This is a genomic window from Streptomyces sp. NBC_00986, from assembly GCF_045162565.1.
Lineage (GTDB): Bacteria > Actinomycetota > Actinomycetes > Streptomycetales > Streptomycetaceae > Streptomyces.
Genome location: NZ_CP108733.1, coordinates 517,726 through 572,773, shown reverse-complemented (window position 1 = coordinate 572,773; position 55,048 = coordinate 517,726). Strand labels below are relative to the sequence as shown.

Sequence of the window (55,048 nt, the reverse complement as noted above, 5' to 3'; positions counted from 1 at the left end):
TCGGTGACCCCGGGCTGGAACCGCTCACGCAGCGCGCCGTTCCGCTCGTAACCGCCGGCGGCGAGCAGGACGCCCCGCCGGGCACGGAAGGTCACCGGGCCGCCCTCGCTCAGGGCCTCGACCCCGACGACCGCGCCGTCCTCGACGATCAGGCGCTCCAGCGCGGTGTTCGTGCGCACGGTTCCGTTGCCGGTCTCCATGAACGCGAGCAGGGCGCGGCCGATGAGGGCCTGCCCGCCGATCATCTCCTGCGGGACCTCCACTCCCCAGCGCTCCGTCCACAGCGGCCTGCGCACCAGCGGCTCCAGGTCGCCGAGTTCGGACCGGTCGAGGTTCTCGGGGAAGACCGTGCGGCCCTGGGGCAGGCTCCCGGGGCGGCCCGCGAAGTAGTCGGGCACGCCCTGCCAGAAGAACCGGCCGAACCGCGGGTTCTTCTCCAACTCGTCGATCAGGGTCGGACCGGCCTGGAGGAAGGCCTCCCGCAGCGCGGCCGGCGAGTCGTCGCCGACGATCGCGTCGAGGTAAGGGCGGGCGACGTCGGGGCCGTCCTCGACGCCGGCCCGCTGCTCGGCCGCATTGCCCGGCAGCCAGATCCCGGCGCCCGAATAGGCCGTGGTCCCGCCGACGTACTCCGTCTTCTCGATCACCAGCGTGCGCAGCCCACGCGAGGCCGCGGCGTACGCGCCGACCAGCCCCGCGCCCGAGCCGACGACGATGACATCGTAGGAATCAGCTGTGCCTTCGCCGCTCATGGCGGTCCCTCTCGTGACGTTGTCGAGCATCGGACCGACACGGCCGGCTCATACGGAAGCGGACCGTGCCGGGATGGATCGGTGCACTCAGTCGCGGCCCGCGTTCGACGCCGTCTCAAGGTGCGCGAACCCCTGGGCGGCCTGCTCGTCGAGCTCCATGACCTCGACGAAGTGCCCCAGCTCGGCCGTCATGTCGAGGTACCCGAACCGGATGGCACCGCTGTCCCCGTACTGCTTCCACGACCTGCCGCTCGCGGTGACGATCGCGGACGCCTCGTCGAAGTCGTCGACGCGGAAGCCCAGATGATGCAGCGTCGCCGGCTCCCCGGGCCTGACGGCACCGCGGTAGAGGTCGACCATGCCGCCGACCGGGCGGATGATCTCCAGGTTGGTCGGACCGGCGTTGACCAGGGCGACATCGATGACCCACTCGTCGGCGGGCACCCCGTCCACCACGACGAAGGTGCCGCGCGGGGCGTCGGCACCGGCGGGCGGCAGGCCGCCGCCGAGCGACGACTTGAAGTGCTTGACGCACTCGACCGTCCCCAGCCTCGACTCCAGGAACGCGGCCGCGGCGTCGATGTCGTCGGTCACGTATCCGAGCTGCATGAAGTTGCGGAAGAGGTCACTCAACGATCGCACTCGGCACCCCTTTGTTGTGATCGGCCCGATCGGCTCCGGGGAACGACTGTCCCCCTGCCCTCCGCGGTCGTCCATCGCAAGTCCCACCAGACGGAATCGGCCGCGTGGGCACGGCTCCGGAGTGGCACGATGCGGCGATGACCACTTCGAGTGCGGGGACGGCGCCGGTGACCGTGGACCGGGCGGCGATCGAGCACCGGCTGATCACGATGCGCAAGTCGGTCGTACAACTCGACTCGCTCGGACGGCTGGACAGCGCGCGCCTGGCGGACGACCCGGGCACCGGACTGGCCGTCGAGCGCGTCCTGTCGCTCCTGAACGACCTCGCCTCCGCCATCAACCGGCATGTCTCCGAAGGGGTGTTGGGCGAGGCGCCGCCGCTCACACCCGCCGCCTCGTTCGGCGCGGCCGAACGGGCCGGGCTGATCGACGCCGAACTGGCGGCCGCCCTCGCGCCGGCGGACGGACCGCACCACGTCCTGGTGCAGCTGTGTCTGGACGCCGAACCGGAGGAGGTCGCCGCGGTCGTGTCCGCCGCGCGGGACGGCTACCGGGAGTACGTACGGCAGGTCACCGACTGGATCGGCGCGAGCCCGTCCGGCCGGGCGGTGTGAAAGTTCAAACGGCAGTGGCTACAGTGCGACCATGACCACCGCGCCACGCTGGCTGGATGCCGAGGAGATGCGGGCCTGGCTCGCCTACGTCGAGTTCTCCACGCTCCTGTCCGACCACCTGAACCGTCAGCTGCGGCGCGACGCGGGGATGACGCACTCCGACTACATCCTGCTCGCCCACCTCTCCTCGATTCCGCAGGGCAGGCTGACCATGTCGGAGCTGGCCGAGCGCCTCAAGATCACCCGGAGCCGGCTGACCCACGCCGTGACCCGCCTCCAGGAAGCCGGCTACCTGGACCGCCACGAGGACCCCGAGAACCGGCGCAGCCAGCTCGCCGTGCTCACCGCGCAGGGACGCGAGTTCCTCGAGCGCGCGGCCCCCGGCCACGTCGAGGCCGTACGCCGAGCGGTCTTCGACGCGCTCACACCCGAACAGGTACGCCAGTTCGCGGTGATCGGCGAGGCGATCAACGCGGCGCTCCATCGCGAGGAGGACGCCGGGGACGACCAGGAAGCGCTTCCCTGGCGTCGGCGGTAGGAGCGCGGGCAGACCTGAACTCGCCCCGCTAGCCCACGAGTTCGCGGATGAGCGCGGCCACCTGCTCCGTCTCGATCAGGAACCCGTCGTGGCCGTACGGTGACTCGATCACCCGGAGCCGGTCGGCGGCCGGGATCCCCGCCGCCAACTCGGCCTGCTGGTACGGCGGATAGAGCCGGTCGGAGTCGACTCCGGCGACCAGCGTCCGCGCGGTCACCCGGCGCAGCGCCGCGCGTGTGCCTCCGCGGTCGCGGCCGATGTCGTGGCTGTTCATGGCCTCGGAGAGGGTGACATAGCTGCCCGCGTCGAAACGGCGCACCAACTTGGCGGCGTGATGGTCGAGATACGACTCGACCTGGTACCGGCCGCCGTTCCACGGGTCCTCCGCACCCTGCGTCGTACGGCCGAAACGCACCGCCAACTCCGGTTCGCTGCGGTAGGTGACGTGAGCAAGGCGGCGGGCCAGACCGAGTCCCGCGTGGGGCCCCCGGCCGGAATCGTGGTAGTCGCCGCCGTGCCAGTGCGGGTCCGAACGGATCGCGTGGAGCTGGATGTCGGCCCACGCGATCTGCTCGGCGCTCGCGGCGGCGGTGGTGGCGAGCAGCAGAAGCGCGTCCGTCCGCTCCGGATATGACACGGCCCACTCCAGCGCGCGCATCCCGCCCATGGAGCCGCCGACCACCAACGCCCAACGCCCGATGCCGAGTTCATCCGCCAGACCTGCTTCTACGGCGACCTGGTCACGCTGGGTCAGGAAGGGGAAGCTCCCGCCCCAACTCCGGCCGCCGGGGCGGAGCGAGGACGGTCCGGTGCTGCCCTGACAGCCGCCGAGGACGTTCGGCGCGACGACGAACCACCGTTGCGTGTCGAGGACTTGACCGGGTCCGACGAGCGCGTCCCACCAGCCGGCGGTGGGGTGACCCGGCCCGGCGGGTCCGGCGACATGGCTGTCGCCGGTGAGCGCGTGCAGCACCAGCACGGCGTTCGAGCGGTCCGGCGTGAGTCGCCCCCAGGTCTCGAACGCCAGCCGCACACCGGGCAGTTCACCGCCCGCCTCCAGCGCCAGGGGCTTCTCCCGGGTGTGCCACTGGCGGCGCCCGGGCGGATCCCCCTCCCGCCAGGCCCCGGAGGCCGGCGGAAGGGGGACCGCTGACGGCATCGGTACGGTGCTCAGGACGCGCCCTTGGCCGCGCGGAACCCGGCCTCCAGGTCGGCCTTCAGATCGGCGAGGTTCTCGATGCCGACCGACAGCCGCACCAGCCCCGGCGAGGTGCCGGTCGCCGCCAACTGGGCCTCGTCCAGCTGACTGTGGGTCGTCGACGCGGGATGGATGATGAGACTGCGTACGTCCCCGATGTTGGCGAGATGACTGAACAGCTCGACCGCGTCCACGAACCGCTTGCCGGCCTCGACCCCGTCCCGCAGTTCGAAGGCCAGCACCGCTCCGGCGCCGCGCGGAAGGTAGCGCTGCCCCGCCTCGTACCAGCGGTTGGACTCAAGTCCCGGGTAGTGGACGGCGGCCACCTCGTCGCGCTGCTCCAACCACTCGGCCAATGCCTGCGCGTTCGACGAGTGCCGCTCGATGCGCAGGCTCAGCGTCTCGACGCCCTGGAGGAGCAGGAACGCGGAGTGCGGTGCGATCGCCGGGCCGAGGTCGCGCAGCAACTGCACGCGCAACTTGATGGCGAAGGCGCCCGGGCCGAGCGCCGGCCAGTACCGCAGGCCGTGGTAACTGGGGTCCGGCTCGCTGAAGTCGGGGAAGCGCTCGGCGTGCGCACCGAAGTCGAAGGTGCCGCCGTCGACCACGACACCGCCGATGGTCGTGCCGTGCCCGCCGAGGAACTTCGTCGCCGAGTGGACGACGATGTCGGCGCCGTGCTCGATCGGCCGCAGGAGGTACGGGGTCGGCACAGTGTTGTCGACGATCAGCGGCACCCCTGCCGCGTGCGCGACATCGGCGACCCCTCGTACGTCGAGGACGTTGCCGCGCGGATTGCCGAGCGTCTCCGCGAACAGGGCCTTCGTGTTCGGCCGGACCGCCGCCCGCCAGGCGTCCAGGTCGTCCGGGTCGTCGACGAAGGACACCTCGATACCGAACTTCGGCAGCGTGTGCCGGAACAGGTTGTACGTGCCGCCGTACAGGGAGGTGCTGGAGACGAGGTGGTCGCCCGCGGACGCCAGGGTCAGGATCGCGAGGGTCTCCGCGGCCTGCCCGGAGGCGAGGGCCACCGCGGCGACTCCACCCTCCAGGGCGGCGACGCGCTGCTCGAAGACGTCCTGGGTGGGGTTGTGGATCCGGGTGTAGATGTTGCCGGGCTCGGCCAGCGCGAACAGGTCCGCGGCGTGCTGGGTGTCGCGGAACACGAACGAGCTGGTCTGGTAGATCGGCGTCGCCCGCGCCCCTGTCGTCGGGTCCGGCGCGGCACCGGCGTGGATCTGCTTGGTCTCGAACGACCAGGCCGAGGTGTCCGGACCTGCGGGCTCGTCCTCGGGCGTGTGACCCCCGGTGACGGAGTCGATGGGCTGGCTCATGGTTCTCCCTTGTGCGGCGTGCGTGTGCGGGGTGCGGGGTGCGTGAGGTCGGTCAAGGACCGCAGGACTGTGCACCGCGCCCGGGCGGGGCGGCGGACGGCGGGGTGCGGCGCGGAGGAGAAAGGGGAGCGGGACGTCAGCTCACGGCGGAACACGCCGTGGTGGTGACACGCACGTAGTCGACGTGGCGGCGGGTCACGAGCACGGTCATGCAGTGAGAGAACCACAGCCGGTGGCCGGGAACCAGCGTGACGTGGGGAGTTGAAACACGACTGCCACAACCACGCCGGCCCCCGGCACGGATCACGCGGTGGACGCGAGCACCGCCGTACGGCCGCCCAACGCGCGCGAGAAGTGATCCGTGACCTGCTCCAGCGCCGTGGCGGCGGCGGGCGCCACGGTCAGCGTGCCGTCCTCGCCGACCGCGATGTCCTTGTCGAGCGTGAACCAGCCCGGCACGATGTGCGACGGCCCCATGGAACTCAGCACCGGACGCAACGCGTAGTCGATCGCCAGCACATGGGCCGTGCTGCCGCCGGTGGCCAGCGGCAGCACCGTCTTGCCGGTCAGCGCGTACTGCGGGAGCAGGTCGAGCAGCGACTTCAACAGGCCCGAGTACGCGGCCTTGTAGACCGGCGTACCGATCACCACCCCGTCCGCCTGCTCGAACAGCGCCGTGGCGGCGGCGATCGCCGGATGCCCGAAGTCGGCACCCAGCAACGCCTGCGCGGGCAGCGTGCGCACCTCCAGCGGGGTCACGTCATGGCCCTGGAGACGGAGCCGGTCGTCCAGGTGACGCAGGAGTCGGGTGGTGCGGGAGGTGGGGGAGGGGCTGCCGGAGACGGACAGGATCGAGGCCATGACGGGACCTTTCGAGGTCGGGTTCAGACGGAGTACCGGGTGGGCGTCGGCGTGCTCACCAGGCGCTCGACCGCACCGTGATCAGCGGCCGTAGTTCGTTGCGCAGGGTCTCCAGGAAGGTGACGACCTCGGCGGCCACCGACCGGTGCTGGAGGTCGTTGAGAACATCGTGGTGAGCACCGTGCACGACCGAAAGGCGGGCCCGGGCAAGGGACTTGGCGGTGTGCGCGAGTGCCTCGTGGTCCGCGAGGGGGTCGGAGTCGCCGACGAGCAGCAGCGCCGGCACGGCGGCCTCACTGCCGTAGGCGGCGGCGAGCACGGCCTCCGGGACCGCGTCGTCGAGCGAGCCGCGCCGCACCTCGGCGTCCTGGGTGAGGAGGCCTCGGTGGGCGGGGCAGGAGGTGCGGACGTCGAGTTCCTCGTCCCACGTGCCGGCGGTGGCGGCGGGGGCCCGGCCGGGAAGGCCCGCGAGGACCACGGCGTCGGGCCGGGCGTCTGACTCGTGACCGAGCAGTGCGGCCACGGCGGCGGCGCCCGAGTCGGCGCCGACGAGGACGAGGGGTCGTACGACACCGTCGTCGGCGGTCGTGTCCTCGGCGGCGGTGGTGATGCGGGCGGCGAGGGCGGTCAGGTCCTCGGTGTCGAGGTCGGGGGCGTCGATGACGCGGACCCGGTAGGCGTCGGCGGCGAGGCGCCTGCCGAAGCGGGCGTAGGTCGCCCGGGTCTCGCCGCGGCCGGGTACGACGAGGACCGTGCCCCGGACGAGGAGGCCCTCGGGGCCGAAGTAGTCGCTGTACTGGGTCATGTCACACTCCTGCGGATGCGGGTTCGGCCGCCCGCGCGGGCTTCCAGCCCAGCGCGGGTGCCACTTCGGTCGCGATGAGTTCGAGGGCGCGGACGGCGGCGTCGTGGTCGGGGACGGCGGGGTTGAACTGGGTGATCAGGTCCGTCGCGACGGGCAGCACCCGCTCCTGCCCGAGCGCCGCGACGATCTCGTCGGGATGGCCGTAGAAGGAGTGGAAGCGCCGCAGCGCCTCGTCCTGGTCGAGGCCCTCGGGGAACGCGCCGTGCTCCGCCATGCGCAGCGCCGCCCGGTGGACGTCGTCGCCGACTGCCGCGAGCGCGGTGCGCCGGTCCTTGGCCGGGAACACGAAACGCGAGAGGCCGATGCGTGGCCGGTGCGGCCGGTCCCAGGCGGCCAAGTAGGCGTCCGCCCAAGGGCGTTGCACCTCGTCGGTGGGGGCGTCGAAGCCGTAGGCCGCCCGGTTGAGCAGCAGGTTCGAACCGTTCCGTGCCACGTACTGGGCACCCTGCGCGCTGAACACCCCTTGCCAGACACGGGTGGTGAAGTCGCCGGGCCGGGGCTGGATGCGGAAGCCGGGCGTGCCCACCTCGTGGCGGTCCAGGGCCTGGCGCACGATGTCGAGGTTCTCGCTGGTGAGTTGACGCTTGCGGGCCACGTCCTTGCCGAACGCCGCGTACTCCACCGCGCTCGATCCGCTGCCCGCGCCGAACTCCACGCGGCCCCCGCTGAGCGTGTCGACGGTGGCGATGTCCTCGGCGAGCCGGACCGGGTCCTCCAGCGGGAGCACGGTGATGGCGGTGCCGAGCCGGATGCGGGTGGTGCGGGCCGCCGCGTGGGCGAGGAAGGTCCACGGTGAGGACAGCCCGCCCCCGCCGAGGGAGACGTGGTGCTGGGCGACCCAGCCGACGTCGAAGCCCAACTCGTCGGCCACGACGAAGAGTTCCTGGGCGTTGCGGTAGGTGCGGGCGATGTCGTCGTCGCGGCCCTGGACGTGGGTGAGGAAACCGAGCCGGAAGCGTGGTCTCTCGCTCGTCATGGGATGGCCTTTCGGTGTCAGGCTGCGGTGGTGACGGGAACCGGTGCGGGTTCGGCCGCCGCCCCGGCGTGCCCCAGCACCTGGTCGAGCACGGCGGCGGCGCCCGCGTCGGGCAGCCGGGTGCCGCGCCAGACGACGTGCTGGTCGGGGCGGATCAGGACGTTGGCCGTGCCGTAGACCGCCCGTGCCGCCGGGTCGGTGAGGTGGACGACCGTGAACGGCAGGGAACGGGCGGCGGCTTCGGCGGCGAAGGCCCTCTCGACGGTCCGGTCGCCGGTGAGGACGAGCAGGCCGAAGGAGGTGCCGAGGCGGTCGTAGAGCGTTCCGCCGCTCGGGTCGACGGGACCGTCCGGCGCGCGGTGGCCCGGCCGCGGGTCGTCCTCGTAGACGTCGGCGCGCCAGGGCCGTTCGGCGTCGAGCTGGCCGGGTTCGTACCGGACGACCGCCGAGGCGTCGTACCGCTCGTCGAAGGCCACCCCGTCACTGCCGAAGCGGTCCCGGCGCAGCCGCGCGCCGATCTCGGCTCGGCGTCGTACCGCGGCCTCGCCGAGGTCCGCGTCGTCGGGAATGCCGCCGGCCCGGATCTCGGCGAGGGTGGCCTGCGAGCGCCGCGCGCGCTCCAACGCGTGCTCGGCGACACGCCAGTTGTGCGGGCGGCGCTCCTGGTCGTAGGAGTCGAGCAGGCTCGGCGGGGCCTGACCGCCGAGCACCGCCGCGAGCTTCCAGCCCAGGTTGACGACGTCGCCGATGCCCTCGCCGAGGTTGCCTCCGGGCGTGCGGACATGGGCGGCGTCACCGGCCAGCAGGATCCGGCCGCGGCGGAACGTCTCCGCGATCCGGGTGGCGTGGTAGAAGGTCGTCGCGGACACCAGCTCAAGGTCGATGTCCAGGCCGAACGCGGCCCGCCCGACGTCCAGCAACTCGCCCTCGGTGGGCTCGTGTTCGAGCGGGTACGGCCCGGCGTACACCCGCCACTCCCGCGCGCTCACGGCGGCCAGGAAGCCGGCGGCGCGGGCGTTGACGACGATGTTCGTCGCGCTCGGCGCGGGCCCCACCCGGTCCGCGATGTCGCCGGTGCGCACGATGAGACGCAGCCGCTTCTCGGTGGCGTGCTCGCCCGTACGGCCGATGCCGGCCAGGCGACGGGTGGTGCTGCTGCCTCCGTCGGTGCCCAGGACGTAGGCGGCACGGATGGTCCGTGAACGGCCGGAGCCGACCTCCATCACTTCCGCGTCGACGCCGTCCGCGTCCTCGCGCAGACCGGTCAGTTCCCAGCCGCCGGACACGCTGACGCCCTGTTCCGTCAGGTGGTCGAGGAACACCCGCTGGAACACGGTCTGCGGGCGGCGCAGCGCCTCGTCCGCGGAGTGCCCGGCGGCAGTGCCCCTGGCGGTGAACGACGGGGCGGGCACCGGCACCAGCTCGTGCCCGGCGAGGGAGGTGAGCAGCCGGGTGCCCCGGTGCCATTCCGGCGGGTACGTCCACGCGTCCCGGACGCGCTGGAGCAGTCCCCAGCGCCGCAGATGCTCCACGACACGCGGGGTGTGGCCCATCGCGCCGGCCCGCACCAGGGTCGCGGCCGGTGCGCGCTCCACGACGGCGACCTCGACGCCCCGCGAGGTCAGTTCCACGGCCGCCGCCAGGCCGACCGGGCCGGCACCGACGACGAGGACGTCGACGGTCGCCGGGGGAGCGGTGGCGGGGAAGCGGACGGTGTGGACGTCGCGGCCCCCCGTCGCCGACAGTTCGGTCATCGCGAGGCCCCTGTCAGTTCGGTCATCGCGCGGCCCTCAGTCGTTCACGAGCTGGCGCTCGCGGGAGTGACGGTTGGCCGGGACCGGCAGACCGAGGTTGCCGCGCAGGGTGTCGGACGTGTACTCGGTGCGGAACAGGCCGCGCTTCTGCAGGAGCGGGACGACGCTGTCGACGAAGTAGTTCAGCTCCTCCTCGGTGCGGAAGGCGAGGTTGAAGCCGTCGAGGGCGCGCGCGTCGAACCACTGCTGGATGGTGTCGGCCACCGTCCGCGGGTCCCCGACGAACGGCGACTGACGGAACTGGTTGACGGACTCCGCCACTTGACGCAGTGTCAGACCCTCGGCCCTGGCCCGCGCGATGAGCTGCGTGGCACCCGTGCGGCCGCCCTTCTCGGCGAGGTGGGCGACATCCGGGAAGGGCGCGTCCAGGTCGTGCACGCTGAAGTCGTACGCCCCGAAGGACCGGCCCAGCAGCGCCAGGTTGCGGCCGAAGTCGTCGTCCTCCTCGAAGATCTCCCGCTCGCGGCGGCGGGCCGCCTCGTCGGTGGCGGCGACGACCGGGCCGCCGTGGATGAGGATCTTGACGTGCTCGGGGTCGCGTCCGTAGGCGGCCGCGCGCTTCTTGACGTCGGCGTAGTAGTCGCGCGCCGACTCCAGGGTGCCCCCGGGCGCGAAGATGCCCTCGGCGACCTGCGCGGCGAGATCACGGCCCTCCTCGGACACCCCGGCCTGGAAGATCACCGGCTGGCCCTGCGGGGAGCGGGAGAGGTTCAGCGGGCCCGCGATCTTGAAGTGCTCGCCCGCGTGGTCGAGTTCGTGCAGCTTCGCCGGGTCGAGGAACACGCCACGCTCGACGTCCGCCGGGAACGCGTCGTCCTCGTAGGAGTCCCACAGCCCCCGAGCCACCTGCACGAACTCCAGGGCACGGCCGTAGCGGGTGGCGTAGTCGAGGTGCTCGTCGAGCCCGAAGTTCCGCGCGGTGCCGGTGTCGAAGCTGGTCACCACGTTCCAGCCGGCCCGCCCGCCGCTGATGTGGTCGAGCGAGGCGAAGCGGCGGGCCAGGTTGAAGGGCGAGTTGTACGTCGAACTCGCCGTGCCCACCAGGCCGAGGTGCTTGGTGTGGGTGGCGACGGCCGACAACAGGGTCAGCGGCTCCAGGCGGTTGAGATAGTGCGCCGGGTAGGTGGAGTTGATGAACTGGCTGTCGACGATGAACAGGGCGTCGAACAGGGCGTGTTCGGCCGCCTGCGCCAGCCGGATGTAGTAGTTGATGTCGATGCTGGCGTTCTTCGCGACACGCGGGTCCTTCCACAGACCGTGCTGGCCGGGACCGCCGACACCGTAGGGGTGCAGGGCGAGGTGAAGCGTGCGGGACATGGCTGTTCCTGTTCTGTCAGCGGGAGTTCAGGGGGAGGTGACGGAGTGTCAGGCATGCAGGAGGGCGCGCAGGGCCTCGCGTTCGGCCCGGTCCGCCGCCGCGCTGTGCAGCGTGGGTGCGGAGCTCACGAGCAGGCGCGTGTAGGGATGCTGCGGCTGGTTGATGACGTCGGCGGTGGCGCCGACCTCGACCAACTCGCCCTGGTACAGCACGGCGATACGGTCCGCGACCCCGGCGACGGACCCGAGGTCGTGGGAGATGAAGACGAGGGCGACGCCGTCGGCGCGGAGTTCCTTGAGGATCTGCAGGATCTGGACGCGGTTGGCGGAGTCGAGCGCGCTGACCGGCTCGTCGAGGATGACGAGCCGCGGTTCGGTCACCAACGCCCGTGCCACCGCGACCCGTTGACGCTGACCACCGGACAACTCGCCGGGCAGCCGGTCGAGTAGCTCGGCGGAGAGCCGTACCCGGTCGAGGAACGCGCGCACCCGGGTCGCCGCCTCCTGCCTGGACACGCCCTGGATGAGCAGGGGTTCGGCCAGGGACGCCTCGACCGTCACGTCCGGGTCGAGGCTGCGCAGCGGGTCCTGGAAGACGTACTGGATCACACCCCGGCGCCGCAGCGCACGCCACTGGCGATGGCCGTACGCGCTCACCTCCTCGCCGTCGATCACGATCGACCCCGCCGAGGCGCGTACCAGGCCGAGCACGGCCCGCGCGAGCGTCGACTTGCCGGAGCCCGTCTCGCCGATGATGCCGACGGTCTCGCCCGGGGCGATGCTCAGGGAGACCCGGTTCAGGGCCTGGCGGCGGCGCCGGCGGAGGCCGTAGTGCACCTCCAAGCCGGTGACGTCCAGGACGGGTCGGGCGGCCTGCGACGCCGGGCTGTCGGTGCTCACGCGTCCTCCTCTACGGCGACTGCGGCCTCGGTGGCATCGGCGGCGAGGAACTTGTCCAGGCCGTACTGCTCGTGCTCGGCGATCAGCAGCCGGGTGTATTCGTGCTGCGGGTTGTGCAACACCTCGTGGGTCGGGCCCTGTTCGACCACCTCGCCCTGCCGCATGACGAGCACCTCGTCGCAGAGCTGGGCGACGACGGCCAGGTCGTGGGAGACCAGGACGAGGGCGAGGCCGGTGCGTTCGCGCAGGTCGGCCAGCAGGTCGAGGATCTCGGCCTGGACGGTGACGTCGAGCGCGGTGGTGGCCTCGTCGGCGATGAGGATGCGCGGGTCGGCGGCGATCGCGGCGGCGATGAGGACGCGTTGGAGCATGCCGCCGGAGAGTTCGTAGGTGTACTGGGTGTAGACCAGTTCCGGGTCGCGCAGATGCACCGCGTGGAGCAGCTCGATCGCCTGGCGGCGCGCCGCGCGTCGCTTCAGGCCCTTCTTGACCTTGAGGACCTCGGTGATCTGCGCGCCGACGCGGATCGAGGGGTTGAGGTAGGACGCCGGGTCCTGGAAGACCGCGCTGATCGTGGCACCGCGAAGTGCCGTCCACTGTGCCGACGAGAGGCCGGAGATGTCCTGGCCGTCGATCTCGATCGAGCCGCCGGTCACCTCGAAGTGGGCGGGCAGGATACCCAGGGTGGCCCGGCAGGTGAGGGTCTTGCCGCTGCCGGACTCGCCGACGATGCCGACGGCCCTGCCGGGCGTGAGCGTGAAGTCGACGCCGTGGACGATCTCCTGTCCTGCGGCCCGGTCGCTGATGCGCACGTCGCGTACGGACAGAACGGGCGTCGACGGCACCGCCGCCGGGCGGACGGGTTCCGCCGCACTCGAGGCCGCGGGCTGGGTCAGGACCTTCGTGGAGAGACTGGCCATCACGCACCTCCGGCGTGCACGTGAGCGAGGTCGGCAGCGGAGCCGGAGTCGGTCCCGGCCAGGCGATTGGCGCGCGCCTTGCGGTTGTTGACGAGGGCGCGACCCGCCTCGCCGGAGACGTCCCGGATGGCGTCGGCGAGGAGGTTGCAGGCCCAGACGGTGATCATGATCAGCAGGGCGGGGGTGAGCGGTGCCCACGGCTTCTGGGTGAGGTAGCCGAGGTCCGAGGCGAGCAGTCCGCCCCAGGTGGGTGCGGGCGGCTGGACGCCGATCCCCAGGAAGGTCAGCGTCGAGACGATGACGAAGCCGACCCCGATGGTCTGCGCGAGGGCCACCGCGATCGGCGGCAGCACCTTGACCCAGACGTGCCGGCGGACGACCCACCCGATCGACGCGCCGGAGATCAACGCGGCCTCCACGTACGGCGATCGGGCCACCGCCAGCGTGGCGGCCCGGGCCACGCGGTAGAACAGTGGGGACACCAGCACCCCCGTGACCAGCATCGCCTGTGTGATGCCGTTGCCGAGCAGCGCGACCACCGCGACGGCGAACAGCAGGAACGGCAGGGCGACCAGCGTGTCGGTCAGCCGGAGCGTTATCCACTCGAAGACCCGGCCGAAGTACACCGACAGGATGCCGGGGATCGCTCCGACTCCCAGTGCGGTGAGGGCGACTTCGAGCGAGCCGAGCACGCTGACCCGCGAGCCGTCGAGCAGTCGGCTCAGGACGTCGCGGCCGAGGTAGTCGGTGCCGAGCCAGTGCGCGCCCGAGGCGTCGGCGAGCGTGTCGGAGCTGGTGGCGAGCGGGTTGTCGGGCGCGATGAACGGCCCGAGGACGGCGAGCAGGGCGATCACGGTCAGGATCACCAGGGCGATCCGGCCGGACGTCAGGGAGAGCACGCGGCGCACCATGGTCACACCCCCCGCTGGGACGCCGGCGTCACACGCGCCAGCACCAGGTTGACGATCAGGTTGAAGACGACGACCAGGACGATCGACACCACCAGGACCCCCTGCACGGCCGGTACGTCACCGGCCTGTGCGGAGTCGTTCGCGAACCGGCCGAACCCCTGGAGTCCGAAGATCCACTCGGTGACGACGGAGGCGCCGACCAGCGTGGGGAACTTCAGGCCGAGCGTGGCGAGCGCCGGGCCGAGCCCGTTGCGCAGCACATGGCCGAAGAAGATCCGCCGCGGACTGAGCCCCCGTACGACCGCGCCCGTCACGTAGTTCTCGCGATAGGCCGCGATGAGACTCGTGCGGAGTTGACGGGCGACGTCGGCGACGACGTCGAAGCTCAACGCGACGGCGGGCAGGGTGATATGGGCGAGCCAGGGCCCGACCCCCTGCGCCGCCGGGACGTAACCGGCGGACGGGAACACATGCAGTCCGACCGCGAACACCGCGACCAGCACGATGCCGACGACGAAGGCAGGCATCACCGAGATCACCGTGACGAAGCCCGTGATCGCGCGGTCGATCCAGGTCGTACGGCGCAGCGCGGCGAGCGTGCCGAGGCCGAAGCCCGCTACCACGCCGATGATCAGCGCGAAGAACGCCACCGACAGACTCACACCCAGGCCGAGACCGATGAGGGTGGAGATGTCGGCGCCGTTGGTCCAGCTGGTGCCGAGCTGCCCGTGCAGGACCCCGCCCAGCCAGTCCACGTACTGGACGAGGAAGGGCCGGTTGAGGCCCCAGTGCGCCTCGACTCTGGCTACCGCTTCGGGAGTTGCTTCCTCGCCCAGCTGGATCCGCGCCGGGCTGAGCCCGCTCAGTGACCGCAGCGCGAACGTCACGAACGTCGCGACCAGGAACACGGGCACGAAGATCGCGATCGACCGGGCGAGGGTGACCAGGACGCGGCCCACGGTGTGCCGCGTCCCGGTCGTGGCGGCCCGGTGACGGACGTCGGGTGGTGTGGCCGGTGCCTCCGTCGTCGTCATGGCTTGCCCCCTCTCTGTAGTGACCTGTAGTGATCTGTGATGGTCTGCAATGACCGTTTACGGAACGGGATTTGATGGAGCGTCAGTTCGCGCCGATGGTCACGCCGGTCCAGTCGATGTGGGCCGGGTTCTTGGGCAGGGCGGAGATGGACTTGCTCTTCGCGATGAGGTTGGGCGAGGAGTACGTGAAGACCAGCGCCTTGCTCTGCAGGCCGGCCCGGGTCGCCGCCTGGAGGACCTTCGCGTAGTCGGGCGAGTCCAGCGGGGTCTGCCGCACCTTGGCGATGGCCGCCTCGAACCCCGAAGGCTCGTACGGCGAGCTGAGGTTGAGCGGGCCGTTCGGTCCGAAGTGTGCGGTGAGGGTCTGCGCGGCGGAGTCACGCCCCGTCGTCCCGTAGATGGAGAGCGTCAGGTTCTTCGCGAAGAACGGGGTGGCCCAGTTCTTGTCCACCTTGATGTCGACCGTGATGCCGACCTTCGCCAACTGCGCCTGGACGATCTCCGCTTGGGGATCCTCGGCCGGGATGACGAGGTCGAGCTTGATCTGGCCCGCCTTGTAACCGGCCTCGGACAGCAGCTGCTTCGACTTCGCCGGGTCGTAGGCGTAGTCGTCCGCGGACTGCGGGTCGTAGGCCACGTAGCCCTTGGGGAAGGGCTGGTTGGTCGCCGAGCCGTAGCCGAAGGTCAGCTTGTCCACGAACTCCTGGCGGTTGATCGCGTAGCGGACCGCGTCGACGACCTTGGCGTTGTTGAACGGCGCCTTGTTCACGTTGAGGCTGATGTTGTTGGCGTTGAACCCGGGCTGGACGAACACGTCGAGCCCCGCCTTCTTCGCGGCCTCGGCCTGACTGGGCGCGATGTCGGCGAAGTTGTAGACGCCGGTCTGGAGTCCGGAGACGACCGTCGCCGCGTCGGGGGCCGAGGTCAGTTCGACGTTGTCGATGTGGATGTCCTTGGCGTCCCAGTAGTCCGGGTTCTTCTTCAGCAGGACCTTGGTGCCCGGGACGAGCTGCGTGACGGTGAACGGGCCTGCGCCGACCGGGTTTTGGTCCAGCTTCGTCGGGGACGCGGCCGCCTTCGGGCTGGCGATCTGGAGGACGCGCTCGCCGAGGAGCTGGGGGATCTGGTAGTCGACCTGGCTGAGGTGGAGCACCGCGTCCAGCCCGTCGGCGTCCACCGACTTGATGGAGGTGAGGTCGCCGAAGAGCGCGGAGTTCTTCTGCTTCTGGGCGCGTACGATGGCGGCCTTCACGGCGGTCGCGTCGACCGGCGTACCGTCGCTGAACTTGAGGCCCGGGCGCAGGTGGAAGGTGATCTGATCGCCCTTCGCGTTGTACTCCCAGCTCTTGGCCAGGTCGGGCACGGCCTTGCCGGTCGCGTCCGTGCGGGTCAACGAGGCGTAGACCAGGGCGAGTTCACGGAACTGGGCGCCGCTGCCGCTGACGACCGGGTCCCAGTGGGTGGGGAAGTAGGAGGAGGCCCACTTCAGCGTGGCGCTGCCGCCGGCCGTCGAGGCGTCGCCGCCGCAGGCGCTGAGGGCGGGGACGAGCACGGTGGCGAGGGCGGTACCCAGGGCGGCGGCGCGCAGCCGGCCGGGGCGGAAGGCCGCCCGACGGCTGCGGGGCGTGAGTCGTCCGGACATCTTCGTTTCTTTCTTCGAGGGCTCCCGGCCGCGCCGGGGCAGCGGAAAGGAAGCGAGGGCGGCACACCCGGGGACCGGACACCGCGGAGACCGGGACGACGGACATGCCGGTGCGGCTTCGATACGCACGGGGGCATGCCGCGCCCAGGGCAGGAGGCGTCGGCGGATCGCGGGGGAGAGCCCGGGACACGGAGGGAGGCAGAGGAGGCGACGAAACGCGAGGGGCGCGAAGAGACGGCGCTGGGTGGCGAGTCGGCGGAGTGCCGGTGGCTACGGGAGCGGGGTCAGGCGCCTGTGGGCCGGAGTCGGCGGGTCAGCGACAGAGAGCGCTGCAGGTGCGCCGCAGGTCCACGTAGCGGCACACCACACCGGGGTGCGTCGTGAGCATGCTGCACATCCTGGGGCCAGCCGTCCGAGGCTGTCAATGGACACCAATTGGTGTCTCATTGGGCGGGACGGTCTCTGACCGCTGATCAGAGGCCTGTCAGGGGCGGGAGGAAGGGGCGGGGGCTACGGCGGGATGTGCCGCGGCCTCCTCCGGGTGCAGCCACAGCGGCCCGTTGCCGGTGTCGACCCGGACGGCACCGGCCGGAGGCCACGGGCCGCCGTCGGTCAACGACGTGCGCTCGGGTTCGGTCAGGGTCCGGTACCGCGCGATCGCGTCCGCCGGGGCCAGTGCCGTGGGCGCGGGCAGCAGTGCGGGACTGAGTTCGGCGACGGCGGAGACGTACTCCTCGTACGGCCGCCAGCCGGGGACGACCCGATGCCCGGCGGCGGTGCGCAGGAGCAACGTCGGCAACGCGTACCGGTGTTGACCGTCGAGGGTCTCCTTGGCGGCGCCGGGATGGGGCGACCCGTCGGCGCGCACCGACAGCACGTCGTCGACCGGCCTGCGCGCCTCGGCACGGTCGGCTCGCACTCTCTCCAGTACGTCGGCCGACGCCGCGTCGGCCGCGAGCCGGCCGGCGTCGAGACCGGGCACGCCGGACACCACCGACAGCGCCGACCCGGAGGTGTCCGCGGGCTCGCCGAGCACGAACACGCTCTCCCGCAGCCGCCGTAGCACCCGGTCCGCCACGTTGGCACCCTGCGCCTCGGCCGCCTTGGCGACCAGGGAGGACGGCCAGGAACTCGCGGCCACGCGGCTCAGGTGACGTGCCCGCGGGGCGTGGGTGTGGGCGCTGATGTCCTCGACGTAGCGTGCGTACCAGGCGGTTTCCGCGGCGGGGTCGGGTGCGGGGTCGTCGTCGTGGTCGAAGAGGATGCAGTACGCGCGGCGCCAGTGGACCTGTCCGGCGAGCGCCGCGCGCAGCCTGCGGAAGACGGGTTCGGATCCCCAGGCCCAGGGACACAAGGGGTCGGTGTACTCGACGACCTCGAGGAGTGCGGTGGCTTCGTGGCCTCCGACGGGTTCGGAGGTCTTGGAGGCTTCGGCGGGGTGCCGGTCCGGGGCCGTCATGCGGCTCCCTGGCGGGTCAACTGCCCGTCCGCCGCGCGGTGTTCACCGGCGCCGGCGGGCAGCAGCGTGGCCAGGGTCGTGCCGCTCAGGACGGCGGCGGCCTCGGCCTCGATCCGGCGCCACACCGCGGGCAGACCGGAGGCGGGACCGGGGTAGTCGAGCCCGGCCAGCGGTTCACCGCGCAGGGTGATCAACTCGCCGTCCACGGCCCGGGCGACATCCAGGAGCGTGATCTCGCCGGCGGGCCGGCCCAGCCAGTACCCGCCCTCGCAACCACGCTGGCTGCGGACCAGGCCGGCTCTGCGCAACTCGCCCACCACGGACTTCAGGAACCGGAACGGGATCTGCTGCGAGGAGGCGATCGCCTCGCACGTGAGCGGACGGGCAGGTTCGCGGGCGAGCTCCAGCAGAGCCCGCGTGGCGTAGTCCGCCTTCGCGGAGATATGCATGCGCACATAATGCCCGACGCGGGCCCCGCGACGAGTCGTTCCGCCGCTTCCCTTCCCACCTCTCCTCATACATTGCGGGAACATTGCCGCAGGTGAAGGACAATGGACACCTCTTGACATCCTTTTCCGGGCGGCTCTAGCGTCCCCCACCATGAGCGAGCCGCTGACAACGCCCGGCGAAGGTTTCCACCCCCATCTCCACGACGCCGCAGGGCAGTCCACCGCCTCCCTGCGCAGCCGCCTGCACCACATCCGCGCCGACGCCCTCGACGGCGACACGGCACAGAGCGGTGGCATGCGCAGATTCGCCGCGGTGAGCGGCAGGACGGTCGGCTCCGAGAAACTGTGGATGGGCCAGACCCACGTGGCTCCCTCCACCGCCTCCTCCGACCACCATCACGGCGAATCGGAGACCGCCATCTACGTGGTCAGCGGACACCCCGAGTTCGTCTTCCTCGACGGCACCGGCCCGGAGCCCGAGGAGGTACGGCTGCGTACCTCCCCCGGGGACTACATCTTCGTCCCGCCGTTCGTGCCGCACCGGGAGGAGAACCCGGACCCCGCGGACGAGGCCGTGGTGGTGATCGCGCGCAGCACGCAGGAGGCGATCGTGGTGAACCTTCCGGGGCTGTATGTGCTGGGGGCGGGGGAGGACTGAGTTCGACTGCTGCGGGGGCGCGCGGCTCACCCAACGGCGGCGATGTGTACAGCAGTTGGGTGGTTGATCACCGCCCCCCGATCGACGTCCCGCCATTAATTCCTTCGCGATGCGGTCGGGACGGGCCCAGACTCGTGTCATGACTGACATGGAGGCGTTCCGGGACGCGGTCACCGCGTGGGCGACGGGCGGCCCCGGCGACCCCGCGCGCGAACTGGCCGCACGGTTGCCCGTCCGGACGGCCGTCCTTCTCGAAGGGCCCAGCGACGTCGCGGCGGTCGAGGCGCTGGCGGAGAGCCGCGGCCGGAACCTGGCGGCCGAAGGAGTCTGCGTCCTGTCGATCGGCGGCGCGATGAGCGTCGCGCACTACGCCCGGCTCCTCGGTCCACCCGGACTGGGTCTCCGCCTCACGGGACTGTGCGACGAGGCGGAACGCCCTTACTACGCACGCGGTTTCTCCCGGGCCGGCGCGGCCGAGCAGGATTTCTTCGTCTGCGCGGCGGACCTGGAGGACGAGCTGATCCGCGTACTCGGCGTGACACGGGTCGAGGAACTCGTCCGGGCCGAGGGCGACCAGCGTGCCCTGAACACCTTCCTGCGCCAGCCCGCCCAGCGGGGCCGTGACCCGCGGCAGCAGTTCAGACGCTTCCTCGGCACGAAGAAGGGCCGCAAAATCCGCTACGGCCGCGTCCTCACCGAGGCCCTCGACCCCGAAAGCGTCCCGGCACCGCTGGCCGGTCTGCTAGCCGGCGTCTGACGGGACGACGCCACGAGCTCTGGACAAACCCTGTGCGGGGCACGCTCAGGAAGGCATACGTCGTGTCCGACGCGGACAGTCAGATTCCCTACTGGGACGCGGCTGCGGCAACGAAGACCTTCACTCATCCACTCCATCCGCCCTGGCTGGACGGGCTGAGCAGACGCGCCGCGATTCTCGACTACGGATGCGGCTACGGCCGCACGATGGAGGAACTCGAACGGCACGGCTTCGACAACCTGACGGGCGCCGACACCTCACCGGCGATGATCGAACGAGCCCGACACCTGCACCCCGCCCTCCACTTCACCACCCTGGACGCACCACCGGCGTGGCCCTCTCCGCGCGCCGCCTTCGACGCGGTGCTGCTGTTCGCCGTGCTGACCTGCGTCCCCGCCGACGCAGCCCAACTCCGCCTGATCGCCGAGCTGCACCGCATCCTCAAGCCCGGCGGAATCCTCTACCTCAGTGACCTTCTCCTCCAGGACGACGAACGCAACCGCGGCCGCTACGACTGCTACGCCACGCGCTATGCGAACTACGGCGTGTTCGAGACCGACGACGGTGCCGTCTGTCGCCATCACTCCCGTGCATGGCTCGCCACCCTGCTGAGCGGCTTCGAAACCCTCACGACCCGGACCATCACGGTGCCCACGATGAACGGACATGAGTCGACGGGCATCCAGATCCTCGCCCGCAAACCCGTCGTGCCATCAACTGCCGGGCCTGTCCGATGAAGTCGGTCATCCGCGTCGAGGCAGAGCGCGCCGGATGCGATGGCGACCAGGGATGCCCTCACCCGTCGACCCTCAACCCCTGCCCGCGCGGGCAAGCGCGCTTTCGGCTTGCGTGGCAAGGGTGTTGACGAGGTCGGCCGCGGACGGGAGGTCGTCGATGAGGTCGACCGCCTCGCCGGCCCAGATGGGCAGCGCGGGTATGTCGCCCCGGGACAGGGCGAGTTGGTAGTCCCGTCCGGCGTGCGGGTCGGCGGCGAGTTCGGTCTCCCGGCCGCGCCATGCGTCGAGGAAGGGATGGCCGAGTGTGCGGGCGGTGTATTTCGACGGCCAGTTGGAACCCCGGGCGATGTCGAGGACGCGGTTGCGCTCGGTGTCCTCGCCGTGCCCCTGGACGATGGCTGTGGCGGTCGCGGGGGTGATCAGGGCTTCGGCCGTGGCCTGGAAGCGGGTGCCGATGAGCGCCCCGGCGGCTCCGAGGGCGAGCGCGGCGGCCACCCCGCGGCCGTCGGCGATCCCGCCGGCCGCGAGCACGGGTACGGGAGCCGCCAGGTCCACGACGACCGGCACGAACGGCAGCGTGGAACGGCCGTGCCGGGCTCCGTGCCCGCCGCTCTCGGAGCCCTGCGCCACGATGACGTCGGCGCCCAGGTCGACCGCGCGCCTCGCCTCCTCCAGATCGGTGACCTGGATGATCAATGCCGTACCGGCCCGGCGGACGCGTTCGGCGAACGGGCTCGGGTCCCCGAACGACAACATCACCGCGGCGGGGTGGTGTTCCAACGCGTGCTCGACCGCGTCGACATCGATCTGCCAGGTGAGGAAGCCGATGCCCCATGGCTTCGTGGTCCGCTCGGCGACGATGGCCAACTCGCGGGCCAGCCAGGTGCGTTCACCGTTGGCGCTGCCCAGCAGCCCCAGCCCGCCACCACGGGAGACGGCGGCTGTCAGCGCACCACCGGCCGATCCACCCATCGGCGCCGACGCGATCGGGTGGTGCACACCGAGCAACTTCGTGAACGCCGTCGACAGTGTCATGGCCGTCATCATCACCCGTGTCGGCGTACGAGGTGAAGCGCCGCGGATATGAGTGGCTCCGCCGCGCGGCCCGACCCTAGTCTCGGGCCATGAACCAGCGGCGGCGGAAGAAGCTCTCCAGACGTCTCTTCGGAGCAATTCAGGCCGGGGACACCGCCGTTGTGACCGTGGCACTGCGCGCCGGAGCCGACCCGGAGCGGGCCGACAGCGAAGGCACCACACCTCTCTACGCGGCCTCGGTGAACGGACAAGCCTCGATCGCCGGGCTGCTCCTGTCGGCCGGTGCCTCTCCGGACACCGAGAGCGGCGGAATCGGCGCGGAGGGCACGCCGCTGTGCGCGGCCGCGTGTTGGGAGCACGCCGACACCGTGCGCGAGTTGCTGGCCCACGGCGCCGATCCGAACGTACGGGAAGATCACGGTACGGGTTGGTCGCCCCTGGACTGGGCGCGCGGAGGTCCCCATCCCGAGACAGTCGCCCTCCTTGCCGCGGCGGGCGCAAGTGGGAGCCGGTAGGGGCTAGTTGGGGTCGCGGACGACGATCGACACATACTGGGTGATCCGGCGGGACGAAGTCGAGGTCCCGCAACTGGCCCACAGTGTGGGCTTGTTGATCACGGGGCTGGTCGGGATCCTGACCCTGGCCTCGAAGGAGCCGGTGGGGAGTGCGTCGGCCGAGGCCAGTTGATGGGTCCCGGCAGCCGTGGCCGTCGTCTGTGGTTGTCCCAGTGATGTCTTCTGTTCCTCCATCGAGAGGCTCAACTTCGCACCGCGGTCCCAACGGATCCCGAAGGACACCGACTTCCCGGGAGCGCAGCCCGTGCCGGTCAGGGTGATCGTGCCGCCGGGCACGGTCTCGGTCGGGGTGGCGATCAGGGACCTGGGGGAAGCTGAGTGGGGCGCCGTCGGACCGGGAGTGCTGGTTCCGGAACGGTCGAAGGAGGCCACCAGAGGGAAGACGGCCACGACCGCAGCCGCTACGGCGGTGACCGTCGCGACCTCGCGGAACGTACGGCGGCGGCGGGCGCGGCGCCGTAGGTCCGAGAGAGGGGGCCGCCGCGCGGCCCGGGTGCCCTCCTCGACGAGGTGGCGGAGACCGTGCTCGGATGCGGGTTCAGCGTCGGCCATGGTGGGACAGAGCTCCTTCCGGATCGGCGGCGAGATGGCGGGCGAGGTTCGCGCGGGCGCGGGCGAGCCGGCCGCGCACGGTGCTCACCGGCAGGCCCAGTTGCCCGGCGACCTGGTCGATCGGCAGATCCAGTACGTCGTGGAGCAGCAGCACGGGGCGCTGGTTCACCGGGACCCGGAGCAGCAGCTCGGCGACTTCGGCGGTCTGCGGCGTGAGTTGGGGCTGCGGGCGCTGGGCACCCAGGCGCAGCAGGGCCGCGGCGCGCCGGCGCAATCGCCGGATCTCGCTCACCGCGAGGTTGATCGCGACCCGGCGTACCCACAGCTCCGGCACGTCGTATGCCTGGATCCGGGGCCAGCGGTCCAGGGCCCGGATGAACGCCTCCTGCACGACGTCCTCAGCCTGTTCGAGGCTGCCGGTGACCGAGAACAGCTGGCCGACCAGTCGCGCGTACGACGACTCGTAGAACTCCTCGAAGTCCGTCACGCCGGTCTGCTGTCCTCGGTCACCGCCGCTTCCGCGTTTCACTCAGTTCGCGCCCACCGGTGCGGCCTCCACACGCTTCTGACCGGGAGTCAGTGACAGCCAGGCAAGTTGCGCGGCGGTGGCGTTGCCCTTCGCCTTCAACTGCCCGACCAACTTGTCGGCCTCGACGACCTGGGCGGCGGTCGGGTTGCCGGTCGTTACCTTGATCTCCCTCTGTATGTTCAGCAGGAGCCGATTCTCCTCCGATATCCGGGACTTGCTCCCGGCACTGGAGGACGCCTTCGCCTTCGCGGCGGCGGACTCCTTGACCGCCGTCTGCGACTGATGCGTGGTCTGCGGCTTGGCCTGTGCCGTGGTTCCGTGGCCGGGCGAGGCGATTGCCGTCGTGGCGAGCACGGCGCACAGTCCTGCGGCGGCGATGCCGACAGCGCCGTACGCCAACTTCTTTTGTTGCATGGCTGGTTGGTCCTCACTTCTGTCTCGGAGGGAAGGCCGGACGGCCTGGCCGGCGCCTGCGGAGCGAGCCCGACCGCCGTCCCACCACCCCCACGCCACAGACCTCCGCCCAGCGCACACCCCACGGGCCTTCGTCATCGAACCGTGACCGACCTGCCGCGGCCCGAGATCCGGCGACCGGACCCGACCCGGTGCGAGAGCGCAGTGTGCGGGCGCCGCGGATGGCGGATACTCGTGATCGGCGGGGTGTGTGGGTGCTGTGCCGACCGGAGGTGCGCAGGCGTATGGAGAAACCGTGGCGCGCCCTGGCCGGGCGGATTCCCACCTGGTTGCGCGACCGTGATCCGGGGCTTGCGGCGACGCGCCGGGCCGCGCGCACCGCGCTGGTGATGCCCGCGCTGTTCGCTCTGTGCAGTCAGGTGCTGGACTCCGCGACGATGGCGACCTACGCGGCGTTCGGCTCGTTCTCGATGCTCCTGCTGGTGGAGTTCACCGGCCCCATGGTGCAGCGCCTGCGCGCCCACGTGGGGCTGGCCGTGGCCTGGGCGGTCCTCATCTGCCTCGGCACACTGATGGCCCGCACGACCTGGCTGGCGATCACCGCCATGGTCGTGGTGGGTTTCCTGATCCTCTTCTCCGGCGTGGTCAGCTCCGTCCTCGCGGGCGCGTCGACCGCACTGCTGCTGGCCTTCATCCTCCCGGTGACCTCGCCCGCCCCGCTGTCACAGCTCCCCGACCGGCTCGCCGGAGCGGGCCTCGCGGCGGCGGCCGCCATGCTCGCGATCTCCTTGCTGTGGCCCCGGCCCGCCGCGGACCCGCTCAGCGCACCCGCCGCCCGGGTCTGCCGGGCGGCCGCGGCACAGCTGCGTACCGACGCCTCATGGTTGGCCGGCGGCGCGGACGCGCCCACCGTCCGGCAGTGCGAGGTCACCGCCGGCCAGGCCGCCGCGGCGGCAGCCGACCTGCGCACCGCCTTCGACGCCACGCTCTACCGGCCCACCGGCCTGTCCGCCGGCTCCCGCGCACTGGTCCGGCTGGTCGACGAACTGACCTGGCTGAGCGCCATCGTCGCCGACAGCGGCCCCCCGTCGGAGGACACCCTGGCCTGCGACGCCGACGCGCATGCCGTACGGCGTGCGGCGGCCACGGCCCTGGACGAGGCCGCCGACATCCTCGACGCCCCGCGCAACGCGCCCGACGCGCTCCGCGCCGCCCTGGCGAACCTGCGTAAGGCCATGGACGGCATGGAAGCCCGCGCGACCCACCGACTGCCCGTGCACCGGCCGAAACCCGGCACGGAGTCGGAGGTCCGCGCCTTCATCGCCACCCTCGACCTGTCCTTCCGCGCCCAGGAACTGGGGTTCGCCACCCTCCAGATCGCCGGAAACGTGGACCTGGCCGCGGCCGCCGAGCGCCGCAGCTGGCCCCAGCGGCTGCTGGGCACGGAACCCGGCGCACTGACACAGCCGCTGGCCTCCGCCGTCGAGCGCGCCGCCGCACACCTGGAACCGCGCTCGGTCTGGCTGCACAACAGCCTCCGGGGCGCGCTCGGCCTCGGCATCGCCGTGGCCCTGGCGAACGCGACGGGTGTCCAGCACTCGTTCTGGATCCTGCTGGGAACCCTGTCGGTGCTGCGTTCCAACGCGCTCAACACCGGGCAGAACGCGCTCCGAGCCCTGGGCGGCACGCTGGTCGGTTCGCTCATCGGGACCGGGCTGCTCCAGCTCATCGGGCACCACAGCACCGTGCTCTGGTTCCTGCTCCCCGTCGCCGTGCTCATCGCGGGTGTCGCCCCCGCCGCCATCTCCTTCGCGGCGGGTCAGGCGGCCTTCACCGTCACCCTCGTCATCCTGTTCAACATCGGCCAGAACCCCGACTGGCACATCGTGCTGCTGCGGATCGAGGACATCGCCCTCGGCTGCGGGGTGAGCGTGCTGGTGGGCCTGTTCTTCTGGCCGCGGGGCGCCGCGGCCGCCGTCGATCGGGCGCTGTCGGCGGCGTACACCGAAAGTGCCCGCTATCTGGCCGACACGGTGGAGTACGCGGCGAGCCGGTGCAGCATCGGCTGCATTCCGACCGACGCCCCGGTGGAGGCGGGCCGGCAGGCGGCCGCCGCGGCCCGCCGGCTCGACGACGCCTTCCGCAGCTACCTCGCCGAACGCGGCGCCAAGCCGGTGCGGCTGTCCGACATGACCACCCTGGTCACCGGGGTCGTAGGACTGCGTCTCGCCTCGGACGCGGTACTGGAACTGTGGCAGCGCAACGGCGGTGAGGAACGGATCGAACCCGATCGCTCCGAGGCCCGGCTCACGCTGCTCGACACGGTCGGCCGGTTGGCCGACTGGTACCGGGACCTGGCCGCGGGACTCGGCCGGCACACCGCCGTGCCCGCTCCGCTGTCCCGCGACCCAGACGAGGAGGCACGCCTGGTGGACTCCCTGAGTCGCGACCTGCGCGGCGACGACGGACATGCCACGGCGACGGCGGTCCGCATCATCTGGACCGCCGACCACCTCAACGTGGCCCGCCGCCTCCAGCCCAGCCTGGCGGCCGCGGCGGAGCCGAGCGATCCGGCACGTGAGGCGAGGACCGATCCACCTCACCCCGGGTAGGGAACGGCCTCGCGCGCCGACTGGAGTGCGATCGCCCACCAGGCCAACTGGTCGAGCAGTGTCCGGGCGTAGGCGGCGGACCCGGGATCGAGCGGACGGCCGTCCTGCCACGAGGTGAAGCAGTTCGGGAAGGCGAGGCCGTCGCGAACCGTCACGGCGTGCAGTTCGGTCAGCACGTTCTCCAGGTGCAGCACCGCGTGCCGGCCGCCCGCGGCACCGCCGTAGCTGACGAAGGCCACCGGCTTGGCCGCCCACTGGGTGAAGTGCCAGTCGATGGCCGCCTTCAGGGACGCGGGATAGCTGTGGTTGTACTCCGGCGTGACCACGACGAACGCGTCGGCGCTCGTGAGCGCCGAGGTCAGCGCAGCCATCCCGGCCGGGCGGGGGTAGGTGTCACGGGCGTGCTTCGGTGAGGCCGCGGGCAGCGCCAACGGGACGTCGATCTCGGCCAGATCGACGACCTCCACCTCGAAGACACCGTGCAGACCGGCCTGTTGGGCCACCCACGAGGCCACGACCGGGCCGAACCGTCCTTCCCGCACGCTTCCGACGATGATCACCAGCTGAGGTCTGTTCTCCATGCCCGCCACGATCGGACGGCGCCGCGCGCCCAGCCAGACCGTGCTCAGACTGGCCCCCGCAGGGCCACCCCGAGCACCCCGCGGCGAGCGGGCAGCGCCGTAGACTCACGCCATGGGTTCGCCGTTGGGGGATTTCATCCGGACCAAGCGGGACAGCATTCAGCCCGAGTCGCTTGGACTGCCCGATCACGGCCGCCGTCGGTCACCGGGGCTACGGCGTTCGGATCTCGCCGCGCGGGCCGGCATCAGCGTCGAGTACCTGACCCGCATCGAACAAGGCCGCGACCGCAACCCCTCGGTGGCGGTGGTGCACGCCCTCGCCGACGCGCTCGGCCTCGACCCGTCCGAGCGCGACCATCTCCGCCACCTCACGAAGATCACCGGCGGCGAATGCTCCGCCCACCTCCAACCCGGGCCGCCGCCCCGCGAGGTCCGTCCGTCGATCCTGCGGACGCTCCGTCTCCTCGAACCCGGAACCGCCGTGGTCACCAACCGACTTGGGGATGTCCTCGCCCACACGAGTGGCTACGAGTCGCTGGTACGCGGGACCGGACTGCTGGACACCGATACACCGAACCTCACGCGCTACGTCTTCACCGACCCCCGCGCCCGGACGTTCTTCACGGACTGGGACGACGTCGCGGACGAGCAGGCTTTCGACCTGTGGCTCGGACCGACCGTGGGGAACTCCGAGTGGTTCACCACGGAACTCGCGTCCGTCGCCGGCCCCGACTTCACGCGCCGCCTGAACCGGCATGTGGTTCCCCGACGCGGGGCTCTCCGCCTCGTCCACCCGTCCGGGTGCGCACTGCACCTGCTCCGCGAGACGCTCGAACTCCCGGCGGACGCCCAGCAGTTGGTCGTCCTGCTGCCCGCGGACGACAGCACGGCCCAGGCCCTCGACGAACTCCGCCGCCGGTCGCACGGTCGGCTCCGCGCCATCTCCTGACGCACCCGGACCCCGCAGCCGCGTGCTCTGTACCAGGTGACAGGGCTGATGTGACGGGGCTGGGGTAGCCGAGACAGTGATGAACGCGGTGCAGTGATGAACGTAGGGCTTTGAAGAGAGGAGCGTCATGTCGGGCGTGATGGAGCGCATCAAGCAGTTCGCAAGGAGCCCCCAGGGGCGACGCGCGGCGGACCAGGTACGCCGGGCCGCCGCCGACCCGCGCCGCCGGGCCCAGGCCCAGCGCCTGTTGGCCAAACTTCGTGGTCGCCGCTGAGGAAACCCGCCCCACGCCGGTGGGTTCCACGGGGGAGTGGGCCGAGCGGCGCACGCTACCGAGGGAGGAATGATCGCTGTGGAAGGTTCGTCACTCCGGGCAGTGGGCTGGGCCCGCACACTTCCGCTGGACAGCGAGGTGAAGTCGGCCCGGGACTGGGCGCGCAAGCATCTGGAGGCGCTCGACTGGACCACCACCGCCCCGGAAACGGTGGACGCCGTCCTGCTCACCGTCTCCGAACTGGTCACCAACGCGCACCGGCACGCCCACAGCAGCGCCCAGTTGGTCATGACGTGCGACGACCACTTCCTGCACGTCTCCGTCCACGACAAGTCCAGCGAACTGCCCACTCCCCGCGAGGCGAGTACGGAGCACCTCGGCGGACGCGGAATGCTCCTCGTGGACGCGGTCGCCGACACCTGGGAGTCGCACTCCTGCCCCCACGGCAAGTCGGTCAGCGCCTGCTTCCACGTGCCCGGCACTTCGGCGCCGTCGACGCGCTCCGACGGGCCTGCCGCCGAGGTACCCCGCCGACCCGGGGCACATTGACATTCGGATCGCCGGCTCAGAAACTCGATCACATGACCAAGGTCCTGCTGCTCACCAGGGAGCGCTGCGTCGACCTTGCCCGCATGTCCAGCGCCCTGTGTTGATCCCCTGAGCCGCGGATCCGCGCCACGTCCCCCTCCGTTCGGACGACTTGAGCCGCGGTCCGACGGACGCCCCTGCGCTCACCGCCCCGGACACCCTCGCTCCGCCCTCGGCCACGCTGCGATCGGAAGTACGATGAGCCCGGAATTCCTCTGGTACATCCCCAACACCGTCGAATCGGGCCACCGCGGCGACGACACGACGGACGGCTGGGGCTCCATCGAGTACTCCACCGACCTCGCCCGCACCGCCGAGCGGCACGGCTGGGGCGGCGCACTCCTGGGCACCGGGTGGGGACGCCCCGACACCTTCACCGTCGCCACCGCGCTGGCTGCCCGGACCACCACCTTCAAGCCCCTGATCGCAGTACGCCCCGGCTACTGGCAGCCGGCCCAATTCGCGGGCGCGGCAGCGACCTTGGACCAGCTCAGCCGCGGCCGGGTCCTGGTCAACGTCGTCAGCGGCCTCGACAACCTGGCCGCCTACGGCGACACCCGCAGCGATCCGGCCCAACGGTACGCGCGCACCCAGGAGTTCATGCGTCTCGTACGACGGCTGTGGACCGAGGATGACGTCACGTTCGCCGGTGAGCACTTCCAGGTGAGCGGCTCCACGGTCGCGCCCCGCCCCTGGACGACGGCCGGCCGAGCACATCCGACGCTCTACTTCGGGGGCGCGTCCGAGGCCGCCGAGCGGGTGTCGGCGGCCGAGGCGGACGTGCAGCTGTTCTGGGGCGAACCCCTGGCCGGCCTCGCCGAACGCATCGACCGGCTCAGGACGTTGAGCGAGGAAGTCGGCCGTCGGCACCGGCCGCTCGAGTTCGGCCTGCGGATCACCACCGTCGTGCGCGACACCACGGAGGAGGCGTGGCGGGCGGCGGAGGAGAGGGTCGCGCGCATGGCGGCCGGCTCGGCCGACGAACTGACCTGGACGGGGAACCGGAAGACGGCCGTCGGACAACAGCGGCTCTACGACCTCGCCCCCCGGGGCGAGGTGCTCGACACCTGCCTCTACACCACGCCGGGCAGGTTCGGCGGCGGGGGAGCGGCGACGACCTGGCTGGTCGGCTCCGCCGCCGATGTCGCCACCGCGCTGGACGACTACCGCAAGCTCGGCATCACCCACTTCGTTCTCTCCGACACCCCCTACAAACAGGAGATCATCCGCGTCGGCGACCAACTCCTGCCCCGGCTGCGCTGATTCGCGTGCTGTCGAACGCCGTCCTCATCGTCGTCGGCGGACTCCCCGGCACCGGGAAGACCACGCTGTCCCGGCTCCTGGCCGCACGCATCGGTGCGGTGCACCTGCGCGTCGACACCATCGAGCAGGCACTCGTCCGCTCCGGCCTGGCGCGGCACCCTGTCGGGCCGGCCGGCTATGTGGTCGGGTACGCCCTGGCAGAGGAACACCTCCGGCAGGGGCTGACCGTGATCGCGGAGTCGGTCAATCCGGTGGCCGTCACGCGCGACAGCTGGCGCGACGCGGGGACCCGGGCGGGCGTGCCGGTCGTAGAGGTGGAAGTGATCTGCTCGGATCCGGCCGAGCATCGGCACCGGGTGACCTCACGGTCGGTCGACATTCCCGATCTGCCGCTTCCGGACTGGCAGCAGGTCCGCAGGCGGGACTACGAACCCTGGAACCGTGAACACATCACGCACGACACCGCCGGGGAGGTACCGCGGGAATCGCTCAACTCCCTTCTCCACCACCTCGATCGGCTCCGGCTCCTGCCACGGCGGTGAGCGCGAGGTACGAGTTCCGGTAACCCCGCCAACCGGACTTCTCGCGCGCCGTGCGCATGGCGCTTCGAGCCACGTCGAAGTGTTTCCGTGCCGTCTGTCACGGTGCGAAGCTGATGACATTCGGATCAGGAATGAACTCATGAGCATCTATCGATCTGAAGTGATTGATAGGTGGACAAGTTGACAAGCGGATAGTCGAGCACGGGGGATGCCATGAAGGTGCTGGAATCGGTGAAGTGCCGGAAGTCGACGACCGTAGGAGTAGCGGGCACATTACGGCGGCGGCCGTGACGGCGCGGGTGTTCGTCGTCGACGGTCACCCACCCTTCCGGGCCGGAGTGCGGCAGGTCGTGGAGGACGCGGCCGGCCTGGAGATGGCGGGCGAAGCGGCCACGGGGGAGGAGGCGGTCGTGGCCTTGCGGGACGGTCATGTGGTCGCCGATGTCGTCCTCATGGACCTGCTGCTCCCGGGCTGTTCCGGTATCGAGGCGACCCGGGCCATCGTCGCGGACGCACCTGTCGGGCCCGACGCACCGAGGGTGCTCTTCATCTCGGGGTCCGCCGAGGACGACGCGGTCGTGGCCGCCCTGCGGGCGGGCGCGCGGGGCTACATGGTCAAGGGGGCTCCGGGCGACGAACTGGTGCGGGGCGTGCGCACGGTGGCGCACGGCGGGGCGGTGTTCAGCGCGGCCGTGGCCGACCGCCTCGGCCGCTATTTCTCCGCCGTCCACGAACTGCCCCTACGGGCCGCCTTTCCCGATCTCACCGAACGCGAGCGCGAAGTGCTCGACCTGGTCGCCCGGGGCCTCACCAACCGGCGTATCGCCCGCGAACTGGTCCTGTCGGAGAAGACCGTGCGCAATCACGTCTCCCGGGTGTTCGCCAAGCTCCGGGTGGCGGACCGGGTGGAGGCAGCGGTGCGGGCCCGGGACGCAGGGCTCGGCATCTGACGGGGCGACCACGGGGCGGATGCGGGACGAGACCAGGACCAGGCACCCAGGCGCCCGGGACCTGAGGCCTCCTAGCGTGAACGTGCTCGGGAGAAGCGGGGCGGGCCCGGGGGCCGTGCCCTCCCAACTTCCCGTCTCCTCCTTCGTGATTGCGTCAAAGGGAGCAGGTGAAAAAAAGATGGAACAGGACGATGCCTACGAGCCGCCCGCGCTGGAAGAGATCGGCGGTTTCACGGAACTGACCATGGCCTTCGGGCCGTGCGTCGAGAACGACTTCGTCTGGGGCACCGCCTGGATCTGCTGATCCGACGGACCCACCGACGAGAGACGGGTCGCCGTGCCCGCCATGGGCGGTGGTGGAGGCGCTGTTCCCTCCACCACCGTGCCGTTCGTGTTCCCGTGTGAGGCACCTCTCGGTCGGCAGCCTTCACCGGTGGCCCCCCGCCTGACAGTTGCTGCTCGACGATCCCTCGCCCGACCCTCTCGCTCCCGCAGTTGACGGGGGAACAGCCCGAACCGCACGAAGGGACCTGCCCTGCCATGGATTTCGTCGTGTTGCCCGACAGCCCGGCCACCCCGTCAGTGGCCGAGTCCCTGACTCGTGCCCCGAACGTTCAGGTGGTCCACCACGCTTCGGGACGCCCCTGGCTCGTGGGCCGTTGGGCGGACGAGGAACTGACGCTGGTGAGCGCCGGGACCCGGCGCCTGGCCGTCCTGGGACGCTCGACCGTGGACGGGCCCCGCGTGGAACGCGCACTCGCCCAGGCGCGGTCCCTGGGCCAACTCGACGACGTGGCACGCTCGTTGCCCGGCTGCTTCCACCTCGTCGCCTCCTTCGACGGGTGGACGCGAGCCCAGGGGAGCCTGTCCACCGCACGACAGATCTTCTTCGCCGACGTCGGAGGCCTCACCGTGGCGGCCGACGGTCCGCGCCGACTGGCGCAGTGGGCGGGCACGCCGATGGGCGACGACGGCACCCCGGCCGTCGACCAGGACCTGCTGGCGCTGCGCCTGGTGACCCCGGTCCCGCCCTGGCCGCTCTCCCTGCGCCCGGTGTGGTCGGGGGTGTCGGCGCTCGGCGTGGGCTGCCGGCTGGAGCTGGGCCCGGACGGCAGCGCCCGCGAAGTCCGCTGGTGGCGGCCACCGGAGCCGGACGTGCCGACGGAACAGGCGGCCGAACACATACGTCAGGCCCTGCTCGCCTGTGTCGGAGCGCGCACCGCTGCCACCGTCAGCGCCGATCTGTCCGGTGGCCTGGACTCGACCAGTCTCTGCTTCCTGGCCGACGCGGCGGGCGCCGACCTCATCACCCACCACTGGACACCGGCGGACCGGGCGAACGACGACAGCGAATGGGCCGAACGCGCCGCGCGTCAGCTGCCCGCCGCCCGGCACCACATCGGCGCCTGCCGGAACGGCCCCACCTGGTACGAGACGTCGGCCACCGTCGGCTCCGGCCGCGAGGAGGGACCGCTGCCCTGGGCCCGTAACCGCGCCCATATGCGACGCGTGCTCTCCACCATGGCCGCGGACGGATCGCGCTGCCACCTCATGGGTGTCGGAGGCGACGAACTGTTCGGTGTCCTCCCCACCGCCCTGTGGTCGCTGGTCCGGAGCCACCCGCTCGGCAGCCTCGCCAGGATCCACCGCTTCCGGGTCCTCAACCGCTGGACCCTGACGTCGACCGTACGCGGACTCGCCGACGGTGCCTCCTTCACCACGTGGCTGCGCTCCACCGCCCACCGGCTCACCGAACCGGTGCCGGGCCCGGGGGACGCGCTGCTCGGCTGGGGCTGGGAGCCCCGGCTTCCGAACTGGGCGACCGCCGACGCCGTCGACGCCGTACGCCGACTGCTGCGGGACACGGCGGACCGGGAGCACCCCGACCCGCACCACCGGGACCGGGCCCAGCACCAGATGCTCGACATCGTCGTCCAGTCCGGCAGCGCCATGCGCCAACTCGACGCGGCGCTCGACGACTTGGGGGTCGCCTGCGAGGCGCCGTTCCTCGACGACCGGGTCGTCGAGGCCGCTCTGTCCGTGCGGACCGAGGACCGGCTGGTGAGCGGGGACTTCAAACCCGTGCTGCGGCGAGCCGTGCGCGGCATCGTGCCCGAGGAGATCCTGGCCCGCCGCAGCAAGGGAGAGTTCAGCGCGGAGGCGTTCCAGGGCATGCGCCGCAACCGCGGGGATCTGCTGGACCTCTGCGACGACCTGCGGCTGTCCCGGCTCGGCCTGGTCGACCCCGACGCGCTGCGCACCGCACTGCTCGGCCTCAAGACCCAGTCCCGGCAACTCGTCCCGTACGAGAACACGCTGGCCTGCGAGAGCTGGCTGCGGGGCATGACAGCACCCGCTTCCAGTGCCGCGTCCCTGGCTGGAGAGACCCCATGACCTTCGCCCTGAAACCCGACGTCACAGCCACCGACACCGAGGACGGCCTCGTCCTGCTCGACGAGCGCAGCGGCCGTTACTGGCAGCTCAACCGCTCCGGCGCGACGACGCTGCGCCTTCTCCTCGACGGGCGTACCCCCGAGGAGACCGCCGACTGGCTGACCCGGCACCACCCCGATGCCGCCGGACGCGCCCTGACGGACGTACGGACACTGCTCGCCGCCCTGGACCGGGCCCGGCTGGTGGTGACGGCATGAGCATGCAGGTCGTCGGAGAGACCGGGACCCGGCTGCCCTGGCAGCGGCAGCTGAGCGCACGGGCGGCCGTGGGCGCGGCCCGTGTGCTGGTGCTGCTGCCCCCGCGCCGACTGCGCCAGGTGCTGACGGTGGCGGCCCGCGGGTCCCGCGCCGCGAGCCACGCACATGCCCTCGACGCCCGCCTGGCCGTGGTGACCGTGAGCGCCCGCTGCGCCGGCCGGGGCTGTCTGCAACGCTCGGTCGCCACCGTACTGCTGTGCCGGCTGCGGGGACGATGGCCCGACTGGTGCACGGGATTCCGTACCCAGCCGTTCCGCGCCCACGCCTGGGTGGAGGTCGGATCGCAGGCCGTAGGCGAGTCCGGGGACGTGGCGCTCTTCCACACCGTCATGAGCGTCCGGCAGCGCGACGGAGGCCGTCGATGAATCCGGTCGGCGCCCCCGGGACCGGCCGCCGCGCCGCCGTCGCCGACAACGGCGTCGCCGTCCGGACCGACGGACTGACCAGGACGTACGGAAGCCGCCAGGCCGTCAGCGGACTGGACCTGGTCGTCCCGACCGGCCAGATCTTCGGCTTCCTCGGCCCCAACGGCGCGGGCAAGAGCACCACCATCGGCATGCTGTCCACTCTGCTGCGCCCCACGTCCGGTCAGGCGCTGGTCGCCGGGTACGACGTGACACGCGACCCCCACGAAGTACGCCGCCGTATCGGCCTCGTCTTCCAGGAATCCACGCTCGACGTCGACCTGACCGCCATGGAGACCCTGCGTTTCCACGCCGAGCTGTTCGGCATCCCGCGAGCGCGACGGCTCGACGCCATCATGGACATGCTGGAGCTGGTGGACCTGGCCGAGCGCCGCCACGCCCCCGTCCGCACCTTCTCCGGCGGTATGCGACGGCGCCTGGAGATCGCCCGCGGTCTGCTGCACACGCCCCGCGTGCTCTTCCTCGACGAACCCACGACCGGCCTCGACCCGCAGACCCGCGCCGCCATCTGGGACCATCTGCGCCGGCTGCGCGAGGAGCGGGAGGTCACCGTCTTCCTCACCACTCACCAGCTGGAGGAGGCCGAACACTGCGACCGGATCGCCATCATGGACGAGGGCGAGCTCGTCGCGGACGGAACTCCCGTCGGCCTCAAGGCCGTTGTGGGCTCCGACCTCATCACCGTACGCACCGCCGACGACCCGGCGGCGGCCCTGGCCCTCCGCGAACGTCTGGGCCTGGAGGCGGAGACGGACACAGAAGGGCTGCGCGTCAGGGTTGCCGACGGAGCCTCCTGGGTGCCCAGGATCTGCGACGCGGTGTCTCTGACGGTGCACTCGCTGACCGTGACACCGCCGACGCTCGACGACGCCTTCCTGCACTACACCGGCCGCACCATCCGGGAGGCCGACAGCGAGCCGACCGGCTTTCCGATGCCCGCTTCGAGGAGGTGACCATGAGGACGACAGATACGGCAGCCACAGCGGATGCGGCAGACACACCATCTGCCGCCGACATGGCGGACACGGCGGTCCCGCCCGGCATCCCCGATGCCGCCGCTCGACGCGGACGTCTCGCCGCGGATCTGCGCGCCGTCCGCGTGCTGTGGGAACGGGAGGTGATCCGGTTCGGCCGCAACCGCCTGCGGATCGCCATGAGCGTCATCATGCCGATGATGTTCCTGCTCGTCTTCGGCACCGGCCTCAACGCGGCCGTGTCCGGCAGGCAGGACGCCATGAGCGACTTCCGTGCGTTCTTCTTCCCTGGCGTCCTCCTCATGGCGGTGCAGGCACCGGCCATGGCCGCGGGCGCGTCCATCGTGTGGGACCGGCAGGCCGGATTCCTGCGCCAGCTGCTCGTGGCACCGGTCCGTCGCACTCCGCTGCTGACCGGAACCTGTCTGGGCGGTGCGACCGCCGGCCTCGGCTACGCGATCCCCGTCCTGAGCCTCGCCGGCCTGGTCGGCGTCCCCTACCGGCCCGAACTCCTCCTCGTCCTCGGGGAATTGGGGCTCATCGCCTTCGCGTTCACGTCGCTCGGTGTCCTGGTGGCCGTCTGCGCCAAGCGTCCCGAGACCTTTCAGATCGTGATCGGGCTGTGCATGATGCCCCTGCTGTTCCTGTCCGGGGCGGTGTTCCCGGCCAGTGGACTGCCCGGTTGGCTGGGCGCCGTCGTAGGCCTCAACCCGCTCACCTACGCGGTCGACGCACTGCGCCGCACCCTCCCCGGAGTCGGCGTCTCAGGACTCGGTGGCCGAGCGGCCGGACCGCGGTGGGGGGACTGGACCCCGCCGGTGGCAGCGGAGTTGGGGTGCGTGGCCGCGTTGGCGGCGGTGGCGCTGACCGTCGCCACGTACCGCTTCTCCCGCAGTGACTGAGACCGACCCGGCGAGGCAGGACGGCACGGCAGGGCGGTGGAGGTCGGCCTCCACCGCCCTGCCGTGCCGTCACTGATCTCGTCAGCTGATCCCTCGCGGATACGGGAAGGACTGGAAGTCGGCGTCGAGCCTGCGCGGACCGCGCGGCAGCCATGTGGCGGCGAACCGTACGACCGTCTCCCGGGGCAGCGGTGGACTCGGGGTCTGTGTCGAGGGCTTGGCCACCGACTGCAGCGCCCACGCGTACGCGTTGAGCGGAGCGAACGCCGTCCAGCGAGGCCGGTCGATGTCCAGCAGCATCATCGCCCGCATGTAGGCGTACCACGTGTGGTACGCGACGGGGGCACCGCCGGGCGGCGAGTCCATCGTGTGCACCGGCGAGCGGACGCTCTCCCGGCGCGGGTCGTAGAGCACGCCCTGGCCGAAGTAGGCGAAGGCGGCGACCAGTCGCGGGTCGTAGGGACGGTACAAGCTGTCGAACACGCCGAGCTGGATGTCCGAGATCACCCGCAGGGGTTCCTCGACCGGCGCCATGAAGGCCCGGTAGTTGCCCGGGTACTCGGGTGACTTGCTCATCTCCTGCCACACCGTGCGCACGCCGCCCTCGATGTTGCCGCCGACGTGCAGACCGATGGCCTGGTAGGCGGCGATCAGTTCGGGCGACGCCTTGTAGAGGGCGACCTCATCGAGTTGATACCAGACCTCGTTGGCCCGACGGTCGCCCAGCATGCCGGGCACGGGCGGCAGAGCCGGCGTCCGCTCCGTGCCCGCGCCGACGGTGGCCCGCGCCGGGGCGATGCCTGTCATCGCCAAGCCGGCCAGGGCGGTGGCACCGACGGAGACGCGGAGCAGCTGTCTGCGGCCGAGAGTCCGGTCGGGCGAGGGGTCGAGCGGTCGGTCGGGTCGGTTCGACATGGAAGGTTGCCCCGCTTCTGGTCGTGTTGCGCCCGCGTGGGCCGGAGATGTCGTCGCCCACGGGCCGCCACGGTAGAACGCCGCGCGTCCCGGGCACCTGGGCCAGGCGTCCTGTCCGTGTCCCGGCCATGGGGCCCACATGTCCGCACTGGTCAACGCGGCCCCGTGAGCGGTGTTGCGGTACCGGCCCTGTCAGGGAGTTGCCCTGACGCGGATGTCAGGGCAACTCGATGTCGTGCCGGGCGAACTGCCATGTCCCGCGCGGCAGTTCCTCCGGCTCGCTGTACGGGTACCGGCGTCGGGTGAGCCGTGCGGTGTGTACTCCGTGCGCGCCGACGGGGAGGACCTGGTGCTCGTTTCCAGCGGGCGAGCGGGAGCGACCGGACGGGCTCGTCCACGACGAACTCGGCTGTCGTCAGGCCGCGTACGGGTTCCGCGCCTCGCGTTGGCACGGGGAGGTCGAGCAGCAGCCGTCCGTCGCCGGGCAGCAGGTCGCCCTGCCAGGCGCCGAAGACGACCGTGTACCCGCGCCGCAGAAGTACTGCACGGCCCGCTTGTTGCCCCGGTTGCCCCAGTCGAAGAACAGCCGTGGGCATCCGTCGTCGACCGGCCGCAGGATCTGACGTCCCCGCTGAACCGCACCGCACCGTCGCTGTCGCGCGGCGCGAGATCCAGGTCGGCGATCGAGCGGTGGGCGGGCGCCTCGGGGGTCCACGGCGTAGTGAGCCGTCGCGGCGGTCACCTCGTACGCCCCGCTCTCGGCGAAGCGACGACCGTCGGCGGACGGCTCCCGGGTGTGCACGTCCACTTGTACGGAACTCACCGCGCGGCCTCCAACTGCGTCGGACGCCAGCCCAATTCGGGGGCGACCAGGTGGCGCACGTCGTGCAGGATCTGCTCGTACTCCTCCCGCCGGAACTCGTACGGCAGCTCAAGACGCAGCTCCGACACCGCCGACACCACCGGGTCCGCCGCGAGCCGCTCCAGGATCTGCTCCGCCGTGCCGACCACGTCCGGCGCGAACAGGGTCCGCCTCGGGCCCTGCGGGGCCAGGGTGCGGGCATGACGGCTCGCGGCGTACTCCCGGTACCGGGTACGGGTGGCCCGGTCCGCGCTGTCGAGCGGCACGATCACGCGGCCCACCGCGACGCGGGCGCTGGACCGGAAACGCCGGTACTCGGCGAGGAGGTTCGACTGGGCCGTGGTGAAGTCGTCGGTGTCCTCGCCGGTCACGATGTTGCCGGACAGCAGGTTGAGGCCGTTCTCGCCGGCCCAGCGGGCCGAACGCTGGCTTCCGCCGCCGTACCACATGCGGTTCACCAGGCCGGGGTTGTGCGGTTGCAGGCGTGGCCGCTGGGTGTTGCCCGGCGACTGGATCACCGTGTCCGGGGCGCCGAGGTAGTCGCCGCGCAGGTTGTCGACGACGCGGGCGACCCTGCCGTAGGACAGGTCGAAGGAGCGCCAGTCGCCGTCGTGCACGAGGTCGCCGAGGAGTTCGGCGTGCGGCATGCCCGTGGAGAAGCCGATCTGGAGCCTGCCGCGGGAGAGTACGTCGGCCAGTGCCAGGTCCTCGGCCAGGCGGAACGGGCTCTCGTAGCCGATCGGGATGACCGCGGTCCCCAGCTCGACGCGCTCGGTGCGCTGTCCGGCCGCGGCGAGGAACACCGCGGCCGAACCGACACCGTGCTCGAGGTGGCGTTGCCGGATCCAGGCGCCGTCGTAGCCCAACCGCTCGCCGAACTCGAAGAGTCGGAGGGTCTCCTCCAGGCCGGTGTAGGGGTCGTCGTCGGCGAAGTTGCCCGGGGTGAGGAAGGCGAGGGAGGTGATGGTCATACGGTCCGCGTCCTCAGGTCGTGGTCGTCCCGGCGCCCGGGGATCGCCGCGAGCAGCTCGCGGGTGTACTCGTGCTCGGGGTGTGTGAAGAGGTCTTCGGGCGCGCCCACCTCCACGATGCGGCCGGCCCGCATGACCGCCACCTCGTGTGCGATCTGCCGTACGACGGCCAGGTCGTGCGAGATGAACAGGTACGCCACGCCCGTGTCGACCTGCAACTCGGCGAGCAGGTCGAGGACTTGGGCCTGGACGGAGACGTCGAGCGCGGACACCGGCTCGTCGCAGACGACCAGATCCGGCGCGAGGGCGAGGGCACGGGCGATCGCCACGCGCTGGCGCTGCCCGCCCGACAGCTCCGCCGGACGGCGCTCCAGCGTCGAGGCGGGCAGTGCCACCCGGTCGAGCAGGTCGCGGGCGCGTTCGAGACGGGAGGCGCGGTCTCCGACCCTGAACGCGCGCAGCGGTTCGGTGATCACCTCGCCGATGGAGAAGCGGGGGTCGAGGGACGCGTACGGGTTCTGGTAGACGAGTTGGGCCCGGCGGCGGAGTTGACGGGCCCGAGCGCCCCGGGCGGTCGTGACGTCGGCGCCGTCGAAGAGGATGTGTCCGTCGGTCGCGTCGGTCAGCCGGAGCACCAGCCGGGCCGTGGTGGACTTCCCCGAACCGGACTCGCCGACCAGCGCCAGGGTCCGGCCGCGGTGCAGGGTGAAGCTGACGTCGTCCACCGCGCGCAGGGTGCGGGACTCGCCGTCCGCGCGGGGGAGCCGGAACTCCTTGACCGCGTTGCGGACTTCGACCAGGGGCGTCCCCGCGGTGGCCGTGGGTGCGGTGGCGGGGAAACTCGCGCGGGCGGTGGCCAGGCTCGGCGCGCTCGCCAACAGCCTCTGGGTGTAAGCGTGTTGGGGGTCGGCGAGGACGTCACGGGTCGGACCGGCCTCCACGACCCGGCCCTGCGACATGACGACCAGGCGCTGTGCCCGGTCGGCGGCGACTCCGAGATCGTGCGTCACCAGCAGGATCGCGGTGCCCAACTCCTCGGTGAGGTCCTGGAGATGATCGAGGATGACGCGCTGCACGGTGACGTCGAGCGCGCTGGTCGGCTCGTCCGCGATGATCAGTTTCGGGTTCGCCGCGATGGCGATGGCGATCAGCGCGCGCTGCCGCATGCCGCCGGACAGCTCGTGCGGGTACTGCCGGGCTCGGGTGGCCGCGTCGGGCAGCCCCGCCCGGTCCAGGATGCCGATCGCCTCCGACGGCGCGGAACGGCGGGTCGCCAGCCCGTGGATGCGCAGCACCTCGGCGACCTGGTCGCCGACGCGCTTGACCGGGTTCAGCGACACGGACGGGTCCTGGGGGACCAGGCCGATCCGCGCGCCGCGCACCGTGCGCAGCTCCGCCTCCGACAGTGCGGTGAGGTCGTGCCGGCCGAAGCGGATCGTGCCGCTGTCGATGGTGGCGTTCGGGGCCAGGAGGCGGGTGATCGCGTGCGCGGTGGTGCTCTTGCCGGACCCCGACTCGCCCACCACCGCGGTCACTTCACCCGGCCGCACATCGAGGTCGACGTCCCGCACCGCCCGCACGGTGGTGCCGCGGGTGCGGTACGACACCGACAGGCCGCGTATCTCCAGCGCTGCCTGCCCGGTCGGTTCGATGCCCGGTGTTGTCGTCAAGTCCTCACCCGTTCCAGGGTCGTTGGTCACGCGGTCGGTCATCGCTGCCGGGACCATTCGCCGTCCAGGGCGCGTGCGATGCGGTTGGTGGCCAGCACGGTCGCGGCGATCGCCAGACCGGGCAGCGCGGTCAACCACCAGGCATTGGCGAGGTAGTTGCGGCCGTCGGAGATCAGCGTGCCCCACTCCGGTGCCGGCGGCGGGGCGCCGTAGCCGAGGAAGCTCAGGGCCGACACGGCGAGGATCGAGGAGCCGAGGTCGAGGGTGGCCAGGACGATCACCGGGCCCGCCGCGTTGGGCAGGACGTGCCGGCCCAGCACCGAGTACCAGCGGGACCCGCACGAGCGCGAGGCCTCGACGAAGACCGCCTGCCGCACCCGCAGCACCTCCGCCCGGGTCACCCGCGCGAAGCTCGCGACGCTGGCGATCCCGACCGCGACCGCCACCTTCACCGTGCCGTAGCCCAGCGCGGTGACCAGGGCGAGGGACAGGAACAGTGCCGGGATCGACAGCAGTACGTCCACGAAGCGCATCAGCACGTCGTCGACCCAGCGGCCGACGAAACCGGCGACCAGACCGATCAGACTGCCCACCACGAAGGCGACCGCGACCGCGAGCAGCGTTGCCTTGAGGGAGAGTTGGGCGCCGTGGACCACCCGGGAGAACACATCCCGTCCCAGTTCGTCGGTGCCGAACCAGTGGGCGCCGCTGGGGCCGCGGAAGTTCTCCGACGGCACTCCTGTCAGCGGATCCTTCGAGGTGAACAGATCCGGCCAGAAGGAGGCCAGCACCACCAGGACGACGATCAGGACCGACAGCAGCAGGCCTGGGCGGCGCACCAGGAACCGTCGGACGCGTCGGAGGTCGACGCGGCGCTCCGGTCCGGGGCCGCCTCCCGGTTCGGCCGGCCGGGCCGGGAGGCCGAGCGCGGCGCCGGTGGGGTCGGCGATCAGTTCCTGGCTCATGCGAGTCCCGCCTTCCGGCCCGAGGCCACCACGATCCGCGGGTCCAGCAGCGGATACACGAGGTCGACGACCAGGTTCGTCACCACGAAGATCAGCGCCCCGAACACCACCACCCCCTGGACCAGCGGGATGTCCTGGGCCGTGACCGCGGCGGCCGTCACCCGGCCGAGGCCGTCACGCGAGAACACCGTCTCGACGACCACCGAACCCGCGATCAACTGCCCCACCAGCAGCCCCACGACCGTCAGCGCGGGCAGCGACGCGTTGCGCAGCGCGTGCCGCACATGCACCCGCCATCGGCCGGCGCCCTTGGCACGTGCGGTCTCCACATAGGCCTGGTCCAGCGCCGTGAGGAGGCTCTTGGCCAGTACCTGCGCGACCTGCGCACCGGTCGGGATCGCCAGGGTCACGGCCGGCAGCACCAGCCCCCGCAGCCCGTCGTTGCCGAACGCGGGAAACCAGTGCAACCGGAAGGAGAACATCTCGACGAGCAGCAGACCGATCCAGAACGTCGGTACCGATACTCCCAACGGCGGCAATGACAGCAGCAGTTGGCGCAGCCAGCGCAGTGACGTGTAGGTCGCCAGCACCGCCAGACCGCCGCCGCCGACTACCGCGAGCAGTAGTGCGGCACCGGTCAACTGGAGGGTCTGGGGCAGGGCGTCGGCCAGTGTCGAGGTCACCGGCCGGCCGGTGGAGACCGCGTCGCCGAAGTCACCGCGGACCGCCCTGCCGAGATAGTCGGCGTACTGCACCAGGATCGGCTTGTCGAAGCCGTACTCGTGCCGCAGTGCGGCGAGTTGGGCCGGGTCGACCTGACCGGAGTCCATTCCGGCACCGGCCATCGCGGTGACCGGATCGCCGGGCAGGAAATCGAGGATCAGGAAGGACACCGTGTAGGCCGCCCACAGCACCCCGACGGCCTGGGCGAGTCGCTTGATCACATAGCGGCGCATGCGTCAGCCGATCCAGGTGTCGTGGAGCTGGATCCGGCTGGAGGCGTCGAAGTTCAGACCGTGGACCTTCGCCGCCACGCCGATCTGGGTCTGGAGTTCGACCACCGGTGCGTAGTAGGCGTTCTGTACGAGCAACTCCTGTGCCTGCTTGACCAGTTCGCCGCGCTTCGTGGTGTTCGTGGTTGCCGCCTGCCCGGTCAGTGAGGTGTCCAGCGGGGTCACCGGAAGGCGGTAGAAGTTGGCCAGCTCGGTGGAGAAGGAACTGCGCAGGATGTCCGGGTCGGCCCGGGTCACGTTGCTCCACGCCGCGTCGTAGTCACCCGACTGAAGCGTCGGGGCGAGCTGGGTGACCTGGAGCTGCTTGAGCGTCAGGCCGACTCCGACAGCCTTGAGTTGCTGCTGGATCAGCTCCAACGCGGGCTGGTTGGTCGCCGAGTTGGGGATCCAGTCGACCGTCAGGCTGAGCTTCTTGCCGTCCTTCGCGCGGATGCCGTCGCTGCCGGTCTGCCAACCGGCCGCGTCCAGAAGGGACTTCGCCTTGGCCGCGTCGGTCGTCAGGTCCGCGGAGAGGTTCGCGTAGTCGGGTGTGGTGTGCGCCAGGACGCTGGTCGCGGGCCGGGTCCCGGTCGGGAACACGGTGTCGGCGATCTGCTTGCGGTCGATGGCGAACCCGATGGCCTGGCGCACCCGCGCGTCCTTCAGGACCGGCCGTGCGTTGTTGAAGGCGAGGCCGAACACCACGCCGGGGTTGGCGCGTCGCTGAAGGGTGACCTGGCCGCCCTTGAGGGCCGCCTCGTTGGCCCTGCCGACGCTGCTGATCGCGTCCACCTGCCCGGACTGGAGACTGCCGGCCCGCACCCCCGCCTCGGGCACGACCTTGAAGACCACCTTGTCCAGGTAGGCCTCGCCGCTCTTGTGCCACAGCGAGGAACCCCAGGCGTACCCGGTCCGCTTGGCCAGCGTGATCGACTGGTTCTGCACGTACTGCTTCAGCACGAAGGGCCCGGAGCCGACCACTCCCTGGCTGCACTTCTGCTGAGGGGTCTTCTTCACGCTCGCCGAGGACTCGATGCCCAGCGAATGTGTCGAAGTGGCCTGCAGGAACTGGGCGTTGGGCTGTTGGAAGGTCACCTTGACGGTGAGCGGGTCGACCACGGTGGTGCTCTTGACGCCGCTCAGATAGCCCTCGGCGAGGGTTCCCAGTGCGCCGAGCTTCGGCACCGCGTCGAAGTTGTCCTTGACCACCTGGGCGGTCAGCTTCGATCCGTCGCTGAAGGTCACACCCGATCTGAGGTGGAAGGTGAACGTCGTCGCGTCGGAGCTGATGTCCCAGCTCTTCGCCAGCCAGGGCACGATCTTGCCGGTCGCGGGGTCCTGGTCGGTGAGGGAGTCCACGACCTGACGTACCGAGTAGATGGTGTCGTTGCTGGCCACCTGCTGCGGATCCACGCAGCCGGCGTCGGAACCCACCGCGAAGGTCAGGGTGCCACCGGACCTGGCCGGGCCGCTGCCGCTGTCCGAGCCGTCGCTGCCGCCGGACCCGCAGGCGGTGAGCAGGACGCTGGTGGTCAGGAGGGCGGTCAGGGCCGTCCATCGGGTGGGGCGGATGTCCGGATGTGCTCTCACGGAGGGTGCTCCTACTCGTGTCACTACGCATGGGTGCCCCGCGGATCACGGCTGCGCGCGCGGGCGTGCCGCTCCGGTCGGCGCAACGCCGAGGACGGGCAGTGCAGTTGGGGGAGTCAGGCGGGAAGGGGGGCGCGGCGGCTGCGGACGCCGTCCGTGAACTCGGACAGGACCGCGAGAGGCTGCGGGAGAACGCCTACGGGCCGCGACGGACGTCAGACGGACGTGGTCAAGGCGGTCAGGCGCGACACAGACAGCTGGTGAAGCGCTGCAGGTCGATGTGGCGGCGGCGCGAGAACCGGGAGAACACGGTCGCGGCCGTCAGGGAGACGATGGAGACACTCGGGTCACTGCTGTGTCGCAAGACCGTCCTCCACATCTCCGGCCCCGGCCAAGGGCCCCACGCTTGCAGGGATCGTCGGTGATCCTGCCGGGCTTTCACCTGGAGCACCCCACCGCGTCGGAGGGTTGCCGGTCAGCAAGCCAGGGCTTGACGCTGACACTCGATGCCGGTCGTGATCGTACGGAGCGACTTCGTCGTACGTCAATGGCGGGTGCGGGCAGGCGAGCGACATCGACCGGACACTCCGCGCGGGCTTGATCTTGACGTGCGCGTCAACCTTTACCGTCGACGGGCGCCGCACAAGCTGTGCCGCGCCCCGGTAACCCGTCAGGAGCCCGCAGGTGTCACCGTCGAACATCCCCGCCACGCATCGCGAGGTCCGTCTCGCCTCCCGTCCCCAAGGCGCCCTGGAAACCGCCCACTTCACCGTGGCGGAGGTCCCCGTCCCGGAGCCCCGACCCGGGCAGGTGCTGGTCCGCAACCGCCTGATGAGCGTCGCGGCGTCACTGCGCACCCTGATGGGGGGATCCGCCGGGCTGCCGATGCCGCCGTTCGAGGTCGGCGGGGCGTTGTCGGCTCCGGCCGTCGGCGAGGTGGTGACGGCCCCCGAGGGAGGGAGCCTGCGCCCCGGTGATCTGGTGTCGCACCGGGCGGGGTTCCGCGAGTACGCCGTGGTGGAGACCGACGCGGTGCAACCCGTGGACCTGACGGTCCTGCCGGACCCGGTGGCGTACCTCTCGCAGGGGCAGTCGGCCTGGCTCGGTGTCGTTCGGGGAGCCGAAGTGCGCGACGGAGACACGGTGTTCGTCTCCGGCGCGGCAGGCGGACTCGGCACCCTGGCGGGGCAGTTCGCCCGGCAGCGCGGAGCCGGCCGGGTCATCGGCAGCACCAGTTCCCAGCGCAAGGCCGACTACCTGATCGAGACACTGGGCTACGACGCGGTCGTGCTGCGCGGAGCCGAACCGATCGAGGAACAGCTGGGCAAAGCAGCCCCGGACGGCATCGACGCCGTCGTGGACACCGTCGGCGGGGAGCAGTTGCAGGCCGCGCTGGCCCTGGCCCGCCCCGGCGCGCGGGTGGGGCTGATCGGAGCGCTCTCCGCGCAGGCATCGGGTGAGATCACGGCACCCGTCGAGATCGACACCTACTCGCTCATCGTGCGGGGCATCCAGCTCCGCGGCATCAGCGGCGCGCGCGAGCGGGACGCGCTGACGGAATACCCGGAGACGTTCGGCCGTTGGCTCCGCGAGGGCTCGGTCACCGTCCCGCACACCCGCCTGTCCGGAATCGACCAGGCGCCCCGCGCCCTGATCGAACTGCTCGAAGGACACCACATCGGCACGGTGGTCGTGGAGTTGTAGTCGCCGGCCGCCCAACTCCTGGAGGACTGATGCGCATCGGCGACGCGGCGGCGGCCCTGGGCGTCACCACCCGCACCCTGCGCTACTACGAGCAGCGTGGCCTGGTCACGGCACGGCGTACGGCGTCGGGACAGCGGGAGTACGGCGAGGAGGACGTACGCCGACTGCACGCCGTCCGCGAGCTGTTGGACTCCGGCCTCACCATCGGCGATGTGCGTCTCCTCATCGACATCCTCGACGCGCTGCCCGACCGCCCCAAGGCGCCACCGGTCCGCACGGGGCCCTACTCGGACACCTGCGTCGTCCCGCAGGTGGCCATCCGGCGACTGGCCGAACTCGACGCCCGTATCCGTGGGTTGACGGAGCTGCGCGACCGCCTCGCCGACGGGCTCGACCTGCGGTTCGGCGTCCTGGTCGGCGAACTCGTCGGCCTCGACGCCCCCTTGAGCGATGCTCCCGCCGGTTCCTGACACCGTCGGCGCCGAAGGTCCGCACAGGGGCGGGCTTGCAGCGCCGTGCGGCGTCGGGGGATCATGCGGTGGCCCGACAGGCGTCGGACACGAGACCGAAGCGCCTGCGCGCCGCGGCACCGTCCGGTGCCGACGTCAGGACCGAGGGGAGTCACGGTGAGGACATCGCCTTTCGGGCCGGTCCGTATCGCGGCTCTGCTCCCGGTCCGCACGAAGCGTCGGCACGTCGACCTGTGCCTCACCCACACCGCGCTCTGTCGCTGACCGGTTCGACCGGCTCTCTCACGGCGGGCCCGCGTCTCTCGCGTGTCCGACCGCTACCGACCCTCGCGTGTCCGGGCGTCGACCCGCACCCGGGGAACTCCGTCACCCCACAACGCCACCGGCCGCGACGACACCGGCATCGGTGGGACGAGAATGGACGAGTCATGAGCGCGAAGCAGCCCCGGACGCTGAAGACCGTCACCGGAGCCGGCGGCACCTCGGAGACCTACGACCTGGTGGTCGATCCCACCCGGTCCACCCTGGACACCGCCGTCCGGGTCGCGAAGCTCGCCGAAGCGGCCAAGATCGACGCACTGTTCACCGCCGATCTGCTCAGCTTCGACGCCCAGGGCGCGATCGGCTCGCAGGAGCCGCTGGTCTTCGTGTCCGCCCTGAGCCAGGTCACCTCGCGGATCGGTCTGATCGCCACGGTCTCCACGACCTTCCACCACCCGTACAACCTGGCCCGGCTGTTCGGCACTCTCGATCACGTCAGCAACGGCCGGGCCGCCTGGAACCTGGTGACCTCCTCGATCGGCGAGGAGAACTTCGGCCCCGGCGACCTGCCCAGCCCCGAGGAACGCTACGCGCGCGCCGCCGAGACGCTGGAGGTGGTCAACGCGCTGTGGGACAGCTGGGAGCCCGGTGCGCTGACCGTCGGGGCGGACGGCCACGCGGTGCTGCACCGGGACCGGGTGCACCCGATCCACCACTCCGGGAAGTTCTTCGACGTGGCCGGCCCGCTGAACATCCCGCCGCTGCCGCAGCGCCGCCCGGTGCAGATCCAGGCCGGGCAGTCGGAGGCCGGTACGGCACTGGGCGCCCGCTACGCGGAGATCGTCTTCACCTCGCTCCCGACCCTCGACTACGCGCTGGACTTCACCCGGAAGATCCGTGCCCAGGCCAGGGAGTTGGGAAGGGCCGAAGGACTGCCGCTGATCTTCAGCTCCTTCCACGCCACCTACGGCGCCACCGAGGAGGAGGCCCAGCGGCTCGTCCGCGAGCGGCGTGAATCGATCGACTTCGACCGCGGCCGGGCCCAGGTGGCCGACATGCTCGGCGGCGGAGTCGACCTGTCGGAGGTACCGCTCGACTCGACGCTGCCGGAGAGCCTGCTGCCCGACGTCACCTCGGTGCACCGCCGTCGCGGCCGGGTCGACATCTTCACCGGCTACGCCCGACAGGGCTACACACTGCGGGAGTTGATCGTCGTGGCCCAGGACACCGGGCACTGGGCCGCCGCCGGCACCCCTGAGCAACTCGCCGACGCGGTCGAGGAACGGTTCCGGGCCGGCGTGCTGGACGTGATCTCCCTGAGCGGCCTCGCCGATCCGCGCCAGCACGACTTCGTCGTCAACGGCCTGCTGCACGAACTGCGCAAGCGGAAGATCGTCAACGCCGGCTACACCGGTCTCACCCTGCGCGAGAACCTCGGCCTCGAACTGCCGGCCCGCGACGCCTCGGCCGTCCGGTCCTGAGCCGATCACTCCTCCCCTCGTACCGCCAGCAGGGTCTTCCCCACGTTGAGCCCCGACTGCATCCGCTCGTGGGCCCGGGCGGCGGCAGCCAGGGGAAGGACCTCCGTGACGTCGATGCGGACGCTTTCCGAGGCGACGAGTTCCAGGGCCGCCAGGGCATGGGCCCGCAGGACGTCGGGGGCGCGTCGGGAGACGTCGCCGATGTTGTAGCCCGTCAGTGCGCGGTTGTTCTTCCAGAGGGGAAGGAGCGGCAGGTTCAGGTCGGGGTGGCGGGCGGCCTCGCCGTAGAAGGCGACACAGCCGAAGGGGGCCAGTACGTCGAGACTGGCGAGGCGGGTGGGGCCGCCCACGGGGTCGAGGACCACGTCCACACCTCGCCCGCGCGTCGCTTCACTCACCGCGTCGGGGAAGTCCTCCCGCTGGAGGACCGCGTCGTATCCGAAGCGCTTGGCGTACTCGGCCTTGTCGGCGCTGCCGACGGTGCCGTACACGGTGTCCGCGCCGAGTGCGCGGGCGAGTTGGGCGGCCACGGAGCCCACGCCGCCGGCCGCGGCGTGGATCAGTACGCTGTCGCCCGTCTCCGGTCCGCGCGTGACAGGTGGACCTGTGGGCTGGCGCGGTTCCGGACGAAGGCAGAGGTCCGTCCCTTTGCCGATGTCCGTGTGCCGGGCGCGCATTGACGCGTGGAAAGGTGCGTTCGCACACTCCTCGACACGACCACTGTCGGTCACCGATCGTTGGTCGGCCGCGCACTTCCGGCACGGCGGGCCCTTTTTTCGTGGGACCGGTCGGGCGATGGGGACGGGCCTGCAGGGCGTGCACATCGGTGCCGCACAGCTCGGACCGGTAGCCAGGTCGGACATCGACCTCTGCCGCCGGGCGAGTTCTCCCTGTCGGTGGCGCCGGGATGTGACCGGACCGGACCGGACAAGACCGGTCCGGCGCTGCCTCTTCGCGTGCGGCGTGGTTCGTTCAGCGCGACGCGTTTCGCACCGTGGTCCAGGGGCCGGCACGGCGGAGAGCGCACCGGCGCGCCTCCCGTTCACGCGCCCCCGCCCTGGAGAGCGCATGTTCATGTCCCCGGCGCAGCAGATGCGCACCGTCTCCTCCCTCGCGCCCTCCGGACGCCAGTATGAGATCGGCCGGCTTCAGAACGCGTGGGAACTCTGCCGGAACGGCGGGCGGCGTGGTCACCCTGCACGACCCTGTAGACGCCGGACGCACCGAACTCCGCGACGCCTACGGCGAGTTCGCCGATTCCGGCGGCGCCGGCCATGCTCCTCTACGTCGACCAGGCGGAGCGTGCCGCGCTCCTAGTGCGTGGGTCTCGGGTTCGAATCCCGAAGGCGGCTCCAAGGGAAACCGTAGGTCATGCCTTTGACCTGTGGTTTCTTTGTTTTCTTGACCTTGGAATATGCGCGCCCTAGGGCTTCTTGAGGCTGTGCGTGTAATGCGTAGGTCAGAGGTTCACTATCTGGCAGTGGTTTTGCGTCCGTGATCCGAATACGTGGTTCTGACCCGCGGTTTTCTCATGTTCTGCTGAATGGGTGGACAGTATCCGCGGAGGATGGGGTGGCCAAGTGGTGGCCATCTGTGCGGCGTCGGCGCATGGGGCGGATTGTGGCGCCGGTGGTGGTTGCTGATCGGGGCGCCATGGGTTTGTCGATTCCCTGCAACGCATCTGAACGTCGCGTCAGGTCAGGTGGCGGCGCGTCCACCAGAGGCTGAGGATTCCGAGGTCGAGGGCGAGGCCGAGGTAGATCGGGGCGACCGGCGGATGCTCAGTACAGGCCGGATGTGTCCTCCTGATATGTGTTGCGCAGGATGTCCGAGAGGAACGTCGCGAAGCTCATCTCCAGGTTCAGCCCGACGCCTGGTTCATAACGGAAGAGGCCCGGGCATGCGGTCTCGTCCAGGCTGCTGTCGACGAACAGCGCGTACGAGAACCGGTCTCCACCGGATGCGGGACGGACCGGAGGCTGTTCCGTCACGCGGTGGGCCACGGCGGCGACGGGTGTTCGGGTGTGCCGGGTGAGGATTTCCATGGCACAGCCGAAGTTGACGATGAAGGTGCCCGGGACGGGGTCGATGGGGTACCAGCCTCCGTCGCGGTGGACCTCCAGGCCGGGTTCGAGGGAACGCAGCACCGTCACCCAACCCGAGTCCTTGTGAACGTTGAGCCCGCGGGCACGCACCTCGGGCCGGAAGTGGTTGAACGTCAGGGTGTAGGTCCCCTGTCCGGCGAGGCTGTGTCCGGTGGCCTCGTCCCACAGGCTCGGGGGCAGGTCGATGTGGGAGAGAACGGCCCTCAGGATGTCCAGTGCCAACGCCCGCATCCCGAGGGCCTGTTCGACGAGCGCGGGCGGGTAGACCGCCTGCCAGTTGCGGCTCTCCAGGAAGAACTGCTCGGTCTGGTCGGCCTCGCGACGGTAGTAACCCTGGTGCTCGCCGAGCTGACCGGCGGTCCGGTCCGCGTAGCCGCGATACGGGTCACCGGCCGCGGGGAGGTAGAAGGAGCGGGCGAACCTGTCACCTGCGGACAGGTCCTGGTGCGAGGGCTGGTCGACGAAGAAGAAGCCGTCGCCGAGAGCGTGGGAGAGGCCGTCGGGGTTCTCGAAGTGCAGCTCGCCGGCGGACAGTCGGGCCCGCTGCCAGTCCCAGCCGCGTAGCCGCTCGTCGCCGCTCGGGGCGGTACTCAAAGGCGTGGGTGGAACTCGTAGCCGAGCTTCTTCGCCTTGTCGACGGAAAAGTCCCGGAAGCCCTGGTACTCACCGAGGACCTGGTCGGCGTCGTACTGGTACAACGGCATGTCGTACCTCGGTCCGATGAACACGGTGAACGACGAGCGGTCGCCGTCGGGCCGCTGATCCGGACTGCTCTCCGGAACGCGGTGGATCACCGCCGTCACCGGTCGGGGCAGCCGCCTGGTGAGGATGTCCAGACCGTCGCCGAGGTTGACGATGAAGTGGCGCTCCTTGACGTCCACCGGCAGCCACCGGCCGCCCTCGACCTGTACCTCCAGGCCCGGTTGGTCGGCATAGAGGAGGGTGATGAACCCGCTGTCCGTGTGGTGGACGATTCCGGCGCGGCCGCTGAGACTCGCGCGGTAGTGGTTGACGGTCGAATGGCACCATCCTGTGCCCTCGCGGGCGCCGCCCGTGATGATCTCCCAGTCGCTCTCCGGAAGGCCGGCCGCCTCGAACACCCCGTACAGGGTGGCGACGGTGATGGCCTCCATCTCCCGCAGCAGCGTGGTGACTTCGGCCGGCAGGTACGTGTCCCAGTGGGCGCTCTCCAACTGGAGTTGCTCGACCTGGTCGGGCCGGTCGGAGTAGCCGAGCTTGGAGTCGGCGTGCTCCTCCGCCCGGTGGCCGCGGTAACGGTCGCCCGGGCGGCCGGGGTCGGCGGGTTCGTAGAAGTTGCGGGCGAGTTCGAGTCCCGGACGGACATCCAGGTGCTCGGGTATCTTCACGAAGAAGGCGCCGATGGCGAGTGCGCGCGCCGCGTCGTCCGGACGGTCGAAGGCGAGTCGGTCGCCGCGCACCTCGGCGTAGGGCAGTTCCAGGGTCTCTCGGATGTGCGTGACGGATTCCGGCATGGTGGCCTCCTACAGTTCGCTGTTGTCGTCGTAGGTGCGGCTGACCTCTTGGACGGCGAAGTCCGCGACCGACTGCACGGCCTGTGGTTCGCCGTCCTGGTAGCGGTAGATCGTTCCGGCGAGGTCGGAGTCGAGGAAGATCACGTACGAGGTCCGGTGGGGTTGGCCCGGCTGTCGTTCGGTACGGGCGACACCGTGGACATTGGCCCGGACCGGGTGGGGCAGCCGTTCGGTGAGGACCTCGAAGGAGCTGCCGAAGTTGACGACGAAGTAGCCGGGTTCGGGGTTGATCGCGTGCAGGTCGCCGTCGATGAGGGCCAGCAGACCGGGTTCCGTGGAACGCAGGACGGTCACCCAGCCGGAGTCGCGGTGGAACTTGGAGCCGCGGACCGGTCTGTCGGGTCTGAAGTGGTTGAAGGCGAGCATCTGGTGTCCCTGGTGCTCGGACAGGCCTCCGGTGACCTTCGCCCACTCCCGGCGGGGAATGCCGACGTGGTCCAGGACCGCGCGCAGGACGTGGATGCCGAGCCGGGACAGCTCCCGGCCGAGCCGGGCGACGGAGTCGGGCAGCAGGGCGAAGTTCGATGTCTCGATGTAGAAGTTCTCCCACTGGTCGTGCTCCCGGTCGAAGTACCCCTGGTAGTCGCCGGGGACCGGGATGTCGCGGTAGCCGCGGTAGATGTCCCGGGCATCCCCGGCGGCCGGTTCATGGAAGTGGGCGGCGAACAGATCACCGGGCGCAGTGTCCACGGCGTTCGGGACGCGCAGGAGGAAGAACCCCTGTTCCAGGGCCTGGTCGAAGCCGGCCGGGCGGTCGAAGACCAGGCGCTCTCCGTCCAACCGGGCGCGCTCCAGCGCGATCGGCGGGTAGGTGCGCGCCGCCTCGTGCTCACCGGGCATGGCGGGCAGTTGTACCACGGCGCGCAGGGTCCGCGAGGTTCGGGCGAGTCCTGCGGGGGACTCGGGGCGGGGTGTCATCCGGTGGCTCCCTGTTCGTGGGCGGTCCGGATGAGCACGGTTCCGGCCCGCGCGGGACGTGGCATGGACGAGTGGCGGCGGAGGGTCAGATCGGTGCCGTGCGTGGTGACGTCGTAGTGCCCGTACAGCTCGGACAGCAGTAAGGACTGCACGCGTACGGAGAACAGACGGCCTGGGCACTTCCTGGGGTTCCGGTCGGTGTTGACCATGCTGAAGGAGTTGATCTCGTACCGGTTGCGGGACAGTAGGGACGAGACCGTCTCGCGGGGCGACCGGTGGATGGCCTTGATGTTGCCGGGGTCGAAGTCGGCGGGCCGCGGGAAGACCGCACCGTCCTTGTTGGCACGTCGGCGGTCCAGCCACAGCATGGTGCCGGGCGGGATCGTCGTCGTACGTCCCTGGTGCTCGAGTCGGATGGGTCTGGTGGTGCGGCGCCACAGCGCGGTGGGGTTGCTGCCGCCCAGCCTGAGTGCCTCCAGGACGGCGTGGTCGGTGACGGAAGGGCCGGGTGCGTCGGAACGGGGGCCGCGTGATTCGGCCATGACGCTGTGCCGGTGCTCGGGGTTGTCCTGCAGATAGGCGATTGCCCACAGGAGGCTGAGTGCGGTCGTGTCGTACGTCGCCACGATGAGGGTGCCGAGTTCCTTCAGCCGCGCGGGGTCGAGCCCACCGACGCCGGCGCGGGTGAGCGGGAGGTCCCACAGGGCGAAACTGCGCCGGACGAGGTTGGCTGCGGGGGCGGCTTGCAGGGACTCGATGTTGTCGTGCAGGAGGTCACGTACGAACGGCACGATCAGGTCGAACTCCGTCATCGCGGCGCGGTTGACGTTACTGATGACGTCGGACGCGATGTCGAAGAAGCCGCGCAGGACCCGGCCGTAGGCGGGCGAGGCCAGATAGCTGTCCAGCGGTCGGTGTGTCAGGTCGAGGACTCCCGGTACGAGCGAGTCCACATGGGCCACCAGGGACAGGACGAAGTCGTCGAGCGCGACCTCGCGGCCCTCGGCGGCGGCGAGCCATGTCGCGGCGTGCCGGCGGATGTCGGGTTCGAGGGCGTCGACGAAACGGCTGTTGCCGAGGCTGCGTTCGACGGCGGCTCGTTTGGCGGGTCGGTCGGGGTGGTCGTTCGGGAGGGATCCCATGAAGTCGCCGAAGAGCTCCCGGTTGCTGTCGGTGGACGGTGCCAGGTCGTCGTCGGCGGCCAGTGGGGTGTTGCTGATCTGGTAAAAGGCGATGCGACGGCCCAGACGGAAGGTGCAGATGCCACCGTTGGCCTCGGCGCAGGCGGTGATCCCGGAGGACCTGAAGTAGCTGGAAGCCGGCTCGCCCCGCTCGACGGTGGCCGCGTGGAACGCCCTGCCGTGACCGGTGAGCGGATCGCCGCCGCGGTGATGGGCGAAGACTCCGCGGAACGCGGCTCGGGCGGCGGCGGGAGGCCAGATGCGGGCCAGCAGGTCCAGGGCCGGGCCCGTGCCGCGGTCCGCCGGGCCGGTGTCCCGGTCGTCGGCGCCGGTCATGGTCGCCCCGCGGTGATGCCGAAGTCCGTGTGACGGTCTTTCCAGGTCCGGTCGTTGAAGTCGCGCAGGAACTCCTCCACACTCTGCACCGGAGTGGCTGAGCCGTCGGCACGTATGCGGTAGAGCTCGCCGGTCGCGGGCGGGTTCGCGAACGCGGCGAAGGAGAAGCGGTCCTCGCCCCCGGGCGTCGGCCGGGTCCGGCGCACCTGGTGCAGTACCGCAGTGACGGGACGCGGCAGCTCGGACGTGAGCAGTTCGAAGGCGGCACCGAAGTTGACCAGGAAGTGGCCGGGCACCGGGTCCACCGAGACCCATTCGTCCCCGACCCGGGCTTCCAGGCCTTCCTGGTCGATGTAGAGCACGGTGACGAAGCCGGTGTCCTGATGGGGCGCACAGCCAGGCTGTTCGCGTTCGGGCCGGTAGTGGCTGGCGGCGAACCAATGAGTGCCGCGTCCGTCCACGGTGCCCGCGGTGACCCGGCTCCACAGGTCCGGGGCGATGCCCGTCTCGGTCAGGACCGCGCGCAGAACGAGCAGCGCCAACGCGTGCATGTGGTCGGTCATGCCGGTGAGTTCGGCGGGGAAGCGACCGATCCGAGCCGGGCCGTCGGTGAGGATGTGCTCGGTCTGGAAGTGTTCGCGGTCGAAGTAGACGTCCCGGTCGCGGAAACCGCGGTAGCCGGCGGTCGCGGGATCGCCGTCCCCGACCGGACGGTAGAACTCGCGGCACAGTCGTACACCGGGTGTCAGATCGATGTGCGCGGGCACGGCCAGCAGGAAGCAGCCGTCGTGCACGGCCCGGGTCAGGCCACCTGCGGTGT

General features: G+C 71.0%; 56 protein-coding genes and 1 riboswitch (2 of these 57 running past the window's edge). Of the genes, 22 read left to right on the top strand and 34 right to left on the bottom strand.

Going from position 1 to position 55,048, the window contains the following annotated elements; translation table 11 throughout:
* Both OG504_RS02425 and OG504_RS02420 read right to left on the bottom strand, forming a co-directional pair.
* Positions 1 to 752, bottom strand: the start of a protein-coding gene (locus tag OG504_RS02425; RefSeq protein WP_405988163.1) for an FAD-dependent oxidoreductase. 838 nt of this gene lie to the left of the window's left edge; 752 of the gene's 1,590 nt are visible here — the first part of the coding sequence; the start codon lies at positions 750 to 752; the stop codon falls past the left edge of the window.
* A gap of 87 nt (positions 753 to 839) precedes the next feature.
* Positions 840 to 1,394, bottom strand: a complete 555-nt coding sequence (locus tag OG504_RS02420; protein ID WP_405988162.1) for a VOC family protein — start codon at positions 1,392 to 1,394, stop codon at positions 840 to 842.
* Positions 1,395 to 1,531: 137 nt separating this feature from the next.
* Between OG504_RS02420 and OG504_RS02415 the strand changes: the two genes are divergently transcribed.
* Together OG504_RS02415 and OG504_RS02410 are read left to right on the top strand one after the other, a co-directional pair.
* On the top strand, positions 1,532 to 2,008 hold the full coding sequence (locus OG504_RS02415) for a hypothetical protein (protein ID WP_405988161.1): 477 nt from the start codon (positions 1,532 to 1,534) through the stop codon (positions 2,006 to 2,008).
* Between the two features lie 31 nt (positions 2,009 to 2,039).
* On the top strand, positions 2,040 to 2,546 hold the full coding sequence (locus OG504_RS02410) for a MarR family winged helix-turn-helix transcriptional regulator (RefSeq protein WP_405988160.1): 507 nt from the start codon (positions 2,040 to 2,042) through the stop codon (positions 2,544 to 2,546).
* A gap of 28 nt (positions 2,547 to 2,574) precedes the next feature.
* On the opposite strand, the gene OG504_RS02405 is transcribed toward OG504_RS02410, so the two are convergent.
* The 14 genes from OG504_RS02405 to OG504_RS02340 all read right to left on the bottom strand — a co-directional run bounded on the left by OG504_RS02405 (position 2,575) and on the right by OG504_RS02340 (position 18,226).
* Complete coding sequence (locus OG504_RS02405; protein WP_405988159.1) at positions 2,575 to 3,705, bottom strand: homoserine O-acetyltransferase; 1,131 nt, start codon at positions 3,703 to 3,705, stop codon at positions 2,575 to 2,577.
* Between the two features lie 11 nt (positions 3,706 to 3,716).
* Entirely contained in the window at positions 3,717 to 5,078 is a 1,362-nt protein-coding gene (locus tag OG504_RS02400) for a bifunctional o-acetylhomoserine/o-acetylserine sulfhydrylase (RefSeq protein ID WP_405988158.1), read from the bottom strand.
* A 303-nt stretch (positions 5,079 to 5,381) separates the two neighbouring features.
* Positions 5,382 to 5,939, bottom strand: a complete 558-nt coding sequence (gene ssuE, locus OG504_RS02395) for an NADPH-dependent FMN reductase (RefSeq protein ID WP_405988157.1) — start codon at positions 5,937 to 5,939, stop codon at positions 5,382 to 5,384.
* Between the two features lie 55 nt (positions 5,940 to 5,994).
* Positions 5,995 to 6,744, bottom strand: coding sequence for an alpha/beta hydrolase (locus OG504_RS02390; RefSeq protein ID WP_405988156.1), 750 nt, complete (start codon positions 6,742 to 6,744; stop codon positions 5,995 to 5,997).
* Position 6,745: 1 nt separating this feature from the next.
* On the bottom strand, positions 6,746 to 7,780 hold the full coding sequence (locus tag OG504_RS02385) for an LLM class flavin-dependent oxidoreductase (RefSeq protein ID WP_405988155.1): 1,035 nt from the start codon (positions 7,778 to 7,780) through the stop codon (positions 6,746 to 6,748).
* Positions 7,781 to 7,797: 17 nt separating this feature from the next.
* Positions 7,798 to 9,534, bottom strand: a complete 1,737-nt coding sequence (locus OG504_RS02380) for an FAD-dependent oxidoreductase (RefSeq protein ID WP_405988154.1) — start codon at positions 9,532 to 9,534, stop codon at positions 7,798 to 7,800.
* Positions 9,535 to 9,570: 36 nt separating this feature from the next.
* Positions 9,571 to 10,911, bottom strand: coding sequence for an LLM class flavin-dependent oxidoreductase (locus OG504_RS02375; protein WP_405988153.1), 1,341 nt, complete (start codon positions 10,909 to 10,911; stop codon positions 9,571 to 9,573).
* A 48-nt stretch (positions 10,912 to 10,959) separates the two neighbouring features.
* Positions 10,960 to 11,811 carry an ABC transporter ATP-binding protein gene (locus tag OG504_RS02370; protein ID WP_405988152.1) on the bottom strand — a complete coding sequence of 284 codons (852 nt, stop codon included), beginning with the start codon at positions 11,809 to 11,811 and terminating at the stop codon, positions 10,960 to 10,962.
* Positions 11,808 to 12,731, bottom strand: a complete 924-nt coding sequence (locus OG504_RS02365; protein WP_405988151.1) for an ABC transporter ATP-binding protein — start codon at positions 12,729 to 12,731, stop codon at positions 11,808 to 11,810. The genes OG504_RS02370 and OG504_RS02365 overlap by 4 nt, the downstream gene beginning before the upstream one ends.
* The gene (locus tag OG504_RS02360; RefSeq protein ID WP_405988150.1) at positions 12,731 to 13,642 is read right to left on the bottom strand and encodes an ABC transporter permease; all 912 of its coding nucleotides are present in this window, start codon (positions 13,640 to 13,642) and stop codon (positions 12,731 to 12,733) included. Before OG504_RS02360 ends, OG504_RS02365 begins: the two co-directional genes overlap by 1 nt.
* Before the next feature lie 2 nt (positions 13,643 to 13,644).
* Positions 13,645 to 14,676: an ABC transporter permease gene (locus OG504_RS02355; protein WP_405988149.1), complete on the bottom strand. Its 1,032-nt coding sequence runs from the start codon at positions 14,674 to 14,676 to the stop codon at positions 13,645 to 13,647.
* An 82-nt stretch (positions 14,677 to 14,758) separates the two neighbouring features.
* The gene (locus tag OG504_RS02350) at positions 14,759 to 16,318 is read right to left on the bottom strand and encodes an ABC transporter substrate-binding protein (RefSeq protein WP_405988148.1); all 1,560 of its coding nucleotides are present in this window, start codon (positions 16,316 to 16,318) and stop codon (positions 14,759 to 14,761) included.
* Between the two features lie 484 nt (positions 16,319 to 16,802).
* On the bottom strand, positions 16,803 to 17,777 hold the full coding sequence (locus OG504_RS02345; protein WP_405988147.1) for a DsbA family protein: 975 nt from the start codon (positions 17,775 to 17,777) through the stop codon (positions 16,803 to 16,805).
* Entirely contained in the window at positions 17,774 to 18,226 is a 453-nt protein-coding gene (locus tag OG504_RS02340) for an RrF2 family transcriptional regulator (protein ID WP_405988146.1), read from the bottom strand. The genes OG504_RS02345 and OG504_RS02340 overlap by 4 nt, the downstream gene beginning before the upstream one ends.
* Before the next feature lie 151 nt (positions 18,227 to 18,377).
* Here OG504_RS02340 and OG504_RS02335 point away from each other — a divergent pair, with 151 nt between their 5' ends.
* The 3 genes from OG504_RS02335 (at position 18,378) to OG504_RS02325 (ending at position 20,378) form a co-directional block, all read left to right on the top strand.
* Complete coding sequence (locus OG504_RS02335; protein WP_405988145.1) at positions 18,378 to 18,884, top strand: cupin domain-containing protein; 507 nt, start codon at positions 18,378 to 18,380, stop codon at positions 18,882 to 18,884.
* A gap of 139 nt (positions 18,885 to 19,023) precedes the next feature.
* Complete coding sequence (locus OG504_RS02330) at positions 19,024 to 19,641, top strand: TOPRIM nucleotidyl transferase/hydrolase domain-containing protein (RefSeq protein WP_405988144.1); 618 nt, start codon at positions 19,024 to 19,026, stop codon at positions 19,639 to 19,641.
* Positions 19,642 to 19,703: 62 nt separating this feature from the next.
* The gene (locus OG504_RS02325; RefSeq protein ID WP_405988143.1) at positions 19,704 to 20,378 is read left to right on the top strand and encodes a class I SAM-dependent methyltransferase; all 675 of its coding nucleotides are present in this window, start codon (positions 19,704 to 19,706) and stop codon (positions 20,376 to 20,378) included.
* Between the two features lie 72 nt (positions 20,379 to 20,450).
* Here OG504_RS02325 and OG504_RS02320 read toward each other — a convergent pair whose 3' ends face one another.
* Positions 20,451 to 21,413 (bottom strand): NAD(P)H-dependent flavin oxidoreductase, encoded by a 963-nt coding sequence (locus tag OG504_RS02320; RefSeq protein ID WP_405988142.1) that lies wholly within the window; start codon positions 21,411 to 21,413, stop codon positions 20,451 to 20,453.
* Between the two features lie 89 nt (positions 21,414 to 21,502).
* Here OG504_RS02320 and OG504_RS02315 point away from each other — a divergent pair, with 89 nt between their 5' ends.
* Entirely contained in the window at positions 21,503 to 21,928 is a 426-nt protein-coding gene (locus tag OG504_RS02315; RefSeq protein WP_405988141.1) for an ankyrin repeat domain-containing protein, read from the top strand.
* Positions 21,929 to 21,931: 3 nt separating this feature from the next.
* Here the strand turns inward: OG504_RS02315 and OG504_RS02310 are convergent, their stop codons facing one another.
* The 3 genes from OG504_RS02310 to OG504_RS02300 are packed head-to-tail and all read right to left on the bottom strand — an operon-like array spanning position 21,932 to position 23,483.
* A complete protein-coding gene (locus tag OG504_RS02310) occupies positions 21,932 to 22,540 on the bottom strand; it encodes a hypothetical protein (RefSeq protein ID WP_405988140.1) in 609 nt (202 codons plus the stop codon).
* The gene (locus OG504_RS02305) at positions 22,527 to 23,027 is read right to left on the bottom strand and encodes a sigma-70 family RNA polymerase sigma factor (RefSeq protein WP_033279857.1); all 501 of its coding nucleotides are present in this window, start codon (positions 23,025 to 23,027) and stop codon (positions 22,527 to 22,529) included. Before OG504_RS02305 ends, OG504_RS02310 begins: the two co-directional genes overlap by 14 nt.
* A gap of 42 nt (positions 23,028 to 23,069) precedes the next feature.
* Entirely contained in the window at positions 23,070 to 23,483 is a 414-nt protein-coding gene (locus tag OG504_RS02300) for a hypothetical protein (RefSeq protein ID WP_405988139.1), read from the bottom strand.
* Between the two features lie 284 nt (positions 23,484 to 23,767).
* On the opposite strand from OG504_RS02300, the gene OG504_RS02295 reads away from it, so the two are divergent.
* Positions 23,768 to 26,095 carry an FUSC family protein gene (locus OG504_RS02295; protein ID WP_405988138.1) on the top strand — a complete coding sequence of 776 codons (2,328 nt, stop codon included), beginning with the start codon at positions 23,768 to 23,770 and terminating at the stop codon, positions 26,093 to 26,095.
* Here OG504_RS02295 and OG504_RS02290 read toward each other — a convergent pair.
* Positions 26,083 to 26,676, bottom strand: a complete 594-nt coding sequence (locus OG504_RS02290) for an NADPH-dependent FMN reductase (protein WP_405988137.1) — start codon at positions 26,674 to 26,676, stop codon at positions 26,083 to 26,085. The genes OG504_RS02295 and OG504_RS02290 overlap by 13 nt on opposite strands.
* 112 nt (positions 26,677 to 26,788) lie before the next feature.
* Between OG504_RS02290 and OG504_RS02285 the strand changes: the two genes are divergently transcribed.
* The 12 genes from OG504_RS02285 (at position 26,789) to OG504_RS02230 (ending at position 36,254) form a co-directional block, all read left to right on the top strand.
* Complete coding sequence (locus OG504_RS02285; RefSeq protein WP_405988136.1) at positions 26,789 to 27,625, top strand: helix-turn-helix domain-containing protein; 837 nt, start codon at positions 26,789 to 26,791, stop codon at positions 27,623 to 27,625.
* A 127-nt stretch (positions 27,626 to 27,752) separates the two neighbouring features.
* A complete protein-coding gene (locus OG504_RS02280) occupies positions 27,753 to 27,899 on the top strand; it encodes a hypothetical protein (protein WP_405988135.1) in 147 nt (48 codons plus the stop codon).
* Positions 27,900 to 27,968: 69 nt separating this feature from the next.
* Complete coding sequence (locus OG504_RS02275; RefSeq protein ID WP_405988134.1) at positions 27,969 to 28,448, top strand: ATP-binding protein; 480 nt, start codon at positions 27,969 to 27,971, stop codon at positions 28,446 to 28,448.
* Positions 28,449 to 28,685: 237 nt separating this feature from the next.
* Entirely contained in the window at positions 28,686 to 29,750 is a 1,065-nt protein-coding gene (locus OG504_RS02270) for an LLM class flavin-dependent oxidoreductase (protein ID WP_405988133.1), read from the top strand.
* 5 nt (positions 29,751 to 29,755) lie between these two features.
* The gene (locus OG504_RS02265) at positions 29,756 to 30,292 is read left to right on the top strand and encodes an AAA family ATPase (protein WP_405988132.1); all 537 of its coding nucleotides are present in this window, start codon (positions 29,756 to 29,758) and stop codon (positions 30,290 to 30,292) included.
* 287 nt (positions 30,293 to 30,579) lie between these two features.
* The gene (locus OG504_RS02260) at positions 30,580 to 31,242 is read left to right on the top strand and encodes a LuxR C-terminal-related transcriptional regulator (RefSeq protein ID WP_405988131.1); all 663 of its coding nucleotides are present in this window, start codon (positions 30,580 to 30,582) and stop codon (positions 31,240 to 31,242) included.
* Positions 31,243 to 31,420: 178 nt separating this feature from the next.
* Complete coding sequence (locus OG504_RS02255) at positions 31,421 to 31,546, top strand: lasso RiPP family leader peptide-containing protein (RefSeq protein ID WP_405988130.1); 126 nt, start codon at positions 31,421 to 31,423, stop codon at positions 31,544 to 31,546.
* Positions 31,547 to 31,782: 236 nt separating this feature from the next.
* A complete protein-coding gene (locus OG504_RS02250; RefSeq protein ID WP_405988129.1) occupies positions 31,783 to 33,636 on the top strand; it encodes an asparagine synthase-related protein in 1,854 nt (617 codons plus the stop codon).
* The gene (locus OG504_RS02245; protein ID WP_405988128.1) at positions 33,633 to 33,893 is read left to right on the top strand and encodes a lasso peptide biosynthesis PqqD family chaperone; all 261 of its coding nucleotides are present in this window, start codon (positions 33,633 to 33,635) and stop codon (positions 33,891 to 33,893) included. Before OG504_RS02250 ends, OG504_RS02245 begins: the two co-directional genes overlap by 4 nt.
* Positions 33,890 to 34,318, top strand: coding sequence for a lasso peptide biosynthesis B2 protein (locus tag OG504_RS02240; protein WP_405988127.1), 429 nt, complete (start codon positions 33,890 to 33,892; stop codon positions 34,316 to 34,318). Before OG504_RS02245 ends, OG504_RS02240 begins: the two co-directional genes overlap by 4 nt.
* Positions 34,315 to 35,331: an ATP-binding cassette domain-containing protein gene (locus OG504_RS02235; protein WP_405988126.1), complete on the top strand. Its 1,017-nt coding sequence runs from the start codon at positions 34,315 to 34,317 to the stop codon at positions 35,329 to 35,331. Before OG504_RS02240 ends, OG504_RS02235 begins: the two co-directional genes overlap by 4 nt.
* 2 nt (positions 35,332 to 35,333) lie before the next feature.
* Positions 35,334 to 36,254 carry an ABC transporter permease gene (locus tag OG504_RS02230; protein ID WP_405988125.1) on the top strand — a complete coding sequence of 307 codons (921 nt, stop codon included), beginning with the start codon at positions 35,334 to 35,336 and terminating at the stop codon, positions 36,252 to 36,254.
* An 81-nt stretch (positions 36,255 to 36,335) separates the two neighbouring features.
* On the opposite strand, the gene OG504_RS02225 is transcribed toward OG504_RS02230, so the two are convergent.
* From OG504_RS02225 to OG504_RS02195, 7 genes are all read right to left on the bottom strand, one after another.
* Positions 36,336 to 37,169, bottom strand: a complete 834-nt coding sequence (locus OG504_RS02225; RefSeq protein WP_405988124.1) for a hypothetical protein — start codon at positions 37,167 to 37,169, stop codon at positions 36,336 to 36,338.
* 819 nt (positions 37,170 to 37,988) lie between these two features.
* A complete protein-coding gene (locus OG504_RS02220) occupies positions 37,989 to 39,002 on the bottom strand; it encodes an LLM class flavin-dependent oxidoreductase (protein WP_405988123.1) in 1,014 nt (337 codons plus the stop codon).
* Positions 38,999 to 40,729 (bottom strand): dipeptide ABC transporter ATP-binding protein, encoded by a 1,731-nt coding sequence (locus OG504_RS02215; protein ID WP_405988122.1) that lies wholly within the window; start codon positions 40,727 to 40,729, stop codon positions 38,999 to 39,001. The genes OG504_RS02220 and OG504_RS02215 overlap by 4 nt, the downstream gene beginning before the upstream one ends.
* A complete protein-coding gene (locus tag OG504_RS02210) occupies positions 40,711 to 41,637 on the bottom strand; it encodes an ABC transporter permease (protein WP_405988121.1) in 927 nt (308 codons plus the stop codon). The genes OG504_RS02215 and OG504_RS02210 overlap by 19 nt, the downstream gene beginning before the upstream one ends.
* A complete protein-coding gene (locus OG504_RS02205; RefSeq protein WP_405988120.1) occupies positions 41,634 to 42,593 on the bottom strand; it encodes an ABC transporter permease in 960 nt (319 codons plus the stop codon). Before OG504_RS02205 ends, OG504_RS02210 begins: the two co-directional genes overlap by 4 nt.
* 3 nt (positions 42,594 to 42,596) lie before the next feature.
* The gene (locus OG504_RS02200; protein WP_405988119.1) at positions 42,597 to 44,219 is read right to left on the bottom strand and encodes an ABC transporter substrate-binding protein; all 1,623 of its coding nucleotides are present in this window, start codon (positions 44,217 to 44,219) and stop codon (positions 42,597 to 42,599) included.
* 238 nt (positions 44,220 to 44,457) lie between these two features.
* A complete protein-coding gene (locus tag OG504_RS02195; protein WP_403593034.1) occupies positions 44,458 to 44,583 on the bottom strand; it encodes a putative leader peptide in 126 nt (41 codons plus the stop codon).
* 33 nt (positions 44,584 to 44,616) lie between these two features.
* A riboswitch (SAM riboswitch) is annotated at positions 44,617 to 44,730 on the bottom strand.
* Positions 44,731 to 44,903: 173 nt separating this feature from the next.
* Here OG504_RS02195 and OG504_RS02190 point away from each other — a divergent pair.
* The 3 genes from OG504_RS02190 (at position 44,904) to OG504_RS02180 (ending at position 48,135) form a co-directional block, all read left to right on the top strand.
* Positions 44,904 to 45,923 carry an MDR family NADP-dependent oxidoreductase gene (locus tag OG504_RS02190; RefSeq protein WP_405988118.1) on the top strand — a complete coding sequence of 340 codons (1,020 nt, stop codon included), beginning with the start codon at positions 44,904 to 44,906 and terminating at the stop codon, positions 45,921 to 45,923.
* Positions 45,924 to 45,952: 29 nt separating this feature from the next.
* Complete coding sequence (locus OG504_RS02185) at positions 45,953 to 46,393, top strand: MerR family transcriptional regulator (protein WP_405988117.1); 441 nt, start codon at positions 45,953 to 45,955, stop codon at positions 46,391 to 46,393.
* A gap of 428 nt (positions 46,394 to 46,821) precedes the next feature.
* On the top strand, positions 46,822 to 48,135 hold the full coding sequence (locus OG504_RS02180) for an NtaA/DmoA family FMN-dependent monooxygenase (protein WP_405988116.1): 1,314 nt from the start codon (positions 46,822 to 46,824) through the stop codon (positions 48,133 to 48,135).
* Positions 48,136 to 48,140: 5 nt separating this feature from the next.
* Here the strand turns inward: OG504_RS02180 and OG504_RS02175 are convergent, their stop codons facing one another.
* From OG504_RS02175 to OG504_RS02150, 6 genes are all read right to left on the bottom strand, one after another.
* Entirely contained in the window at positions 48,141 to 48,665 is a 525-nt protein-coding gene (locus tag OG504_RS02175; protein WP_405988115.1) for a zinc-binding dehydrogenase, read from the bottom strand.
* Positions 48,666 to 49,916: 1,251 nt separating this feature from the next.
* Entirely contained in the window at positions 49,917 to 50,834 is a 918-nt protein-coding gene (locus OG504_RS02170; RefSeq protein WP_405988114.1) for a 2OG-Fe(II) oxygenase family protein, read from the bottom strand.
* Positions 50,831 to 51,733 carry a 2OG-Fe(II) oxygenase family protein gene (locus OG504_RS02165; RefSeq protein WP_405988113.1) on the bottom strand — a complete coding sequence of 301 codons (903 nt, stop codon included), beginning with the start codon at positions 51,731 to 51,733 and terminating at the stop codon, positions 50,831 to 50,833. The genes OG504_RS02170 and OG504_RS02165 overlap by 4 nt, the downstream gene beginning before the upstream one ends.
* A gap of 9 nt (positions 51,734 to 51,742) precedes the next feature.
* Positions 51,743 to 52,711, bottom strand: coding sequence for a 2OG-Fe(II) oxygenase family protein (locus tag OG504_RS02160; RefSeq protein WP_405988112.1), 969 nt, complete (start codon positions 52,709 to 52,711; stop codon positions 51,743 to 51,745).
* Positions 52,708 to 54,228 carry a cytochrome P450 gene (locus OG504_RS02155; RefSeq protein ID WP_405988111.1) on the bottom strand — a complete coding sequence of 507 codons (1,521 nt, stop codon included), beginning with the start codon at positions 54,226 to 54,228 and terminating at the stop codon, positions 52,708 to 52,710. The genes OG504_RS02160 and OG504_RS02155 overlap by 4 nt, the downstream gene beginning before the upstream one ends.
* Positions 54,225 to 55,048: the 3' portion of a 2OG-Fe(II) oxygenase family protein gene (locus OG504_RS02150; protein WP_405988110.1), read on the bottom strand. It continues 64 nt past the right edge of the window; only the last 824 of its 888 coding nucleotides appear in the window; its start codon lies off the right edge, out of view — the gene reads right to left on this strand; the stop codon is at positions 54,225 to 54,227. The genes OG504_RS02155 and OG504_RS02150 overlap by 4 nt, the downstream gene beginning before the upstream one ends.

Excerpts from the sequence above, each read along its gene's own strand:
- OG504_RS02310 (WP_405988140.1), bottom strand. The coding sequence starts at position 22,540 with ATGGCCGACGCTGAACCCGCATCCGAGCACGGTCTCCGCCACCTCGTC.
- OG504_RS02365 (WP_405988151.1), bottom strand. The coding sequence starts at position 12,731 with ATGGCCAGTCTCTCCACGAAGGTCCTGACCCAGCCCGCGGCCTCGAGT.
- OG504_RS02400 (WP_405988158.1), bottom strand. The coding sequence starts at position 5,078 with ATGAGCCAGCCCATCGACTCCGTCACCGGGGGTCACACGCCCGAGGAC.
- ssuE (WP_405988157.1), bottom strand. The coding sequence starts at position 5,939 with ATGGCCTCGATCCTGTCCGTCTCCGGCAGCCCCTCCCCCACCTCCCGC.
- OG504_RS02375 (WP_405988153.1), bottom strand. The coding sequence starts at position 10,911 with ATGTCCCGCACGCTTCACCTCGCCCTGCACCCCTACGGTGTCGGCGGT.
- OG504_RS02180 (WP_405988116.1), top strand. The coding sequence starts at position 46,822 with ATGAGCGCGAAGCAGCCCCGGACGCTGAAGACCGTCACCGGAGCCGGC.
- OG504_RS02360 (WP_405988150.1), bottom strand. The coding sequence starts at position 13,642 with ATGGTGCGCCGCGTGCTCTCCCTGACGTCCGGCCGGATCGCCCTGGTG.
- OG504_RS02350 (WP_405988148.1), bottom strand. The coding sequence starts at position 16,318 with ATGTCCGGACGACTCACGCCCCGCAGCCGTCGGGCGGCCTTCCGCCCC.
- OG504_RS02235 (WP_405988126.1), top strand. The coding sequence starts at position 34,315 with ATGAATCCGGTCGGCGCCCCCGGGACCGGCCGCCGCGCCGCCGTCGCC.
- OG504_RS02185 (WP_405988117.1), top strand. The coding sequence starts at position 45,953 with ATGCGCATCGGCGACGCGGCGGCGGCCCTGGGCGTCACCACCCGCACC.
- OG504_RS02160 (WP_405988112.1), bottom strand. The coding sequence starts at position 52,711 with ATGACACCCCGCCCCGAGTCCCCCGCAGGACTCGCCCGAACCTCGCGG.
- OG504_RS02275 (WP_405988134.1), top strand. The coding sequence starts at position 27,969 with ATGATCGCTGTGGAAGGTTCGTCACTCCGGGCAGTGGGCTGGGCCCGC.
- OG504_RS02270 (WP_405988133.1), top strand. The coding sequence starts at position 28,686 with ATGAGCCCGGAATTCCTCTGGTACATCCCCAACACCGTCGAATCGGGC.
- OG504_RS02315 (WP_405988141.1), top strand. The coding sequence starts at position 21,503 with ATGAACCAGCGGCGGCGGAAGAAGCTCTCCAGACGTCTCTTCGGAGCA.
- OG504_RS02255 (WP_405988130.1), top strand. The coding sequence starts at position 31,421 with ATGGAACAGGACGATGCCTACGAGCCGCCCGCGCTGGAAGAGATCGGC.
- OG504_RS02280 (WP_405988135.1), top strand. The coding sequence starts at position 27,753 with ATGTCGGGCGTGATGGAGCGCATCAAGCAGTTCGCAAGGAGCCCCCAG.
- OG504_RS02240 (WP_405988127.1), top strand. The coding sequence starts at position 33,890 with ATGAGCATGCAGGTCGTCGGAGAGACCGGGACCCGGCTGCCCTGGCAG.
- OG504_RS02220 (WP_405988123.1), bottom strand. The coding sequence starts at position 39,002 with ATGACCATCACCTCCCTCGCCTTCCTCACCCCGGGCAACTTCGCCGAC.
- OG504_RS02210 (WP_405988121.1), bottom strand. The coding sequence starts at position 41,637 with ATGAGCCAGGAACTGATCGCCGACCCCACCGGCGCCGCGCTCGGCCTC.
- OG504_RS02215 (WP_405988122.1), bottom strand. The coding sequence starts at position 40,729 with ATGGTCCCGGCAGCGATGACCGACCGCGTGACCAACGACCCTGGAACG.
- OG504_RS02335 (WP_405988145.1), top strand. The coding sequence starts at position 18,378 with ATGAGCGAGCCGCTGACAACGCCCGGCGAAGGTTTCCACCCCCATCTC.
- OG504_RS02390 (WP_405988156.1), bottom strand. The coding sequence starts at position 6,744 with ATGACCCAGTACAGCGACTACTTCGGCCCCGAGGGCCTCCTCGTCCGG.
- OG504_RS02345 (WP_405988147.1), bottom strand. The coding sequence starts at position 17,777 with ATGACGGCCCCGGACCGGCACCCCGCCGAAGCCTCCAAGACCTCCGAA.
- OG504_RS02290 (WP_405988137.1), bottom strand. The coding sequence starts at position 26,676 with ATGGAGAACAGACCTCAGCTGGTGATCATCGTCGGAAGCGTGCGGGAA.
- OG504_RS02415 (WP_405988161.1), top strand. The coding sequence starts at position 1,532 with ATGACCACTTCGAGTGCGGGGACGGCGCCGGTGACCGTGGACCGGGCG.
- OG504_RS02245 (WP_405988128.1), top strand. The coding sequence starts at position 33,633 with ATGACCTTCGCCCTGAAACCCGACGTCACAGCCACCGACACCGAGGAC.
- OG504_RS02330 (WP_405988144.1), top strand. The coding sequence starts at position 19,024 with ATGACTGACATGGAGGCGTTCCGGGACGCGGTCACCGCGTGGGCGACG.
- OG504_RS02385 (WP_405988155.1), bottom strand. The coding sequence starts at position 7,780 with ATGACGAGCGAGAGACCACGCTTCCGGCTCGGTTTCCTCACCCACGTC.
- OG504_RS02355 (WP_405988149.1), bottom strand. The coding sequence starts at position 14,676 with ATGACGACGACGGAGGCACCGGCCACACCACCCGACGTCCGTCACCGG.
- OG504_RS02295 (WP_405988138.1), top strand. The coding sequence starts at position 23,768 with ATGGAGAAACCGTGGCGCGCCCTGGCCGGGCGGATTCCCACCTGGTTG.
- OG504_RS02380 (WP_405988154.1), bottom strand. The coding sequence starts at position 9,534 with ATGACCGAACTGTCGGCGACGGGGGGCCGCGACGTCCACACCGTCCGC.
- OG504_RS02225 (WP_405988124.1), bottom strand. The coding sequence starts at position 37,169 with ATGTCGAACCGACCCGACCGACCGCTCGACCCCTCGCCCGACCGGACT.
- OG504_RS02320 (WP_405988142.1), bottom strand. The coding sequence starts at position 21,413 with ATGACACTGTCGACGGCGTTCACGAAGTTGCTCGGTGTGCACCACCCG.
- OG504_RS02405 (WP_405988159.1), bottom strand. The coding sequence starts at position 3,705 with ATGCCGTCAGCGGTCCCCCTTCCGCCGGCCTCCGGGGCCTGGCGGGAG.
- OG504_RS02205 (WP_405988120.1), bottom strand. The coding sequence starts at position 42,593 with ATGCGCCGCTATGTGATCAAGCGACTCGCCCAGGCCGTCGGGGTGCTG.
- OG504_RS02165 (WP_405988113.1), bottom strand. The coding sequence starts at position 51,733 with ATGCCGGAATCCGTCACGCACATCCGAGAGACCCTGGAACTGCCCTAC.
- OG504_RS02285 (WP_405988136.1), top strand. The coding sequence starts at position 26,789 with ATGGGTTCGCCGTTGGGGGATTTCATCCGGACCAAGCGGGACAGCATT.
- OG504_RS02410 (WP_405988160.1), top strand. The coding sequence starts at position 2,040 with ATGACCACCGCGCCACGCTGGCTGGATGCCGAGGAGATGCGGGCCTGG.
- OG504_RS02300 (WP_405988139.1), bottom strand. The coding sequence starts at position 23,483 with ATGCAACAAAAGAAGTTGGCGTACGGCGCTGTCGGCATCGCCGCCGCA.
- OG504_RS02340 (WP_405988146.1), bottom strand. The coding sequence starts at position 18,226 with ATGCATATCTCCGCGAAGGCGGACTACGCCACGCGGGCTCTGCTGGAG.
- OG504_RS02155 (WP_405988111.1), bottom strand. The coding sequence starts at position 54,228 with ATGACCGGCGCCGACGACCGGGACACCGGCCCGGCGGACCGCGGCACG.
- OG504_RS02250 (WP_405988129.1), top strand. The coding sequence starts at position 31,783 with ATGGATTTCGTCGTGTTGCCCGACAGCCCGGCCACCCCGTCAGTGGCC.
- OG504_RS02230 (WP_405988125.1), top strand. The coding sequence starts at position 35,334 with ATGAGGACGACAGATACGGCAGCCACAGCGGATGCGGCAGACACACCA.